Source organism: Bacillus inaquosorum KCTC 13429, assembly GCF_000332645.1.
Lineage (GTDB): Bacteria > Bacillota > Bacilli > Bacillales > Bacillaceae > Bacillus > Bacillus inaquosorum.
In genome coordinates, this window is record NZ_AMXN01000010.1 from 1 (window position 1) to 56,309 (window position 56,309).

General features: G+C 43.3%; 66 protein-coding genes, 1 other RNA gene and 1 riboswitch (1 of these 68 running past the window's edge). Of the genes, 16 read left to right on the forward strand and 51 right to left on the reverse strand.

Features of this window, described 5'->3' with window-relative positions; genetic code table 11:
- Positions 1–75 precede the first annotated feature (75 nt).
- The 11 genes from BSI_RS01930 to BSI_RS01880 form a co-directional block, all read right to left on the reverse strand.
- The gene (locus tag BSI_RS01930) at positions 76–696 is read right to left on the reverse strand and encodes a lysophospholipid acyltransferase family protein (RefSeq protein ID WP_004397870.1); all 621 of its coding nucleotides are present in this window, start codon (positions 694–696) and stop codon (positions 76–78) included.
- A complete protein-coding gene (dfrA, locus tag BSI_RS01925) occupies positions 697–1,203 on the reverse strand; it encodes a dihydrofolate reductase DfrA (protein WP_004397873.1) in 507 nt (168 codons plus the stop codon).
- Complete coding sequence (locus BSI_RS01920) at positions 1,200–1,994, reverse strand: thymidylate synthase (RefSeq protein ID WP_004397875.1); 795 nt, start codon at positions 1,992–1,994, stop codon at positions 1,200–1,202. Before BSI_RS01920 ends, dfrA begins: the two co-directional genes overlap by 4 nt.
- Before the next feature lie 83 nt (positions 1,995–2,077).
- Positions 2,078–2,611: a phosphatidylglycerophosphatase A family protein gene (locus tag BSI_RS01915; protein WP_004397878.1), complete on the reverse strand. Its 534-nt coding sequence runs from the start codon at positions 2,609–2,611 to the stop codon at positions 2,078–2,080.
- 17 nt (positions 2,612–2,628) lie between these two features.
- Entirely contained in the window at positions 2,629–3,243 is a 615-nt protein-coding gene (locus BSI_RS01910; protein ID WP_032732341.1) for a YpjP family protein, read from the reverse strand.
- A 259-nt stretch (positions 3,244–3,502) separates the two neighbouring features.
- Complete coding sequence (locus tag BSI_RS01905) at positions 3,503–4,288, reverse strand: class I SAM-dependent methyltransferase (RefSeq protein WP_004397885.1); 786 nt, start codon at positions 4,286–4,288, stop codon at positions 3,503–3,505.
- Positions 4,289–4,329: 41 nt separating this feature from the next.
- Complete coding sequence (gene brxA / locus BSI_RS01900; RefSeq protein WP_004397896.1) at positions 4,330–4,764, reverse strand: bacilliredoxin BrxA; 435 nt, start codon at positions 4,762–4,764, stop codon at positions 4,330–4,332.
- A 106-nt stretch (positions 4,765–4,870) separates the two neighbouring features.
- A complete protein-coding gene (gene ilvD, locus BSI_RS01895) occupies positions 4,871–6,547 on the reverse strand; it encodes a dihydroxy-acid dehydratase (protein ID WP_004397898.1) in 1,677 nt (558 codons plus the stop codon).
- A gap of 286 nt (positions 6,548–6,833) precedes the next feature.
- Positions 6,834–7,967 (reverse strand): conserved virulence factor C family protein, encoded by a 1,134-nt coding sequence (locus BSI_RS01890; RefSeq protein WP_004397900.1) that lies wholly within the window; start codon positions 7,965–7,967, stop codon positions 6,834–6,836.
- 59 nt (positions 7,968–8,026) lie between these two features.
- Positions 8,027–8,644, reverse strand: a complete 618-nt coding sequence (hdhQ, locus tag BSI_RS01885; RefSeq protein WP_004397902.1) for an Mn(2+)-dependent (deoxy)ribonucleoside pyrophosphohydrolase — start codon at positions 8,642–8,644, stop codon at positions 8,027–8,029.
- A gap of 13 nt (positions 8,645–8,657) precedes the next feature.
- Entirely contained in the window at positions 8,658–9,140 is a 483-nt protein-coding gene (locus tag BSI_RS01880) for a glutathione peroxidase (RefSeq protein ID WP_004397905.1), read from the reverse strand.
- Positions 9,141–9,479: 339 nt separating this feature from the next.
- Here BSI_RS01880 and metA point away from each other — a divergent pair, with 339 nt between their 5' ends.
- From metA to cspD, 4 genes are all read left to right on the forward strand, one after another.
- Positions 9,480–10,385, forward strand: a complete 906-nt coding sequence (gene metA / locus BSI_RS01875; protein ID WP_004397907.1) for a homoserine O-acetyltransferase MetA — start codon at positions 9,480–9,482, stop codon at positions 10,383–10,385.
- A 230-nt stretch (positions 10,386–10,615) separates the two neighbouring features.
- On the forward strand, positions 10,616–11,764 hold the full coding sequence (locus BSI_RS01870; protein WP_004397915.1) for a diglucosyl diacylglycerol synthase: 1,149 nt from the start codon (positions 10,616–10,618) through the stop codon (positions 11,762–11,764).
- Positions 11,765–11,845: 81 nt separating this feature from the next.
- Positions 11,846–11,992, forward strand: coding sequence for a hypothetical protein (locus BSI_RS22855; protein ID WP_133487171.1), 147 nt, complete (start codon positions 11,846–11,848; stop codon positions 11,990–11,992).
- A gap of 15 nt (positions 11,993–12,007) precedes the next feature.
- Positions 12,008–12,208, forward strand: a complete 201-nt coding sequence (cspD, locus tag BSI_RS01865) for a cold-shock protein CspD (protein WP_003153604.1) — start codon at positions 12,008–12,010, stop codon at positions 12,206–12,208.
- A gap of 43 nt (positions 12,209–12,251) precedes the next feature.
- Here the strand turns inward: cspD and degR are convergent, their stop codons facing one another.
- Positions 12,252–12,434 (reverse strand): transcriptional regulator DegR, encoded by a 183-nt coding sequence (gene degR, locus BSI_RS01860; protein WP_004397939.1) that lies wholly within the window; start codon positions 12,432–12,434, stop codon positions 12,252–12,254.
- A gap of 155 nt (positions 12,435–12,589) precedes the next feature.
- Between degR and BSI_RS01855 the strand changes: the two genes are divergently transcribed.
- Positions 12,590–12,859 carry a DUF2564 family protein gene (locus tag BSI_RS01855; RefSeq protein ID WP_004397942.1) on the forward strand — a complete coding sequence of 90 codons (270 nt, stop codon included), beginning with the start codon at positions 12,590–12,592 and terminating at the stop codon, positions 12,857–12,859.
- Between the two features lie 28 nt (positions 12,860–12,887).
- Here BSI_RS01855 and BSI_RS01850 read toward each other — a convergent pair whose 3' ends face one another.
- Together BSI_RS01850 and BSI_RS01845 are read right to left on the reverse strand one after the other, a co-directional pair.
- Complete coding sequence (locus BSI_RS01850; RefSeq protein ID WP_004397944.1) at positions 12,888–13,070, reverse strand: zinc-finger domain-containing protein; 183 nt, start codon at positions 13,068–13,070, stop codon at positions 12,888–12,890.
- Positions 13,063–13,743, reverse strand: a complete 681-nt coding sequence (locus BSI_RS01845) for a ribonuclease H family protein (RefSeq protein WP_004397945.1) — start codon at positions 13,741–13,743, stop codon at positions 13,063–13,065. Before BSI_RS01845 ends, BSI_RS01850 begins: the two co-directional genes overlap by 8 nt.
- 82 nt (positions 13,744–13,825) lie before the next feature.
- Between BSI_RS01845 and BSI_RS01840 the strand changes: the two genes are divergently transcribed.
- From BSI_RS01840 to sspL, 3 genes are read left to right on the forward strand one after another with little or no spacing between them, the layout of a single operon-like run.
- A complete protein-coding gene (locus tag BSI_RS01840; protein ID WP_004397946.1) occupies positions 13,826–14,515 on the forward strand; it encodes a queuosine precursor transporter in 690 nt (229 codons plus the stop codon).
- The gene (locus BSI_RS01835; protein ID WP_004397948.1) at positions 14,515–14,913 is read left to right on the forward strand and encodes a reverse transcriptase-like protein; all 399 of its coding nucleotides are present in this window, start codon (positions 14,515–14,517) and stop codon (positions 14,911–14,913) included. The genes BSI_RS01840 and BSI_RS01835 overlap by 1 nt, the downstream gene beginning before the upstream one ends.
- 40 nt (positions 14,914–14,953) lie before the next feature.
- On the forward strand, positions 14,954–15,082 hold the full coding sequence (gene sspL, locus BSI_RS01830; protein WP_004397949.1) for a small, acid-soluble spore protein L: 129 nt from the start codon (positions 14,954–14,956) through the stop codon (positions 15,080–15,082).
- A gap of 8 nt (positions 15,083–15,090) precedes the next feature.
- On the opposite strand, the gene exnP is transcribed toward sspL, so the two are convergent.
- The 14 genes from exnP to kdgR form a co-directional block, all read right to left on the reverse strand.
- Positions 15,091–15,981, reverse strand: coding sequence for a 5'-3' exonuclease ExnP (gene exnP / locus BSI_RS01825; protein ID WP_004397950.1), 891 nt, complete (start codon positions 15,979–15,981; stop codon positions 15,091–15,093).
- Positions 15,982–16,080: 99 nt separating this feature from the next.
- Positions 16,081–16,227, reverse strand: a complete 147-nt coding sequence (gene ypzF / locus BSI_RS01820; protein WP_003230761.1) for a protein YpzF — start codon at positions 16,225–16,227, stop codon at positions 16,081–16,083.
- Positions 16,228–16,301: 74 nt separating this feature from the next.
- Complete coding sequence (locus BSI_RS01815) at positions 16,302–16,559, reverse strand: YpbS family protein (RefSeq protein WP_004397958.1); 258 nt, start codon at positions 16,557–16,559, stop codon at positions 16,302–16,304.
- Positions 16,560–16,623: 64 nt separating this feature from the next.
- Positions 16,624–20,205, reverse strand: coding sequence for a dynamin GTPase (gene dynA / locus BSI_RS01810; protein WP_004397960.1), 3,582 nt, complete (start codon positions 20,203–20,205; stop codon positions 16,624–16,626).
- A gap of 174 nt (positions 20,206–20,379) precedes the next feature.
- Positions 20,380–20,469 (reverse strand): Fur-regulated basic protein FbpC, encoded by a 90-nt coding sequence (gene fbpC / locus BSI_RS22600; protein WP_100069434.1) that lies wholly within the window; start codon positions 20,467–20,469, stop codon positions 20,380–20,382.
- 70 nt (positions 20,470–20,539) lie between these two features.
- A complete protein-coding gene (gene bpsB, locus BSI_RS01805) occupies positions 20,540–21,046 on the reverse strand; it encodes an alkylpyrone methyltransferase (protein ID WP_004397961.1) in 507 nt (168 codons plus the stop codon).
- A 3-nt stretch (positions 21,047–21,049) separates the two neighbouring features.
- Positions 21,050–22,147, reverse strand: coding sequence for a type III polyketide synthase (locus BSI_RS01800; RefSeq protein ID WP_004397962.1), 1,098 nt, complete (start codon positions 22,145–22,147; stop codon positions 21,050–21,052).
- 72 nt (positions 22,148–22,219) lie between these two features.
- Positions 22,220–23,536, reverse strand: a complete 1,317-nt coding sequence (gene pbuX, locus BSI_RS01795) for a xanthine permease PbuX (RefSeq protein ID WP_004397963.1) — start codon at positions 23,534–23,536, stop codon at positions 22,220–22,222.
- Positions 23,533–24,117 carry a xanthine phosphoribosyltransferase gene (xpt, locus tag BSI_RS01790; RefSeq protein ID WP_004397964.1) on the reverse strand — a complete coding sequence of 195 codons (585 nt, stop codon included), beginning with the start codon at positions 24,115–24,117 and terminating at the stop codon, positions 23,533–23,535. Before xpt ends, pbuX begins: the two co-directional genes overlap by 4 nt.
- A gap of 89 nt (positions 24,118–24,206) precedes the next feature.
- A riboswitch (purine riboswitch) is annotated at positions 24,207–24,306 on the reverse strand.
- Between the two features lie 141 nt (positions 24,307–24,447).
- Positions 24,448–25,953: a carboxypeptidase gene (gene ypwA / locus BSI_RS01785; RefSeq protein WP_004397965.1), complete on the reverse strand. Its 1,506-nt coding sequence runs from the start codon at positions 25,951–25,953 to the stop codon at positions 24,448–24,450.
- Between the two features lie 112 nt (positions 25,954–26,065).
- Positions 26,066–27,058, reverse strand: a complete 993-nt coding sequence (kdgT, locus tag BSI_RS01780) for a 2-keto-3-deoxygluconate transporter (protein ID WP_004397966.1) — start codon at positions 27,056–27,058, stop codon at positions 26,066–26,068.
- 43 nt (positions 27,059–27,101) lie between these two features.
- Positions 27,102–27,692 (reverse strand): bifunctional 4-hydroxy-2-oxoglutarate aldolase/2-dehydro-3-deoxy-phosphogluconate aldolase, encoded by a 591-nt coding sequence (gene eda / locus BSI_RS01775; protein WP_004397967.1) that lies wholly within the window; start codon positions 27,690–27,692, stop codon positions 27,102–27,104.
- A 1-nt stretch (position 27,693) separates the two neighbouring features.
- Complete coding sequence (kdgK, locus tag BSI_RS01770) at positions 27,694–28,668, reverse strand: 2-dehydro-3-deoxygluconokinase (RefSeq protein WP_004397968.1); 975 nt, start codon at positions 28,666–28,668, stop codon at positions 27,694–27,696.
- Positions 28,669–28,705: 37 nt separating this feature from the next.
- Positions 28,706–29,725 (reverse strand): pectin utilization transcriptional regulator KdgR, encoded by a 1,020-nt coding sequence (kdgR, locus tag BSI_RS01765; protein WP_004397969.1) that lies wholly within the window; start codon positions 29,723–29,725, stop codon positions 28,706–28,708.
- A gap of 220 nt (positions 29,726–29,945) precedes the next feature.
- Here kdgR and kduI point away from each other — a divergent pair, with 220 nt between their 5' ends.
- Together kduI and kduD are read left to right on the forward strand one after the other, a co-directional pair.
- Positions 29,946–30,773, forward strand: a complete 828-nt coding sequence (kduI, locus tag BSI_RS01760) for a 5-dehydro-4-deoxy-D-glucuronate isomerase (RefSeq protein ID WP_004397970.1) — start codon at positions 29,946–29,948, stop codon at positions 30,771–30,773.
- 1 nt (position 30,774) lies between these two features.
- Entirely contained in the window at positions 30,775–31,539 is a 765-nt protein-coding gene (kduD, locus tag BSI_RS01755; protein WP_004397971.1) for a 2-dehydro-3-deoxy-D-gluconate 5-dehydrogenase KduD, read from the forward strand.
- Positions 31,540–31,581: 42 nt separating this feature from the next.
- Here kduD and BSI_RS01750 read toward each other — a convergent pair whose 3' ends face one another.
- Positions 31,582–33,507 (reverse strand): ATP-dependent DNA helicase, encoded by a 1,926-nt coding sequence (locus tag BSI_RS01750; protein WP_004397972.1) that lies wholly within the window; start codon positions 33,505–33,507, stop codon positions 31,582–31,584.
- 103 nt (positions 33,508–33,610) lie between these two features.
- The gene (locus tag BSI_RS01745) at positions 33,611–33,802 is read right to left on the reverse strand and encodes a hypothetical protein (protein WP_004397973.1); all 192 of its coding nucleotides are present in this window, start codon (positions 33,800–33,802) and stop codon (positions 33,611–33,613) included.
- A 164-nt stretch (positions 33,803–33,966) separates the two neighbouring features.
- Here BSI_RS01745 and BSI_RS22375 point away from each other — a divergent pair, with 164 nt between their 5' ends.
- A complete protein-coding gene (locus BSI_RS22375; protein ID WP_010327933.1) occupies positions 33,967–34,119 on the forward strand; it encodes a YpzG family protein in 153 nt (50 codons plus the stop codon).
- 52 nt (positions 34,120–34,171) lie between these two features.
- Here the strand turns inward: BSI_RS22375 and BSI_RS01740 are convergent, their stop codons facing one another.
- The 9 genes from BSI_RS01740 to BSI_RS01715 all read right to left on the reverse strand — a co-directional run bounded on the left by BSI_RS01740 (position 34,172) and on the right by BSI_RS01715 (position 41,552).
- The gene (locus tag BSI_RS01740) at positions 34,172–35,329 is read right to left on the reverse strand and encodes a THUMP domain-containing class I SAM-dependent RNA methyltransferase (protein ID WP_004397974.1); all 1,158 of its coding nucleotides are present in this window, start codon (positions 35,327–35,329) and stop codon (positions 34,172–34,174) included.
- Between the two features lie 100 nt (positions 35,330–35,429).
- Positions 35,430–35,810, reverse strand: an RNA gene (rnpB, locus tag BSI_RS22380) — RNase P RNA component class B.
- A gap of 65 nt (positions 35,811–35,875) precedes the next feature.
- The gene (gene gpsB, locus BSI_RS01735; protein WP_003225629.1) at positions 35,876–36,172 is read right to left on the reverse strand and encodes a cell division regulator GpsB; all 297 of its coding nucleotides are present in this window, start codon (positions 36,170–36,172) and stop codon (positions 35,876–35,878) included.
- A 78-nt stretch (positions 36,173–36,250) separates the two neighbouring features.
- Complete coding sequence (locus BSI_RS01730) at positions 36,251–36,796, reverse strand: SLOG family protein (protein ID WP_032732355.1); 546 nt, start codon at positions 36,794–36,796, stop codon at positions 36,251–36,253.
- Between the two features lie 89 nt (positions 36,797–36,885).
- Positions 36,886–37,113: a spore coat protein CotD gene (gene cotD, locus BSI_RS22385; protein WP_080010830.1), complete on the reverse strand. Its 228-nt coding sequence runs from the start codon at positions 37,111–37,113 to the stop codon at positions 36,886–36,888.
- An 83-nt stretch (positions 37,114–37,196) separates the two neighbouring features.
- Positions 37,197–37,325: a hypothetical protein gene (locus BSI_RS22860; protein ID WP_003230707.1), complete on the reverse strand. Its 129-nt coding sequence runs from the start codon at positions 37,323–37,325 to the stop codon at positions 37,197–37,199.
- Between the two features lie 100 nt (positions 37,326–37,425).
- On the reverse strand, positions 37,426–38,679 hold the full coding sequence (locus BSI_RS01725) for a ribonuclease H-like domain-containing protein (RefSeq protein ID WP_004397997.1): 1,254 nt from the start codon (positions 38,677–38,679) through the stop codon (positions 37,426–37,428).
- A 15-nt stretch (positions 38,680–38,694) separates the two neighbouring features.
- The gene (gene mrfA / locus BSI_RS01720) at positions 38,695–40,944 is read right to left on the reverse strand and encodes an ATP-dependent helicase MrfA (RefSeq protein WP_004397999.1); all 2,250 of its coding nucleotides are present in this window, start codon (positions 40,942–40,944) and stop codon (positions 38,695–38,697) included.
- Positions 40,945–41,045: 101 nt separating this feature from the next.
- Positions 41,046–41,552 (reverse strand): PTS sugar transporter subunit IIA, encoded by a 507-nt coding sequence (locus BSI_RS01715; protein ID WP_029316845.1) that lies wholly within the window; start codon positions 41,550–41,552, stop codon positions 41,046–41,048.
- Between the two features lie 137 nt (positions 41,553–41,689).
- Here BSI_RS01715 and BSI_RS01710 point away from each other — a divergent pair, with 137 nt between their 5' ends.
- Positions 41,690–42,109: an Hsp20/alpha crystallin family protein gene (locus tag BSI_RS01710; protein ID WP_004398001.1), complete on the forward strand. Its 420-nt coding sequence runs from the start codon at positions 41,690–41,692 to the stop codon at positions 42,107–42,109.
- Between the two features lie 20 nt (positions 42,110–42,129).
- Here BSI_RS01710 and BSI_RS01705 read toward each other — a convergent pair whose 3' ends face one another.
- Complete coding sequence (locus BSI_RS01705; protein ID WP_004398002.1) at positions 42,130–42,498, reverse strand: YppG family protein; 369 nt, start codon at positions 42,496–42,498, stop codon at positions 42,130–42,132.
- Between the two features lie 186 nt (positions 42,499–42,684).
- Here BSI_RS01705 and BSI_RS01700 point away from each other — a divergent pair, with 186 nt between their 5' ends.
- Positions 42,685–42,873 (forward strand): YppF family protein, encoded by a 189-nt coding sequence (locus BSI_RS01700; protein WP_003225611.1) that lies wholly within the window; start codon positions 42,685–42,687, stop codon positions 42,871–42,873.
- A 38-nt stretch (positions 42,874–42,911) separates the two neighbouring features.
- Here the strand turns inward: BSI_RS01700 and BSI_RS01695 are convergent, their stop codons facing one another.
- Together BSI_RS01695 and BSI_RS01690 are read right to left on the reverse strand one after the other, a co-directional pair.
- Positions 42,912–43,283, reverse strand: coding sequence for a YppE family protein (locus BSI_RS01695; protein WP_004398003.1), 372 nt, complete (start codon positions 43,281–43,283; stop codon positions 42,912–42,914).
- Positions 43,284–43,328: 45 nt separating this feature from the next.
- Positions 43,329–43,574 carry a DUF5446 family protein gene (locus tag BSI_RS01690; RefSeq protein WP_004398004.1) on the reverse strand — a complete coding sequence of 82 codons (246 nt, stop codon included), beginning with the start codon at positions 43,572–43,574 and terminating at the stop codon, positions 43,329–43,331.
- A gap of 198 nt (positions 43,575–43,772) precedes the next feature.
- On the opposite strand from BSI_RS01690, the gene sspM reads away from it, so the two are divergent.
- On the forward strand, positions 43,773–43,877 hold the full coding sequence (gene sspM / locus BSI_RS0121700) for an acid-soluble spore protein SspM (protein WP_003225606.1): 105 nt from the start codon (positions 43,773–43,775) through the stop codon (positions 43,875–43,877).
- A gap of 24 nt (positions 43,878–43,901) precedes the next feature.
- Here sspM and BSI_RS01685 read toward each other — a convergent pair whose 3' ends face one another.
- The gene (locus BSI_RS01685; protein WP_004398006.1) at positions 43,902–44,864 is read right to left on the reverse strand and encodes a DUF2515 domain-containing protein; all 963 of its coding nucleotides are present in this window, start codon (positions 44,862–44,864) and stop codon (positions 43,902–43,904) included.
- A gap of 40 nt (positions 44,865–44,904) precedes the next feature.
- Here BSI_RS01685 and recU point away from each other — a divergent pair, with 40 nt between their 5' ends.
- Together recU and BSI_RS01675 are read left to right on the forward strand one after the other, a co-directional pair.
- Positions 44,905–45,525: a Holliday junction resolvase RecU gene (recU, locus tag BSI_RS01680; RefSeq protein WP_004398007.1), complete on the forward strand. Its 621-nt coding sequence runs from the start codon at positions 44,905–44,907 to the stop codon at positions 45,523–45,525.
- A 22-nt stretch (positions 45,526–45,547) separates the two neighbouring features.
- Complete coding sequence (locus BSI_RS01675; RefSeq protein WP_004398008.1) at positions 45,548–48,301, forward strand: transglycosylase domain-containing protein; 2,754 nt, start codon at positions 45,548–45,550, stop codon at positions 48,299–48,301.
- A gap of 71 nt (positions 48,302–48,372) precedes the next feature.
- Here BSI_RS01675 and BSI_RS01670 read toward each other — a convergent pair whose 3' ends face one another.
- From BSI_RS01670 to dinG, 8 genes are all read right to left on the reverse strand, one after another.
- Positions 48,373–48,867, reverse strand: coding sequence for a YpoC family protein (locus BSI_RS01670; RefSeq protein WP_004398011.1), 495 nt, complete (start codon positions 48,865–48,867; stop codon positions 48,373–48,375).
- A complete protein-coding gene (gene nth, locus BSI_RS01665; RefSeq protein ID WP_004398013.1) occupies positions 48,864–49,523 on the reverse strand; it encodes an endonuclease III in 660 nt (219 codons plus the stop codon). Before nth ends, BSI_RS01670 begins: the two co-directional genes overlap by 4 nt.
- An 18-nt stretch (positions 49,524–49,541) precedes the next feature.
- Positions 49,542–50,240, reverse strand: a complete 699-nt coding sequence (gene dnaD, locus BSI_RS01660; protein ID WP_004398016.1) for a DNA replication protein DnaD — start codon at positions 50,238–50,240, stop codon at positions 49,542–49,544.
- 93 nt (positions 50,241–50,333) lie between these two features.
- Complete coding sequence (gene asnS / locus BSI_RS01655) at positions 50,334–51,626, reverse strand: asparagine--tRNA ligase (protein WP_029316846.1); 1,293 nt, start codon at positions 51,624–51,626, stop codon at positions 50,334–50,336.
- Positions 51,627–51,766: 140 nt separating this feature from the next.
- On the reverse strand, positions 51,767–52,948 hold the full coding sequence (gene aspB, locus BSI_RS01650) for an aspartate transaminase AspB (protein WP_004398020.1): 1,182 nt from the start codon (positions 52,946–52,948) through the stop codon (positions 51,767–51,769).
- Between the two features lie 22 nt (positions 52,949–52,970).
- The gene (gene tseB, locus BSI_RS01645) at positions 52,971–53,456 is read right to left on the reverse strand and encodes a cell wall elongation/penicillin-binding protein regulator TseB (protein ID WP_004398022.1); all 486 of its coding nucleotides are present in this window, start codon (positions 53,454–53,456) and stop codon (positions 52,971–52,973) included.
- Between the two features lie 8 nt (positions 53,457–53,464).
- Positions 53,465–53,635: a YpmA family protein gene (locus BSI_RS01640; protein ID WP_004398025.1), complete on the reverse strand. Its 171-nt coding sequence runs from the start codon at positions 53,633–53,635 to the stop codon at positions 53,465–53,467.
- A 141-nt stretch (positions 53,636–53,776) separates the two neighbouring features.
- Positions 53,777–56,309: the 3' portion of an ATP-dependent DNA helicase DinG, 3'-5' exoribonuclease type gene (dinG, locus tag BSI_RS01635; protein WP_004398027.1), read on the reverse strand. It continues 263 nt past the right edge of the window; only the last 2,533 of its 2,796 coding nucleotides appear in the window; its start codon lies beyond the right edge, outside the window; it ends in the stop codon at positions 53,777–53,779.

The following is a 56,309-nucleotide window of genomic DNA, read 5'->3' on the forward strand; positions in this document are numbered from 1 at the left end:
CGGCAATTGGCTGTTTAAAAGGTGTTTTGACCCCTGTCTCAAAAACGGGGGTCAGTCCCTAAAGACTGCGCTTTTTTATGCACGTAATTGCTTTTCATTTGCAGGTATATAAGCTTTTGAAAATGACAATTCAATGTCTGCCGGTTTTAAACGTTTAAAAATCGATCCCTTTTGCAGGTCATCTGTCCCTTTCGTTTCCACCATCACCAACGGAAGATGATAGCGGGCCGCAAGTTCAACAGGATCTATAGAACCATCTAATGAAAGAATCAGGCTTTGTCCTTTTTCAAGCTGTTTCGTCACATCTTCATATACCTTTTCTGAACTGCCGTCTGCAATCACATCCATCCGATTAAGCCATTGCCCGATAAAAGGCAAGCGAAATAATTTTGGATTAGCGATAAAGCCGGCCGGTTCCTCAATATATCCAGCAATTAAGGCCAGTTCAGCTAAACGCAAACGGGGATGCGCATACAAAACAGGACCGCGCGGTATTGGTTCAAGCTGATGGATCGTCACAACTGAACCGGTGATGCCGATGCAGCCTTCCATAAACGCCTTTGGCTGTTCATAGACAAGAGTCATCTGTTTTTTGTATGACAGACGGGGGTCAAGCATCGTTTGATTAAATAATTGTTTCATATTTTTTAACAGCATATACACAATATAAACCACTAGCAAGCTGTAACGAACCAATTAAAATCCTCCCGCTTCAGAAGAATTCTTTTTTTCATACATTAGAAATTCGTAATCGTACGGGTTTTTTTCGTCCTTGATCCCCTGCTCAGAAGAAACCAGCTTCCAATTGGTTTCATCAAATTCAGGGAAGTGACGGTCACCCTCAAACTCGTGATGAATTTTGGTCATATACAGTCTGTCCGCATAAGGGAACAGCGCTGTATAGAGCTGAGCCCCTCCGATCACAAAGCATTCCTCAGAACCTGAACAAATGTCCAGCACATCCTTTAATGAACTGACAACCGTGCATCCCGGAAATTCTGAAGCCGGCGCTGAAGTGACAACAATATTTTTCCGGTTTGGAAGCGGACGTCCAATGGATTCATATGTTTTTCGGCCCATAATGATTGAATGGCCCGATGTTACTTTTTTAAAGTACGCAAGATCATTGGGTAAATGCCACGGCAAATCATTGTCTTTGCCGATAAGCCTGTTGGCATCCATCGCAAAAATGAACGAAATCATACGCTTACCGCTCCTTTGATATGAGGATGCGGATCATAATCCTCGATGATAAAGTCCTCAAATGCAAAGTTGAAAATAGAATCAATCTCCCTGGCGAAACGAAGCTTCGGAAGCGGGCGAATGTCTCTTGTCAGTTGCAAATTGACTTGTTCAATATGGTTTTGATAAATATGGACATCGCCAAATGTATGAATAAACTCTCCCGGTTCAAGCCCAGTCACATGAGCAATCATCATGGTTAGCAGGGCATAAGAAGTAATGTTAAACGGCACACCGAGGAAAACATCGGCAGAGCGCTGATACAGCTGACAGGACAGCTTGCCGTCAGACACGTAGAATTGGAACAGGCAATGGCACGGCGGCAACGCCATTTTATCAATTTCAGCAACATTCCAGGCACTGACGATTAAGCGTCTGGAATTCGGATTTGTCTTAATATCCTCAATAAGACGGGAAATTTGATCAACGGTTTCCCCGTCAGCTCCCCGCCAAGAACGCCATTGTGAACCGTATACAGGCCCGAGTTCACCGTTTTCATCAGCCCACTCATTCCAGATCCGCACTCCATTTTCCTGCAGATAGCGTACATTGGTATCCCCTTTTAAAAACCAAAGCAATTCATGTGCAATTGATTTAAAGTGGAGTTTTTTAGTGGTCAGCATCGGAAAGCCTTCCTGTAAATTAAATCTCATTTGATACCCGAAGGTGCTAATTGTTCCGGTCCCTGTCCGGTCTCCTTTTTTTTCGCCATGCTCTAAAACATGCCTGCATAAATCCTTATACTGTTTCATTTTTTTCATCCTTTAAAAGTAGTCTTCTAGTAGTGTAACACAATAAAAAATCATTTCTGAACCCAGAAATGATTTTTTTATAGTCAGCTGACGACAGGCTTTTCATCCTGTTCTTTTTCTTCATCTTGCAGATCCTGATGCGTATGGGCAATCCTGCTCGCCGCTGCTGCCGCAAGTGCTGCCACAATATCATCCAAAAAGGTATGGATACCGTCTGGACTTTCATCAAGTTCCTTAATAATTCCAATCTTCTCTTTATCTAGATAACCGAAGTTAGTCAAACCGATCGACCCGTACACATTGACGATTGAAAGCGGGATAATTTCATCTATGCCGTAAAGCGGTTCATCCGTTTCAACAAGGTGCTGCAGCGGTTCAGGAAGCAATTTCTGCTCAGCAAGCTGATCAAGCGCAAGTCCTGTTAATACAGCATGAATAATTTCACGTTTGTTCAGCACTTTTTCTACATTCTCCATACATACACTGAGCTGCAGATTTGGATTATATTTTTCCTGAAGCTTTTGAACAATCTGCGCAATATCTTCTATCATAACGCCCCGTTTGTTCAGCATATCTTTTGTTATATCGACCATTTCATTCATTGTGTACTTTTTCATGTCTAATGGCATCTCCTTTACGCACTCATCCAGTTGGGAGGCGTGTTGCGGTCCCAGTAAATACTCCCAAGCTCATGATGTGATTGAAATCCATCTTCTGCTGTATGATAGTGAAAATTAAACCAGTAGCCGTCATGAGGCGGGTGGTCTCTGCGCACATGGAATCTGAGGAGATCTTCTCCAGTTGTCCGATTGTAAACGTTGAAAATTTTTTCCGTTTTGCCTGCTGAAGGCTTGCTCGAGATCACAACATCCTGATATGCCTCATCATCTTGCAATGTCGCTAAAAAATCGCTAATCACATTTTCGATTTTCGGCAGGATCTCATTCCGATAGTCATCCTCAATGACAGGAGCGATTTTGCTGCCGAATTTCAAAAAGGACTGATCCTCAACGCTGTCAAGGAGCTGTTCCCTGTACGATTGAAAAAGCAGTTCAGGATCGCGCCTGTCTTCCGACTCATAATCATCGTACAGGTCATGCTCATCATAAAAAGCGGTGTAATCATTCTGCTCAAGACTGCTCGGCTGTCCGGAGGGCTTGTCCGCCATAAGAGCAGCCGGAGGAGATACGAGCCCGAACGTTACGATGGTAAATAAAACCACAAGGGTCTTTCTCATCCACAATTTCATGACTGCTTATTCCTCTCTATTTTATTGTCATGTTTCTCTTATTTTAGCACACCCGAAACATGCAAGTCATGTACTATATGAAACTGATATGGAAATTAGGAGATTCGTTGCTTTGCCGCATGTGTAAAAACGCTTACAATATACTATGAAAGGAGGCTTTCCGCATGATTGACGCTTTGTTTGCCACAGTTTCACTCTTAACATTGTTATACTTTGTCGTCATGGAAGTCACCGATTAACAGAAAGCCCGTGAGAGTAATCACGGGCTTGTTTTACTTGCAGCTTGAATGACGCCATAATGAAACAATGCTGTTTTTCTTTTCATGACGTGAAAACCAAACTGTTCAAATCGCGGGCTTTTCCAGTGGTCTTTAAGCACTACGCTTTTTCTGGCAGCGCGCACCGCTTCTATGATACACCCTTCATGCAAAACTGAATCCTCTGCCAAATCCCGTAAAGGTGCGATGCCGTCAGATGTCTCTACAGGCTCATGAAACATTGGATCGAAATAAATTACATCAACAGAGTCGTCGGGAAGCTGCTTGATATATTTAAAGCAATCCCCATTCTCCACTTGGATTCTTCTCATTGCAGCTTGAAGCTCTTCTATGTCCGTTTCCCATGAATGCAGTCCCGTCCTCACCAAAACGGATACAAGATGGTTTTTTTCGATCCCAATCACAGAGCCTGTTTCGCCTACTGCCATACTTGCGATAATGGCATCCGAACCCAGTCCGAGTGTGCAATCTAAAAACGTATCCCCTTCCGATAAACCAGCTGCCCGAAGCATCGGCTCTTGCTCCCCCCGTAAGAAGCGTTTGGCTCTAAACATCGCTGTATTCGGATGAAAAAAGAATTTGGCACCTTGTTTCGTATAAAGTTCAAACCGCTCTTTGCCGACCACAAGCAAATCACGTTCTGCTGACTTCAGCAGGTTTTCAACGGTTTGTTTATTTCGGCCGCAATATGGCATGCCCAGCTCTTTTGAAAGCTGCTTTGCGGTTTTTATGGTGTGTTCAGTCGGTCTATAGCTTGTTGTTATCATCTTCTATACTCCCAAAAAGAAAATGCCCGGAAAACGGGCATTTAGCAGTGTGCATCGAAGGCAGAGGTCAGATTTTTCATGATCTCTTCCATATCGTGTCCTTCAATTTCATGACGCGGAATAAAATGTACGACTTCTTTGCCTTTCAAAAGAGCCATTGACGGTGAAGAAGGCTCCTGGCCAGTAAAATACTCACGCATTTTTGCAGTAGCTTCTTTATCTTGGCCCGCAAATACAGTCACTGTATTGTCAGGTGTTTTATCGTGCTGGAGGACTGCCTGTGTTGCCGCGGGACGCGCAAGGCCTGCCGCACAGCCGCACACAGAGTTAACCACTACAAGAGTTGTGCCCTCTGCCTTTTCCATAAAGTTTTCTACTTCTTCCGCTGTTGTTAATTCTTCAAAACCTGCTCCAGTCAGCTCGCGGCGCATCGGTACGACAAGCTGGCGCATGTATTCTTCATAAGCCATTGACATAAAAAAAGCCCCCTCTATTATCCTTCATCTGAAGTAAAGGATACTATAGAGAGGGACGGATTTCAAATGTTCACGACTTAAAATAGGAGAAAGTGATTCCCGCTGTCTAGATTTTCATGATACCGCCAGTGTTGGCGCTTGTCACCAGTTTAGAATAACGGGCCAAGTAGCCAGTTTTCACCTTAGGCTCAAAACCTTTCCAGTTCGCTTTCCGTTTTTCCCATTCTTCCTCTGGAACTTGTACATCCAAGATGCGTTTTTCAATATCAACGATGATATGGTCTCCGTTTTCAACAAAGGCAAGCGGTCCTCCCTCTGCGGCCTCTGGTGATACGTGGCCGATCGAGAGGCCTCGAGAGGCTCCGGAAAAACGCCCGTCCGTAATCAATGCCACTTTTGGCCCGAGTCCCATCCCAACGATCTGGGAAGTAGGCGCCAGCATTTCCGGCATTCCAGGTCCGCCTTTTGGCCCTTCGTATCGGATGATGACGACGTCGCCTTCTTTTACTTTCCGGTTGATTATGCCGTCAAGCGCCTCATCCTGAGAATCAAATACGACAGCCGGACCTTCGTGTCTCGTAATTCCGTTCTGTACGCCGCCCGTTTTAATGATAGCGCCGTCTGGAGCCAGATTGCCAAATAAAACAGCAAGGCCGCCCTTTTCAGTGAATGGTTTATCCAGCGGATGGATGACGTCAAAATCCTTCACTTCATGTCCGGCAATGGTTTCTCCAAGTGTTTTTCCTGTAACAGTCAGCGCGTCTAAATGAAGCGCTCCTTCTTTCTTGGAAAGTTCATTCAGCGCCGCTGACACGCCGCCCGCTTCATGAAGATCTTCAATAAACACATCTGATGCAGGAGCCAGCTTGGCCAAATGCGGCACGCGCTCAGCGACTTCGTTAATGCGTTCTAAAGAGTATTCAACGCCGGCTTCGTTTGCTAGAGCAAGCGTATGAAGAACGGTATTTGTTGAACCGCCGAGCGCCATATCGAGTGCAAAGGCGTTATCAATCGCTTTTACTGTGACGATATCACGCGGTTTGATATCCTTGCGAATTGTTTCCATTAATTGCGCAGCCGATTTTCTGACAAACTCTTTTCGTTCCGGTGATGTCGCGAGAATGGTTCCATTACCCGGCAAAGCTAGTCCAAGTGCTTCGGACAGACAGTTCATTGAGTTTGCTGTAAACATTCCAGAGCAAGACCCGCACGTTGGGCATCCAAACTGCTCTAGTTCTTGAAGCTCGTTTTCATTGATTTTTCCGGCTTGGTAAGCGCCTACCCCTTCGAATACTGAGGAAAGGGAGATTTTGCGCCCGTCACTTGTTCTTCCTGCCGCCATCGGCCCGCCGCTGACAAAAATCGTTGGAATATTGATGCGCATTGCCGCCATAAGCATTCCCGGCGTGATTTTGTCACAGTTCGGAATACAGACCATTCCGTCAAACCAGTGCGCGGATACGACCGTTTCCACAGAGTCCGCAATGATTTCACGGCTCGGCAGCGAATACCTCATACCGATATGCCCCATCGCGATGCCGTCATCTACTCCGATGGTATTAAATTCAAACGGTACGCCCCCGGCTTCTCTGATTGCTTCTTTTACGATTTTTCCAAACTCCTGCAAGTGAACATGACCGGGAACGATATCAATGTATGAATTACAAACCGCAATAAATGGTTTGCCGAAATCCTCTTCTTTTACACCTGCTGCACGAAGCAAACTGCGGTGCGGAGCTCTATCGATTCCTTGTGTGATCATGTTACTGCGTAATTCTGCCATGGTGATCCTCCTAAATACTTTCAATTGTTAGACTGGATTTTATTTTAACAATTTTCAGTTTATTTGTGGGCTGTTTTTGCAAAAAGATAAAATACAGGCCGCCCTCGCCTTAATTGTTTCCTTCATGTTTTTATATTTATATAGTTTTCTGTCGATGTGAACCCTCCAACTATTAATATTGTTACTTACTATAAATAGTTTTCGGGCATTTTTCAACAATATTCGAAATAATTTTTATAAAAAGTGAATTCACAAAAAAAGGTGCATGATCTGCACCTTTTTCTTTCTAGTCTCCTTTTTTTCTGCTCTCTGTCATTTGTTTCCAAACCGAACCTTTTGCTTCCTCTCCATGCTCAATACGCTCAAGCGCCATTTTCACTTGAAGGCTGACCTCAAATTCGGGATCATCTTCGGCAGCGCGCAAAGCTTCAATTGCACTTTCATCGCCGACTTCGTACAGGAACATAGCCGCACGCCAGCGAACAAGCTTGCTGGAGTCGCTTAACGATTTGATCATAGCGGGAATGGCTTGAGGGTCGCCGATATCAGACAGGCAGTCTCCGGCCGTTCTTCTCACTGAGACAGCTTTGTCCTCAAGTGCCTTATACAATAAAGGAAGAACATCAGGTGTTTCAATCATCCCTAAATACACAACAGCCTGTCTTCTGATGGACACCTTGGGATCATCCAATGCTTTCTGTAAAACCGGGATATCCTCCTCTTTCGGATCCATCTGCTCGAGATGTGCATAACGCTTTTTCCAGTCCTCATCATCCAGCATATCAAGCGTTACTTTATACGCTTTGCGCTGTACAGCTTGTTTTGTTTCGCCCTTTCCCTGAGCTGCTGCTTCTGTCAGCCGTTTCAGCCGTTCATCACTATATGCGGCCTGAAGCTCTTCTGTCACGTCATGACCGATTTCATTAAAGTCGCCGAATCTGACGCCTTGTTCTTTCCAGGCCCGTTCAAACACAACATTTGAAGCTTCAGACCTGAGTTTTAAGATCGCCTGCTGAAAGCGTTCAGGTAACCCGAAGCGCTCTTCTCGCTCCCCATCCGTCAATTTGACCTGCATAGGAATGCCGCTGAACATCTGTACAAAAACTTTCACCTCTCCAAAAGACTCTTGATCAGAGCGGTTTTCTTCTGCACTTTCAGCACTTTCCATCCCAAATGCAGAGCGGACTTGCGGTAAAATGTCTTTCCAGTCGTATCTTGCGTTCCGTTCAACAGCAAGAAAATCAGCGACATGGTAGACACCTTTAACCCCTTCTATTTTAAGGATTTCCGCTATAACAGGCGGTGCGCCTTCTGCTTGATCCGGTTTATAGTTATTGCTTTTGCCTGCCGGAAGCTCTTCCGTTAAGATGACCTTCATTGTATTCGGGCTTGGCGTAGGTTCAATTGATTTTATCTTCATGATCGTCCTCCTATAGCATATCTGTGACTTATTCTATCATAGTCACAGCAAGCCTTCTATTACGACGTTTTGGCATCAATCCCGGGTATGTCTTTTTCTAATTGGCGGACAAAATGGATCATAAAATCATGTTTTTCTTCTGCCAGTTCCCGTGCAGTGTCTGTATTCATCATATCTTTCAGCCGCAGCAGCTTATGAAAAAAATGAGCGTAGGCGCTTTGATCATCTCCATAAAGGCTGTGGCCTTTTGCGCCCGCAAACATAAAAGTTCTCGCAATACCGACAGCACCGATCGCATCAAGCCTGTCAGCGTCCTGTACGGCTTTCCCCTCAATTGAGAGCGGCTCTTCCGCCAGCTTTTCCCTGTCCCGAAAGGACATCCTTGTGATAATATCAATCACTTTGTCAGCAGCCTCTTTTCCAACTCCGAAAAAAACGAGCTGTTCATAAACTTCACTCACTGAAAGCCTGACCGTGTCAGGCAGCTTGACATCAATTAAATCATGAACCAAAGCCGCCGTTTCAACAATGAACAAATCCGCATTTTCCTTTTCTCCAATATACACAGCAAGATCTGCAACTCTTGATACATGATGCCAATCATGTCCAGAGCTTTCGCCGGTTAGGACAGATTGAACCCATGTCCTGATTTGCTCTGTCTGCTTCAATTCCTTCACAAAAACACCCTCTTTATTGCCCTAATAGCTTCACGATAACGTCTTCCAGCTCTTTCGGATTTGTATTGGGAGAATATCGGCCAACGATTTCTCCATTTCTGTCCACAATAAATTTTGTGAAATTCCACTTGATCGCCTTAGTTCCCAGCATCCCTTTCGCATGCTCTGTCAAATACACAAACAGCGGGTGGGCGTTTTTCCCGTTTACTTCTACTTTTGAAAACATAGGAAACGTAACACCGTAATTTGTTTCGCAAAAATCCTGTATGTCTGCCTCGTCACCAGGCTCTTGGTTCATAAATTGATTGCAGGGGAACCCTAATATCTCCAGGCCCTCCTGCTGATATGTATCATATAACTCCTGAAGCTGCTTCAATTGCGGAGTAAAACCGCATTTACTCGCTGTATTCACGATCATCAATACCTTTCCGGCAAAAGGCTGAAGTGTTATGTCTTTCCCTTTTATTGTACGTACCTTCATATGATATATAGACATGTAAGTCCCTCCTATGTCCCTGGTGCTGATTATTTTACCTTTTTTATATCTCAATTCAAAATGTAAACATCATTTATCAGAACTCTTAAGATAAGAGTCAAATGAACCTTAAATTCATGTGGCTCATTTTTTATCTTAATCATTCTATAAAACATTACATTTACCTTCTAAGATACATCATGGAAAATCATTTTACAGTGAAACCAAAAGGCGTATCTATGCGTTTTATTTAAAGAGTTTTCCGTTGTTGCCCCATCAACCCTTATAGATAGATTGAAAATTGGCGTGAAAATTCCTATAATGAAGAAAATTAAACGGGGAAATGATGGAGGTGGCACGTTGCCTATTAATATACCAACACACCTGCCGGCAAAACAGGTGCTTGAGAGTGAACATATATTTGTAATGGATGAAAGCAGAGCATTTCATCAGGATATCCGGCCGCAAAAAATTATCATATTGAATTTGATGCCGAAAAAAATCCAAACAGAGACTCAGCTTCTCAGATTGCTTGGAAATTCGCCTTTACAGGTTCATTTTACATTTTTAATCCCAAGCACACACACGCCGAAAAATACTGCAAGAGAACACCTTGACGAATTTTACACGACTTTTTCCAATATCCGTCACAAGAAGTTTGACGGCATGATTATCACCGGTGCGCCGATCGAGCATTTGGCGTTTGAAGAGGTTTCTTATTGGGAAGAGCTCAAAGAGATCATGGAGTGGAGCAAAACGAATGTCACTTCAACCTTGCATATTTGCTGGGGCGCTCAAGCAGGTTTGTACTACCATTACGGTGTGGAAAAAATTCACATGCCGAAAAAGATCTTCGGTGTGTTCGAACATTCCGTTCTTTCAAAACACGAAAGATTGGTAAGAGGTTTTGACGAGCTATACTACGTGCCGCATTCCCGGCATACAGATATAAATATGGAACAGCTTCAAGCAGTGCCCGAGTTAAATATTCTATCCGCATCAAAGGAAGCTGGGGTTTGCTTAATTGTGTCAAAAGACGAAAAACAAGTCTTTTTAACAGGGCACCCCGAATATGATACAAATACGCTTCTTCAAGAGTATGAAAGAGATCTGGAGCGAAACCTTTCTACTGTCGAGGCGCCTAAACATTATTTCGCAAAAGACAGCGAAGAGCCAGTGAATCGCTGGAAAGCGCATGCGACATTATTGTTTATGAACTGGCTGAATTATTACGTTTACCAAGAAACTCCTTACGAATGGGACTAATTTTTCTTTTTTTAGTGATACGCTGAGCAAAAAATATGATAAAATACATCTGATTCAGTCTGCGTATAACAAAAATTTAAAATACTGGAATCCAAATCATTTAAAATTAGCTTAATTTTTTCACTGCATTAATAATTCAATTATGTATTTGTGTTATGTTTATGTATAGACAATAACTCCTTACGATGCATGAAGCTTGCTTGTTGTTGATTACATTGAGGTGAATTTACTTGAATACCAATAAAAGAGTATTAATTTTGACTGCAAATTACGGAAATGGACATGTGCAGGTAGCCAAAACACTTTACGAGCAATGTGTACGTCTCGGCTTTCAGCATGTAACAGTTTCTAATTTGTACCAAGAGTCAAATCCGATTGTTTCAGAGGTAACTCAGTACCTTTATTTAAAAAGCTTCTCAATCGGGAAACAGTTTTATCGTTTGTTTTATTACGGAGTTGACAAAATCTATAATAAACGTAAATTTAATATTTACTTTAAAATGGGTAATAAACGATTGGGCGAACTTGTCGAGGAACATCAGCCCGATATTATTATTAATACATTTCCGATGATCGTCGTGCCGGAATACAGACGCCGAACAGGAAGAGTCATCCCTACCTTCAACGTTATGACTGATTTTTGCCTTCATAAAATTTGGGTTCACGAAAACGTGGATAAATATTATGTGGCGACAGATTATGTGAAGGAAAAACTGCTGGAGATCGGCACTCATCCAAGCAACGTGAAAATCACCGGAATTCCAATCAGGCCGCAATTTGAAGAATCCCTGCCGGTGGAGCCGATATATAAAAAGTACAATCTTTCACCAAACAAAAAAGTGCTTCTTATTATGGCAGGCGCCCACGGTGTTCTAAAGAACGTAAAAGAGCTGTGTGAAAATCTTGTCAAAGATGATCATGTGCAAGTGGTTGTCGTGTGCGGGAAAAATACGGCTTTAAAGGAATCTTTAAGCGCGCTTGAAGCAGAAAACGGTGACAAATTAAAAGTTCTTGGCTATGTGGAGCGCATCGATGAGCTGTTCCGGATCACAGATTGCATGATTACAAAACCTGGGGGCATTACTTTGACAGAAGCAACTGCCATCGGTGTGCCTGTCATTCTGTACAAACCCGTGCCTGGCCAGGAAAAAGAAAATGCAAACTTCTTTGAAGATCGCGGAGCTGCCATTGTCGTGAACCGTCATGAAGAGATTCTCGAGTCAGTCACTTCCCTTCTCGCAGATGAAGATACCTTACAGCGCATGAAGAAAAACATTAAGGAGCTTCATTTAGCAAACTCCTCTGAAGTGATCTTAGAGGATATCCTGAAGGAATCAGAAATGATGACATCCAAACAAAAAGCCAAAGCGCTATCTTAATGATGTTCATAGAGAGCACACGAAAATCGTGTGCTCTTTTTATTTATATTCACCCATCTATAAAAGCGGTTACATTTTTTTGTGAAACTTGCCCTTCTTTTGAAAAATAAGCAGTTTCGCAACTTGACGGGTGCTCCCAGATGGTGTATAGTTGAACCATCATTTAACAATGAATCAACGTTAAATGATGACAAAATTTTTTTTAGCACACGGGTGCTACAGTACTAGGAGGAATTAAGCAATATGCAAAACGGTAAAGTAAAATGGTTCAACAACGAAAAAGGATTCGGCTTCATTGAAGTTGAAGGCGGAGACGATGTATTTGTTCACTTCACAGCTATCGAAGGAGAAGGATACAAATCATTAGAAGAAGGACAAGAAGTTTCTTTTGAAATTGTCGAAGGTAATCGTGGACCTCAAGCTTCTAATGTTGTAAAACTCTAAACTCAATACATGACGACAAATAGAGGAGAGGCATTTGCCTCTCCTATTTGATTTTCATCTGAATTTCAATAGCCAAAATATTTTGTTTGCACCTCTGTTCAATCTCTGCAACATGCTTTTCCATTGATGGCTTCCCTTTTTTCGCGATATCCGCCAGTTCTTCTAAATCACTGTATATTTCTATAAATGTTTTGTGAAGGATCGACTTCAAGTCTTTATCATCCATAGCTGCGTTCCCCTTCTCTTCCAAGATACCCCAAATAGTAAATCAGACCTATTTATTCCGGTTCAATAGTTATATCGGCTTATTTTCATTTTATTTTCTATTTTGGTACATAAATTTCAAAAAAACTCTGCAAAATAGTTGCGGAGGTGTTTTTTGTGACATCAGAATTTCATAAAGAGGATCAGGCTGGATTTACTGATAAGCGGCAGCTGGAACTAGCGGTGGAAACAGCGCAAAAAACGACAGGAGCTGCGACGAGAGGCCAAAGCACAACATTAGTCGATTCCGCATACCAAGCTATTGAGGATGCAAGAGAACTGTCACAATCTGAAGAGCTGGCAGCTCTCGATGATCCTGAATTTGTTCAGCAACAACAGCAGCTGCTGGATGATAGCCAGCATCAGCTTGATGAATTCAAAGAATAAAAACCGCAGCTTCTGCGGTTTTTATTCTTTAGTGATTGGTTAAAACATCGCCGTATGCTTTCAGCTTTTCACCCACCGTACATTTATTAATGCAAAATGAATGCGCATAGGTTTTGCCAAATTCCTTGCGAAATTGCTTCTTAATAAAACAATCCTTGCAGTATTCATCGTGCAGTTCTGTCAGTTCTTTAAAAATCATTTTCTTATCCAATATCGTCATCTCCGTTACGGTCTAATTTCGTGTGGCTTTCTACGAATTGATGGGATAGAATCTTTTTAGCGAGGCCGTCAGCTTCCTGGTTGTCTTTCCGCTGTATGGTTTCGTAGGTTGGGGTAAGCTTCAGCGATTCAAGGAGTGCTTCTATTTTGTCCAGCCATTCATTATGCGATGGATCATAGCAAGGCCAGCTGCCGTCAAGCTGATTCAGCACAACAAGTGAATCCCCTTTGATCGTAATTGAATTTCTGCTTGCCCCAAGCTCTCTTACTTCTCTTATTGCTTCATATAGCGCCGCGTATTCAGCTTCATTATTGGTTTTCAGCCGGAAGCTTTTATTTTTTCTCAAGCGATGCCGGATTCCTCCCAATGAATAATAAATGACGATTCCGAGTCCGGCCAGTTCGCTCTCCTTATCGAAACTGCCGTCAAAGTAAACAGTAATATCATCAGGCTCTTGAGCAAGCTCCTCGGTTAGCTTTTCCAATTCCTTCAGCGTCCAGCTGCCGCCTTTCTCGTCTTCAAACTCGAGCTCTTTCATGTATGGAAAACGGCTGAGTTCTCTGGCTAGCATACGTGCTTGCTGAGCAGTCAGCCAGTCTTCACCCAAAAATGAGACGGATCCCGTCCCTTTTGCTTCTATTTTCATATGCGGTCTGAGCTTCATTACGATCACCTTACCATTCATTAGTTGCCGGGCTTGTGCTATAATCAAACCAATCTAATCCCGGAAAGGAAGCTTTTTCATTTTGTTTAATAATTCGTTTTGGATCATTTTTGCGATCATTCATTTTATCATTGTTCTTTTATTTTATAAAGGATTTGGCAAAATGGGACTGTTTGTTTGGATCGGTTTTGCGACAGTCTGCGCCAACCTTCAAGTCGTCAAGACAGTCGAACTGTTTGGCTTAACAGCAACGCTCGGGAATGTGATGTACGGCACAATCTTTTTTGCGACAGATGTGCTGAATGAAAAATACGGACCGGCTGAAGCTAGAAAAGCGGTATGGCTCGGATTCTCAACGCTCCTGACGCTGACATTTGTCATGCAGGGCGTGCTGCTTTTCGAACCGGCTTCCAGTGACATATCACAAACAGCGCTGGAAACGATTTTCGGCTTCCTTCCACGAGTTGCGTTAGGAAGTCTGCTTGCCTTTATCTTCAGCCAAACGCTGGATGTTTATGTATATTCGGCAATTAGAAGGATATTTCCTTCTGATCGGCTTTTATGGCTCAGAAACGGCGGCAGTACAGCAGTCAGCCAGCTGTTTGATACACTGATATTTACTGGTGTCGCTTTTTTCGGCATTTATCCGGCAGGCGTTTGGCTTCATATTTTTATTTCTACATATTTGATTAAGTTTGCGGTATCTTTGATCTCATTGCCTTATGCTTATGCAGCGAAAAAAATGATACCGAATGATGAAAGGAGTTCATAATGCCTACAGAAATTTATGTAGACGGCGCAAGCGCCGGTAATCCCGGGCCTTCCGGTGTCGGCATTTTTATCAAACATGAAGGAAAAGCAGAATCTTTCTCTATTCCAGTCGGAATGCATACAAACCAGGAAGCGGAATTTCTTGCATTAATTGAAGGGATGAAGCTATGTGCAGAGCGCGGGTATCAATCTGTTTCCTTTCGAACCGATTCAGATATTGTGGAACGGGCCGCTGAGTTTGAAATGGTCAAAAATAAAACATATCACCCGTATGTGGAAGAAATCATCCGATTAAAAGCGGCCTTCCCTCTTTTTTTCATCAAATGGATACCGGGCAAGCAAAACCAAAAAGCCGACCAGCTGGCAAAAGAAGCGATTCGGCTGAATGATAAGAATTAAATCTCGATCAATGGTCATCCTAATGACGAGGTGAACAAACATGAAAAAGAAAGATAAAGGCCGGCTGACCGGCGGTGTGACTCCGCAAGGCGACCTGGAAGGCAATACACATGACGACCCTAAAACAGAGCTTGAGGAAAGAGCCAAAAAAAGCAATACAAAACGCTAGAGAAGATCTTACACGATCTCTCTAGCGTTCAGCTTTTCGAGCATACGCTCAATTCCTTTGATTTGGTGGCGGCGAAGCATGTCAGCCGCCTGCTCCATTTGCAGTGTAAATAGAGCGTCTTTCAGTGTGCAGACCAGCGGCACAGAGCAATGAATTTCAGCAAGCTTCCTCGACATCTCCAAATCGCTCAAACCTTGCTGAATTTTCCCCTGCTGCCCCTTCGGAAGAAAAGAAAGATTTTCTAATAAACGGTCAATCGTTTCGTATTCACGAATCAGTTTGTAGGCTGTTTTTTCTCCAATCCCTTTGACGCCAGGATAGTTATCACTGGAATCACCCATAAGCGCTTTAATATCAATCAAAGCTTTCGGCAGGACGCCTGTTTCTTCATAAAAAGTCTCTTTTGTATAGACTTTATAATTTCCGATTCCTTTTTGGAGCAAGGCCACACTCACTTCATCCGTTAACAGCTGAAGTAAATCCCTGTCCCCTGTTACGATCGTAATGTCAGCTTCATTTGCAAATAAACCGGCAAGAGTTCCGATACAATCATCCGCTTCATACCCGGCAAAGCCGATGTTCATAATCCCAAGCTCAGCGGCCGCTTCCTTTGCCAAATCAAACTGCGGAATAAGCTCTACAGGCGGTGCACTGCGGTTCGCCTTATAATCTTGGAACAGGTCATTTCGATACGTTTTGCTCCCCATGTCCCAGCAGCAGACGACATGTGTCGGCTGGAATGTTTCCACAGCTGTGATCAAATGCTTTAAAAACCCGTTGACGCCGTTCGTCGGCACCCCGCTGTCATTTATCATAAAGTTGCGATGCACGGCCGTGGCAAAAAACGCCCGGAATAAAAGAGCCATGCCGTCAACTAGCAATAGTTTATTATTATTCATAAGATAACTCCCTTTTCTTTCATTCTTTCTATTTTACCATAAAGCAGCCTAAAAATAAAAAACAGCATCTCTTCGATTAGAGATACTGTTTTAATAACATCAGTCGTTGTGTCTTTTGTTGCTGGCGATCAGCTTTTCAGCTTCGCGTCCTGCGTAAGAGTCAAAATGGGTTTGAAATCCGTTTTTCTTTTTGGCATTGTTATTCGCCTGTGCATTTCTGTTTCCCAGCTTTGTTCTGCCCAACATGAATCCCCCCTTACGTCGGATACACATAGTATATGCTTCCGGCAGGAGATTCACTCGCGACAGGATCATCCAGCTTACATACGGCTTACGTATTCTCTGACCATTTCCGTTGATACAAGGCGTCTTGTCGGTACGATCCCTTTTTTGGCGAGCTGATTGATCTGCTCGGTAATTTCATTAATCGCATCTGTAGTAAAAGGCTCATCGTTTTTGCATTTTGAAACCGCTTCTTCAATGGCCAGTTCACGCATGTTTTCAAGACGCATAAATGCTTTGATATGCTCGTGCTGTTTTGATGAATGTGCTGAAATTGCTTTATGTACCTCTGACATGAATCGTTCATCTCGCTTTTTTCTATTTAGTCTATCATGACTTGAAATACAAGCCAACTGAATTTTACATTTTTATTGTATTGTCTGATCTTTGCCAGGAGATGCATGCTTGGTATGCCTTTTCAATTTCTTTCGCATGTTCCCCTTCCCCATATCCTCCTAAATACGTATCTTTTTGATCTTTTATTTGTGTCATTGCTTTTTCAGCCATATCTTCCTGCAAGCGCCTGAGGTGATCTGTGTAATGAGAGATAAGGCTTTCTTCTTCATTTTTCACCCAATCCTCTGTGATTTTCGTGAGCTTCATCCGTACAGCTTCGATGAAGGCCGCTTTTCCTTTTTGTTCAAAAAAGTGCTTCGGTGATTTGACCTCTTTTTGTTCCTGCTCGAAGGCACGTACATCTATTTTCGGTTCAACTTCCTTCAGCTGTATGCCGGTCGAATGCTGATCACCCGCATAAATGGAAAAATAACCGTCCGCGTTTAATGTTTTTTGAAAGCTTTCCAGCCACTCTTCGGTGATATGCCGCTCGATGAAACCGCTCATACGAACATCAAGTGTTTTGATTTCCTGAACATATTCAAACTGATACTCATGTAAGGCGGTTTTCATTGCCTTCCCGACGTTCTTTTTCCAATCCCCGTTCTGAAGCCCCGGATGAAATGCTGATTTTAGTAAATCATTCGCAAAAAAAGATAGTCGCTGTGTTATGTGATAAAGCTGCTCTCTTGTATCTTTTTTTACCTTCTCAATGATGGTTTCTGAGTTCCGCCGTTTCTCGATTTCGGCTGCTGTCCGCTCAAATGACAGCATAAGGCGCTGTTTCTGCGCTTCCTTTTCTTCCTTGGACTGATGCTGTGATTGGTGAAGCTGGAAAACAGTTTCGCATAGTTTGTCTGCTTCCGAACTGAGTTGTGCAGCTGCGGCTTTTTTTACATCAACTTCGATAAACCGGTCTAAGTGCGTTCTTACTTTCGGGAACTGGTTATAAAATGATTCCGATTTTCCCAGCAGTTCCTCCTTACTTGATACGGTAAAGAGCTGCGGACTATGAATCCCTTCTTTTACAAGCTCTGTGCTGACATAATCGGTCACTGTTTCCAGCTCTGATTTATCTTTCGCAAGGTCTGCTGCATTAATGACGAAAAACATTTTATCCATGCTGAGCGATTCTTTCACCAGCCCGAGCTTGCGCAAAAACGAACGGTCTCCTTTCGAGAAGGAGTGCTGATAATAGGTCATATAAAAAAACGCATCGGCATCTTTAATATATTGGAACGCCAGCTCTGTATGCCGTTTATTCATGCTGCTCGCGCCGGGCGTATCAACTATTGTAATCCCTTTTTCAGTCAGCGGGCATGTATAATAGACCGTTACCTCTTTCACAGCGCAGGCCGTTGCCTCCTCTGCCACATACGGCTTTAATTCAGACAGCGGAATCGTTAATTTCTTTTGTTCCTGTATATATTGGTGATACTTTTCGTATGCAAGCAGGAAGTTGCTGATTAATTTAATGTGTTCTTCCTGCATCCGGCTTTTTTTGACTGCCTTTTCCCACTTCTCTGTGAAAGAACGGCCTGTCGGTTCTTCTTGTATCCCGGTGAGCTGCAAAATGTCAGCCGTTATGTCATCCTCCGTCTTAAACACCACATCCGCTGTTTTGTTGATGTTGCCATTGGCTGGTTTTGTGATTTTGTTAATTGTGGCTGTGGTTGGCGTTGGTGAGGACGGCAGCACCCTTTCGCCGACAAGCGCATTGGCAAATGATGATTTCCCCGAGCTGAATCCTCCAAAAAGCGCAAGTGTAAATTTCCGTTCCTCAAGCCTTTTAATCCTTTCCCGAAAGGCTGAGGTTTGCTTTGACAGCATGCTATACTCGCCTAAACGGTCAGATAATGTGTAAAAACGTTTGATCTGGTCTTGAAGCGGCAGTTCTTGTTCCATTTTGATTTCTGGTTTCTGTATTGGCTGCTGTGTCTGCTGGCCTTGACTTCGTTTCTGTTCTGGAGCGGCCACTGTTTTTTTCTTCGTTTTAAACCAGTCAGTGTCTATGTGCATTGGGCATGCAGACTCTTCTTCCCAGATGGCCCATAAGCGATCGGCTTTCTCGCGGGCATTATTCTCTAAACGGGCCTGTTCTTGGAGAAGGACAAGTTTTTCTGATTCCTGAATGAGCCGGCCATTGATCGTTTGCACGTCTTCGGAAACACGCTCTTTCAGCATCGCGGCCAGCGCCTTTGTGATGTCTGCCGCTTCTCTCTTCGCCTCTTTGCGGATAAGCTCTGCCAAGTCTTTTGTATATTGCAATACATATTCAGAAGAAAAAGCTGCACCATGCTTGACCGCGCGTTCAATGATGTCAATTTCAAGCGGAGTGCGATAGGCCTGAATCTGCTTTTCACTTTCAGCTGTATGAACATCATATGTCTTGGCGAGTTTATGGAACGTGTCTATCATGTGCCAATCCGCTTCGGCCTCTGTTCGTTTTGTCACATCAGAGAATAAAGCATTCCGTCTTCTATCTCGTTCCTGTGCAGTTTTTGCTTTAGAAAAGAAAAAGCCGGTTTTAAAAGAAGGCTCTCGCGATTCTAGAAATGCAGCTGCCAATTCACGCATTTCAAAAGGCGTCAGGTTGGCGTTTTTTAAAATTCGATTGATTTCTTCCTGCATCCTGTTTTCTGCCTCAGTCGCTTGTTTTGCCGCCTCATCCAATTGATTACCCAGCGATTGGACCAGATCAGTTTGTGTATCAAGCTGTTCAGCAAAGCTTGGACCGTCTGTTTCGTCTTTCAAAAGCATTTCGGTATGTTCCTTCAGCAGATTGCGGACTTTTTGTTCTGTTAAAGCCTGCAAATTGCTTTTTGATTGTTGTTTTATTCTTTTTAATTCTTCTCTCAGGCTCCCAATCTGATTGAACGGATGATTTGGTTCTGTTACTGACGTAAAATAAAGTGATTCCTTTGAAATGCCTTCATTGCAAAGCATCTCCTCTACCTGTGTTTTATAGTCTTCAAAGTGTGTCTCCTTCTCATCATGCCGGTCAATTTGATTAACGATAAAATACACATTCGGAATGCTTTCTTTTATAGACCTGAGAAACTTAACATTTTCCTCAGCGTGCACGTGATTATAGTGAACGACGTAAAACAGCGCATCCGCCTGATGGAGTATAGACGCCGCCGACAGAAAATGCGCATCATCTGTTGAGTCAATCCCGGGGGTGTCAATATACGCAACTCCGGAGTCGATCTCAGTATACCGGTCAAAAATTTCAACGCTTTCAATTTGCTCGCCGTCTTTGCAATATTGCTGCACCTTGTCTTTCTGATAAGCCCCCTTCAGCTCAGCGTATGCTCCGTCTGTTGTATGAAGCCGAACACGCTTTTCCCCGTTTCTGATCACAACAAGGTTAGCACTTGTCGGAATCGGGCTTGTCGGCAAAATATTCTCCATTAACAGGCAGTTCAGCAGTGAAGATTTCCCCGCTGAATAATGCCCGGTAAATGCGATATAAACCTCTTCATCAGCCGCTTTTTTCATGACTGCTGCCAGTTTAGCAGCCCTTTGTTCATCTTGATTCTCGATGAATTGCTTATAAATTTCACCTGTTTTGTGCAAAAGCTCTTTTCTGTTTTGTTCTGTCATAAATCTGAACCCCTTTGTGCCGTTTCAATTGTGAATCTTTTTCGAAAGATCTGAATACATTCCCTTTCATTTTACACAAGAATGAGCCAAATTTCTTTAAGAGAATAGAAAAAAGCCGCCATTACGGCAGCTTCTATAAAAGAAAATCTGCAACTTTGACAAGTTCCAGATTCATTAAACAGATTTATTAGAGATTCCTTTTAATACAAAACCAATTAATACACTATATGTACAAACCGCCCCAAGCAAAAACAACATTGTCATTTGCTTCACCATCCTGATTGAGAATCTTTTTCAAATTCATTTTAACATGAATGAGAATGATTTTCAATCGCTATTTTATGCTGTATTCCTCTAATGCTTTGTCTTCTGCACGAATTCTGACGGTTAACAAAACGGCATTTAAAATGGAAAACAGACACATGGTGACGTACGCTTGATATAGCAGCGGAATCAATAAGATTTCTAGTATAACAACGGTATAGTTTGGATGCTTCATCCATTTATAAGGGCCTTTTTTTACAAGCTCCACACCTGGAACGACAAGGATTTTCGTATTCCAATATGCTCCTAAAGAACAAAGCGCCCAATACCGCACTGCCTGCACGATTAAAATAACCGCAGCGATACCGATCCACCAGCTTGACGGCTGTTTGTTCATCAGCAGCACTTCCGCAATTAAAGACAGGAAAAAAAGGATGTGCATGATGATGATATACGGATAGTGGCTCTCACCGAATTCGATCGCCCCTTGTTTCTTTACCTTTTGTTCGTTTTGTCTGGCTACTGCCATTTCAGCTGCTCTTTGAGCGATGAGAATGGCGATTAACAACCAAAACATGAGTCAAGCCCCCTTTTCCCAGCTGAATAACAGCAGCTCTGATGAAAATCCCGGCCCTAATGCGCCAATCAGTCCCCGTTCTGCTTCCTTTTTATGTCCGTACAGCAGATGGTCTTTGATCACATACAATATTGTGGCTGAAGACATATTTCCGTGCTTTTGTAAAATGCTTTGTGCAGATGAAAGCTTTTCCGGTGAAAGCTCGAGACTTTTGATGTATGCTTCAATCACTTTTTTTCCGCCAGGATGTGCAAAAAAAACACTGATATCAGTGAATGACAGCTGATGTTTGTCTAAAAAAACCTGTACATTTGTTTTGAGCCATTTTTCTACTAAAGTCGGAATATCTCTTGAGAAAATGACTTTGAATCCTTGATCTGTAAAGTCCCAGCCCATGACATCTTCTGATTGTTTCATCAAAACAGATTGGGAATCTGTTACCTTTGGCGCAAGCTTCAGTTTTGACATCCTGCGGTCTGCCTTCTCCCCGCATAATAAGGCTGCAGCAATGCCATCGCCAAAAAGCGAGGTGCCAATAAGATTGCTTTTCGTTTTATCTTCCGGCTGGAATGTCAGGCTGCATAGCTCAGCAGCAATGACGAGCACGAAAGCCTCAGGATATGCTTTGCAGTATTCGGCTGCGCGCGCAAGTCCGCTGGCCCCTCCTGCGCAGCCTAGGCCCCAAATCGGAATCCGCTTCGTATATGGAGAAAATGGAAGTTCATTCATGAGCCGCGCCTCAATGCTCGGTGTGGAAAGGCCCGTGCTGGAGACAAAAAAAACAGCGTCCACTTTCTCATAAGGGATGGCTTCTTGAAAAAATCCAGGATGAGAGAGGCACTCGCGAACAGCCTCTATGCTGTGCTTAAGTGTTTCTTCTATGTATATTTGATTTTTTTCTTCGAAGCTGTGACCCTCTTTATACCATTCAATCGGCTTGACAAATTGCCTCGTTTGAATTTGCCCGTTTTTAAAGGAGGTTAACAGCCGGTCAATATCTTTAAAGGAATGCTGAAACATATACCGGGCAAACTCAGCCGCTTTGTCTTGGTTTACATCGTACGCAGGAAGACTTGTTCCGATGGATAAAATAAACGCCATGCGATCACCTCTTTGCATACATTGTTCCGCAACGATCTTTTTTATATGCAAAAAACTCCGCCGCGGCGGAGTTTAGACTGCTGTTTTTTGCTCAGTGATGTCAGCTGTTTGTTCTGTTTTTTTGGCTTTAGAAAATACGTTATATACAATATTCAGAACTACTGCAGTGAAGCTGCCGGCGACAATGCCGTTTGTTGTAAGGAGCGTTAAGGCGCTCGGAAGCTGCTTAAAAATATCCGGCACAACTGTCACACCGAGACCCAGTCCTACTGAGCAGGCAACGATCAGCAGATTTTCCTGTTTCGCAAAATCAATGCGGCTGAGCATTTTGATTCCATAAGCGATCACCATTCCAAACATCGCCACCATTGCCCCGCCCAAAACAGCAGATGGAATAATGGTCGTAAAAGCAGCGATCTTCGGAAACAGCCCAAATGCCATTAAGATCACACCCGTGACAACAATTACGGCATTTTTCTTGATTCCTGTGAGCTGTACGAGCCCGACATTTTGAGAGAAGGCCGTGTAAGGAAAAGCGTTAAAAATACCGCCCAGCAGCACAGCCAGCCCTTCAGCGCGATAGCCTTTTGATAAATCTTTCTCTGTCAGACGGCGGTTCGTCAGGTCACCTAAGGCAAAGTAAACACCAGTTGATTCTACAAGGCTGACAATTGCAACAATGGACATCGTAATGATAGGCGCTGTGTGAAAAGACGGCGCTCCGAAGTAAAACGGCTGAATCATTTGAACAACTGCCGCGTCCGAAACGTTATCAAATTGAACTTTTCCCATAAAATAAGCAATGAAGGTGCCGATCAAAATACCGATCAAAATCGAGATGGATTTGATAAAGCCCGTCGTAAAACGGTATAGAAGCACAATAATACTCAAAACGATGAAAGCGAGAGCAAGATTGGAGAGATCTCCGAAATCTGCACTTCCTTCTCCGCCGGCCATGTTATTCATGGCTACCGGCATAAGTGTAATTCCGATAATCGTAACAACTGAGCCTGTCACGACGGGCGGGAAAAACGATACGAGCTTCCCAAAGAAAAATGAAATGAGAATGACAAGAATACCTGAGGCGATAATACTTCCGTAAACCGCTGAAACCCCGTACTCAGACCCAATCGCAATCATCGGCGATACTGCTGTAAATGTACAGCCAAGCACAACCGGAAGCCCGATCCCGAAAAATCGGTTGCTCCACACTTGCAAAAGTGTAGCCACGCCGCACATAAAAATATCAATCGATACTAAGTAGGTCAGCTGTTCGACAGTCAGGCCCATTGCTTTTCCGACAATCAGAGGAACGACAATGGCACCGGCATACATGGCGAGCACATGCTGTATCCCTAAAGACAGCGTTTTGCCAAATCCGTTTTTCATGAATGAACCTCCTGTACGAAGGACACTTTTCCTTCTTCTAATGATTGAATTCTTGCCAAAGATTCCACCCGGTAGCCTAGCTTCACAAGTTCATCTCTTCCCGGCTGAAATGACTTTTCGATGACAATGCCAAGTCCCGCAATAGAGGCTCCCGCCTGCTTCACAATCGACACAAGCCCGTGCGCTGCTTGTCCATTTGCCAAAAAATCATCGATAATCAGAACATGATCCTGATCCGACAGGTGGGTTCCTGAGACCGCAATTTGGCTTTCTGTTTGCTTCGTAAAGGAATAAACAGACGCTGTCAGCAAGTTGTCGGTGAGTGTTAAAGATTTATGTTTTCTCGCGAAGACAACCGGCACACCCAACTGCAAACCCGTCATCACAGCAGGAGCGATTCCAGATGATTCGATTGTCACAATTTTAGTAATACCGTCTTTTGCAAATCTGGCGGCAAATTCGTCACCGATTTTCTGCATAAGCAGCGGATCAATTTGGTGATTCAAAAAAGAATCCACTTTCAATACCTGATCAGATAATACGACGCCTTCTTCCTCTATTTTCCGTTTCAGTGCTTCCATCCTGTCTTACCTCCGTTATGAGAATAAAAAAAGCATTGCCCGCTCAAAAAAGAGCAAGCAATGCTGATATAATAAAAAACCGTACACGTGCGGTCTCATTGCTCACTCATAGTCGAACATTTACGGTGTCCGGTAGAAACTTGCGTGCCATATCCACGCGATTATATGAGTGTTCCTATGATATTGTAATAAATTATATCAAAATTCTAATCTCTTGCATAGACAAAAAAACAAAATTTCCGAACTTTATTTTTATTTTCTTGATAATCATTCGTCTTTTATGTATTTTGATTCTAAAAAAGCCTGACGGCCGCACCGCCAGGCTTTTGATTACGACAGATAGAGATTTGAATATTTGTTTGACAAATAGTCAATCAAATAACGTACATTCAGCTCTTCTCCTGTTCCATCTTTAATAATGTCTAACGGCTTTTTCCGTTTTCCGTGAATGTGTACCTTTTCCGTCAGCCATTGTTTTATCGGATGAAATTCCCCTCTTTCCAAAAGAGTGTCAAACTCAGGCAGATCCTCGAGCATTTTTTGTTTCAGCTGAGCCGCATACATGTAGCCAAGCGCATAGGATGGGAAGTAGCCGAAATCTCCTCCTGCCCAATGGACGTCCTGTAAAATCCCCTCTGCGTCCGTCTGTGGTGTAATCCCTAAGTAATCCTGGTATTTTTGATTCCAAAGCGACGGCAGTTCTTCTACAGACACTTCATTGCTGAAAATCGCTTTTTCAATTTCATATCGGATGATAATATGAAGAGGATACGTTAATTCATCCGCTTCAACCCTGATGAAGGAAGGTTTTGATTCATTGATTGCACGGACAAAATCATCCAGCGAGATGTCCTTGAACTGTTTAGGTGATGCTTCTTGAATCTTCTTATAGTACGGTGTCCAAAAATGCTTGTTGCGGCCGATAAAATTCTCGTAAAATAATGATTGAGATTCATGGATTCCCATTGATGCACCGTCTGACAAGTTCGTGCCGCTCAGTGCTTCGTCAATATTTTGCTCATATATCGCGTGACCGCACTCATGAATGGTGCCGAAGATCGCCGTACGGAAATCTTTTTCATCATATCTCGTCGTGACCCTAACGTCTCCGCGGTTCATCGTGGTCGCAAACGGATGAACAGTTTCATCAAGCCGTCCGCCATCAAAATCGTAGCCAAGCTCCTGTAAAAAATACAGGCTGAGCTCTTTTTGCTTTCCTTTAGGGAACTCTCTTGTGATAAAGCTTGTATCTGGTTTATTTCCGGAAGCTGTCACCTGTGTAACAAGAGGAATAATTGCTTCCTTGAGCTCGGAAAACAGCTGATCAAGCACCTTTACCGTGACACCCGGCTCAAACAAATCAAGCAATGCATCATAAGGATGCTCTTGATAACCCCAATATGTAATAAAACGTTTATTGAATTCAATCAGCTGCTCTAAATATGGGGAAAACAAGCTGAAATCAGATTTCCCTTTCGCTTCTTCCCACGCGGTTTCTGCCTTTGAACACAGAATCACGTATTCCTTGTATTCAGCCTCAGGGATTTTTTTATTCTCTTCATACTCTTTTTTCGCTAGCTCCACTGCCTTTTTCGTATCTTCAGATAAGTCATCAAATCGTTCATACAGGGCATCAATAAGCTCCTTCATCCGATCTGAAGTTTGGATATTGAATATATCTGTTGAAAGCTGTCCGATACTTTCGGCACGGTCCTCTGAGCCGTTTTTTGGCGCACCTGTTCTGGAGTCCCAGTGCATTAACGCAACTGCTTCGCTGTAATGTGAGATTCTTTTTAAAAGATCAAAAAATTCCTTTTCATATGTATGTATCTCCATATCCATTCCCTCCCTATTTTAGCCGTTCCATTACAGGCTAATGGAAGGGGGTATGAAAGTCAAATTGTTTGTATAAGAGGCTGCCGGTATTTTTGACGGCAGCCTTCTTTGTTCAGTTGATCGTCATTTGATTTTTTGGCGGCGGTGTTTTCCGCTTTTTCTCATTGATTTTTTTATCCACCCACACTGTTGCCAGCGGGGTTAGCAGCGAGGTGACAATAACGCTTGTCGCTATGATTGCCGTTGCTGATTCAGCAACTGGCGCAAACGAAGCATTCGCTTCCGCTAATGCGTATGGCACGGCTACAGCCGCCCCCGCCGTAGAAGAAGCTGCCACTCCCGCGACGCCGTCTCCCCGCGCGACAAAACGATCAAGCAAAAACAAGGAGCCGCCCGATAAAATAACGACAGAAACACCGATAAAAATGCCGAGCAGCCCTGATTGGATCAGCATTCCAAAATTCAAGGTGTTGCCGAGCGAAAAGGCAAAAAACGGGATGATCGCCGGTACAACCTTGCTGAATAAGTCTCTGAGATCATGATCAAGATTTCCAAGTATACAGCCGAGTAAAAACGGGATGACTGTCGCTGCCAGCGTTTCCCACGGGAATGCCGCAAGTCCCGTCACACCAAACGTCACCATGGTCATAAAAGGCCCTGATTCTGTACTGATAAACGCGAAAGCGCCCGCATCCTCTTTTCTTTCCATATGGTTCATAAGCGCCAAATACAGGCCGCCGTTCGTTTCATTCATTACCGCGACAATTGCTAAAACAGAAAGACCTGCAAAAAAGCCGGATTGTATGCCTTCATCAGGTATAAATTGCGCTGCGATCACGCCGAGCAGCGCCGCAAATCCGACCTTCCCCAATAATAATGTGATTCCTTTCCTTGCGATATAGCCTGAAGAACGAAAATCAATCGTCGCTCCTACGCAAAAAATAAAAACACCCAGTATCGGCAGCGTTCCGGTAATCAAAGCACCCGTAAACCCTCCAAAGAACTCCGCTGTTCCAGGCGCAAACGTATTGAGCGCCGCTCCCAGAAACAGCGGAATAATCATCATTCCGCCAGGTACCCGTTCAATTGTCGCTTTGATTTTCATATGTGGATTCTCCCATCCTCCGGTTATGAAAAAACAATACCCCTTACACTTGGAAAACAGCCTGCAAATCTTCTTTTGAACAGTTGCCCAGCTGGCTACCGACACCGACGGCGCCAGCTCCGGCTTTGAGCCAATCCGGCACTTCAGACGGATGTATCCCGCCTGTCGGAATAAAGGTCACCTGCGGGAAAGGGCCCGCTAAATTTTTCATAAACGGGATGCCAAACACACCGCTTGGGAACAGCTTTAATGTAGTAAAACCGCATGTCAGCGCTCCCATAATTTCGCTCGGAGTCAATACGCCAGGGATATAATGTGTCTTTAAAAAAGAAAGATGTTCAGCAAGGTCAGCTGAAAAACCCGGACTGACAATAAACTGCGCGCCAGCCTCAGCAGCTTCTCCCGCTTGCTGCGCAGTGATAACCGTGCCCGCCCCGATTAAAATATCTTCTCTATTACGGAAGGATTCGATAATATCTGATGCCCCTGGCGTCGTATAAGTCACTTCAACTGCACGAACCCCTTTATCAAGTAAACTCTCAATCTGCTGACAGGCCTCCTGTTTATCCTTTGAGCGAATGACTGCAATCAGCCTTGCTTCTTTCAGACGGTTTTCAACGATTTTGGACTCCATATTAATAATCCCCTTTCTTTTGGTAAACCGTTCTTTGAGCAGATAAAAATGCAGCTAATTTCTCCCTCGTCGGCAGTCCGTCCATATCCCCCGGTGCCTGAACTTGCAAAGCACCAATCGCATTTCCTCTTTGCACCGCATCCTTGTATGACAAACCGTCAAGGATGCCGCTGATCACACCGACTGCAAATCCGTCTCCGGCACCGACTGTATCAACCACCCGATCGACCCGGAAGCCTTCTGCAAATCCTTCACTTTCCCTCGTTTTAAAGTAAGCGCCTTCTTTCCCGAGTTTAATAGCGACAAAGCTGACCCCTTTTTTCAGATAATAGTCGGCAATGCCTTCAGGTGTTTTTTCTCCGGTCAATAGCTCCCCCTCTGCGATCCCCGGGAAAAACCAATCTGCAAGACCAGCCAGATCATTAATGGTATGGGCCATCGTTGCTTGATCAGGCCAAAGCGAAGGCCTTAAATTGGGATCTAACGATACCGTTTTCCCAGTATGTTTCATATCCTTCATTACGTGGTAGGTAAAATCTTTCATTTCAGCAGATAAGGCCGGCGGAATGCCTGTCACATGCAAATGGCCTGCGCCTTGAAAATACTCTCTCGGATATTCAGCAGAAGTTAGTGTGCTTGCAGCTGAGTTTTTCCTGTAATAGGTAACTTGCGGATCGCCTTCTTTCACTTTTGACTTCAGCAGAAGACCGGTGGGATTTCCGTCCTGCGATCGGATCACGCGGGACACATCCACCCCCTCTTTTTTAAGCGCCTCTAAAATAAATGTTCCGAGCTGATCATTGCCGACCTTGCTCATCCATCCCATCTGAAATCCGAGTCTGGCCAGGCCGCAAGCAACATTGCTTTCTGCCCCGGCCAGCCCTTTAGAAAAAGTGGATGCTTCATGAAGGCCCCCGTACTCATTTGCGTAAAACATGGCCATCGATTCCCCGAATGTCACCGCATCAAGCTTCATCTTTTCCCAACCTCCTCTTAGTTGAGGGCACCTAGGATTAAAGTGACTTTCTCATGATGACTTCTGCCTCTAATTCAATGGTTTGAGGCGCTCCCTTGTCACCTTCAATCCTTTTTAATACACGTTCCATCGCCGTCCTGCCCATATCATGTGACGGCTGGGCGATCGTTGTAATGCCCGGACCGATCAGTTTGTACCATTCCGTATCGTCGAACCCTGCAATCCCTATATCTTGGGGGATGTGCAGTCCAAGCTCTTCCATACAGCTGATGATTTTCAGCATAATTAAGCCGTTCAAGGCCAGAATCGCTTTTTTTTGCTCTGGCATATCCTTGTAAAAAGAACGAAGCGCCGCCTTAAGCTGCTCCTTGTTTTTCACGTCAATTTCATACATTCTGACAAGCCCGTTCACATTTTGAGCCGAAGCCATTTCTTGATACACAGCTGCTCTTTCTGCACGAGGACTGATAGATGAAATCGGTTCGGTAAACAGCGCGACATCAGTGTACCCTTTGCTGTAAATCTTCTGAAGAATCTCTTTTGTGATCCTTCTGTTGTCAGTCGTTACCGTATCCAGTTTCAGATCTGGAAGTTTCCGGTCAATTAATATCGTTGGAATGTGCTGTTCGGCAAAGGCGTTCAGTAGATCCTTATTTTCTCCGGTTGCGTTTAAGATCAGCCCCTCAACCGAATGGGCTTCAAGTTTTAAGAGCATTTCCCGCTCTTTTTCAGGACTGTTATCTGTGTTGCACACCATAATGCTGTAGCCATATTGATCACAAACCTCTTCGACTCCCCTGAAAGCCGCGACCGAAAAAGGATTTGTAATGTCAGCTACAACAAATCCGATTAATTTGCTTTTTTTTATTTTCAAACCTTGCGCCATTTTACTTGGCCGATAATTCAACTCTGCAATTGCCTTTTTAATATTTTTCACTTTTTCAGGAGAAATCGCATCAATTTTTCCGTTGATATAGCGGGAAACTGTCGATTTCGAAACTCCTGCACATTCAGCTACGTCTTTGATGGTCGTATGGCCTGTTGTTTTCTTTTTCATTCAAGTGCTCCTGTATCTCATATATTTGAAACCGATTTCAAAACCGTTACAACAAAAGAATACCATATTTTTAAAATTTGGAAAGAGTTTTTTTAATAATGTGCTTATTCACAATATTTCCGTTGACTCTTTTCACTATTTATCCTAAAATTTTCTTTGAAACCGTTACCAAAATATTTTCATTCAAGTGAGCCGAAATCCTAACCAAGGGGGAAATATAATGGAAAATCGTTATTCTGTACACCCTGAACAAGTTAAACGCTTTACAACAGAGGAGCTTCGCAGCCATTTCTTAATGGATACTTTATTTACGGAAAATAAACTAACGATGTATTACTCACATGAAGACCGGGTTGTCATCGGAGGAGCAGCTCCGGGGCAAAGTGAACTGAAGCTTGATGCCGGGGATTTCCTTAAAACAGACTTCTTCTTGGAACGGCGTGAAATTGGGATTATTAATGTTGGCCAGCCTGGTGCTGTCAGAGTCGGCGATGATGAGTATGTACTTCAAACAAAGGATTTTCTCTATATTGGAATGGGCAATCAGGATGTAGCGTTTACAAGCCTGAACGGAGAAAAAGCTAAGTTTTACTTTATCTCCGCTTGTGCTCATCAAAGCTATCCGACGCAAAAAGCCGCTCTTTCTGAACTGACACCGGACCGCCTTGGTGATGATGCAGCGTCTAATGTCAGAAGCCTGTACAAAGTCATTCATCAAGATGGCATTAAAAGCTGTCAGCTTATGATGGGAATTACGATGCTTGATCAAAACAACAACTGGAACACCATGCCGGCACACGTCCATGATCGCCGGATGGAGGCTTATCTTTACCTTGATCTTGAGAAGGATTCGAAGGTGTTTCACTTCATGGGCCAGCCGGACGAAACACGCCATCTTGTTGTCGGAAATGAGCAGGCTGTCCTTTCTCCTGCCTGGTCTATTCACTCTGGCGCAGGAACATCAAACTACAGCTTTGTATGGGCAATGGCCGGAGAAAACTACACATTCACGGACATGGATGTCGTTCCGATGGATGGGCTGAAATAAGATGAGTTATCTACATGATGCCTTTTCATTAGAAGGAAAAACAGCGCTGGTAACGGGACCGGGAACGGGAATCGGTCAAGGAATTGCCAAAGCACTTGCCGGGGCTGGCGCTGATATTATCGGCACATCACATAAAAGCAGCCTGTCTGAAACACAGCAGCTTGTCGAACAGGAAGGCCGAACGTTTACGTCTTTTACAATGGATATGAGCAAGCCTGAAGCGATAAAGGATACTGCAGCTGAGCTGTTCGAAAACCGGCAGGTCGACATCCTTGTCAATAATGCCGGCATTATTCACCGGGAAAAAGCGGAACATTTCCCAGAAGAGAACTGGCATCACGTACTGAATGTCAACCTAAACAGCTTGTTTATTCTGACACAGCTGGCAGGCGGACACATGCTGAAAAGAGGTTATGGAAAGATTATTAATATCGCCTCTCTTCTGTCTTTTCAAGGCGGTATCCTTGTTCCCGCATATACAGCGAGCAAACACGCTGTTGCCGGTTTGACTAAATCATTTGCAAATGAGTGGGCAGCGTCCGGCGTTCAGGTGAACGCAATCGCCCCGGGCTATATTTCTACAGCCAATACAAAGCCTATTCAGGACGATGAAAAGCGAAATGAAGACATTTTAAAGAGAATCCCTGCCGGACGGTGGGGCAAAGCGGATGACATCGGCGGGACTGCAGTCTTTTTGGCATCACGTGCTTCAGATTATGTAAATGGACATATTTTAGCAGTAGACGGCGGATGGCTATCCCGCTGACAAATAAAAAAGCTGACGAACACGATCGTCAGCTTTTTTCTATTACATCATATGCGGTTCAACAGGAAGTACCTTTTTGACCTCATCAATGATGCGTTGATTTTCTCCGCCAGCGTAAATGTGAATCGAGCCGCTGTCTTGAGTCGAACGAATCAGACGCCCGATGCCCTGTCGCACGCGTAATAACATATATGGCAGATCAACTTCTTCGAACGGATCTTTTTTCGCCCCGTTGCGTTTCGCTGTAAATACAGGATCATGAGGCGGGAATGGCAATGACCAAATAGTAACATTCTTCAATGCGTCTCCAGGAATATCGAGTCCTTCCCATAAGTGAACCGAACAAAGCACTGTTTCCTCTTCCTCTTGGAATTTCTCCACTAAGCTGCTGATTTCTTCATCACCTTCAAAGAAAATCGGATACGGCAGCTCCCAGGCCGCCGACAGTTGCTTAAACTCCTTTAATTCCTCAAAAGAAGGGAAAAGCACCAGCGTTCTGCCTTTATAACGCTTGATCGTTTCAATCGTTTCAGCTGTTTTTTGTTCAGCGGTCATTTCTGTTTTTGCATATAGATTAACGGTCATTTGCTCGTCATAATCATAAGGAGAATCAACGGTTAACGACAAATAATCATGAATCCCGAGACTGTCGGCAATATAATCAAATGAACCGCCTTCTGATAGCGTAGCAGAAGAGAAGATATAAGGAATTTTCTTAGAAAACACTTTTTCGCCAAGCACTTCTGCCACCGTTCTCGGCATTACAACAAAGGTTGATTCTGCTTCCTTTTTCTCCAGCCAGCTGATCGCATCCTTTTGATATAGAGATAATGAATACGCCATTTGTTCAACATATTCTTCCACAACTGACAGCTCGTATTGATCAATCGTGTACATCTCAGACTCGAACACGAGAGCCTCCCCGATTTTATCGAGCAAACGGCAAAGCTCGTCCGCCGCCTTTTTGACACGCTGGTCATTTTTTATTTCTAGACGGTGTGAACCGGCCACTTCTTTTGATTCTTCAGAAAGAACATAGAAAAATTCGTCGTTCGCAGCAAGCGCATCTTCAATCAGTTCAGCAAACTCTTCTCTGATGTCATTTTGAAGCAAACGTTCTAAAAACAATTCAAGAGTAGACTGCTTCACTCTGTAGGTTAACGCTTTTTGTGCGGCAAACTCTAACAGATGCCCTTCATCAAATACAACCGCACTATGATCAGGCAGCAGCGGCAGCTGGCCCTCTCGTTTGCGTGACTCTTCCGTCCACACATGCTCCATATAAAAATCATGGGAACAAATGATCAAGTCCGTAGACTTTCGGTAATAATCTCTGGAAAGCGTCAAACCGCATCTGTGTCTCATATCACAAGTCAGACAATCCTGAAACGAGTCATAGCTTACTTCAGACCATTGTTCATTCGATAGATTTGCGTACTGCTTACGGTCGCCATACGGATAAAAGCGCTGCATCGCCTGTGATTCATGGACAAATGACGGTAATGACTCATAAAGATCCAGCCATTTATCTTCATCAGAGCGCTGCATTGTTTTTTCAAGCTTCTTCAAGCATAAATATTGCTCATGTGACTTCGAAAGCCTTGTATCTATTTTCAGATCCAAATGTTCCGCCAGCTTCGAAATATCGCCCTCTTTTTTCACAAGCTGTTCGATTAATGTTTCATCAGCACAAGCAATAATGGCTGGTTTGCCGACATATCTTGCATAGCTGATCGCGAAAAGAAGATAAACCAGCGTTTTCCCCGTTCCCACTCCAGCTTCGGCAAACATGACTTTTTTCTCTTTAAACGCCCGCTCCAGCTGAAAAGCCATAAATACTTGCTCATCCCGAAGATCAAACCCTTTTTCGGGAAGGATATCGTAAAACACGTCACCAATCCAATTGTTCAATTCTTCATAAAAATTCTTTGTTTTCGTTAAAGAAAAAGGCAAACGTGATGTTGTCACCTAGTTCCAACCCCCAACTATTCGACATTCAGACCATCAATAATATCATTTCCTGCTGATGAATACAATAAAAAAACTTGGCAATGCCAAGTTTTTTTGCAGCTTACTTTCGATTGATCACATGCGACGATAAAAAAGGATGGTCTGTTGAATAAATATGTTCCACCGCTTTTTCTAAATCATTTTGCGCATGCGACATCACAGACGGAGACGAATCAGCCCCGAGCTCCTTCAGCTCGTTTGCTGTTGCGTCAAGCGCCCTTTGAATAAGATTAAAATGTTCGCTGTTTAGCATGAGATCACCTCTGATGGAAATAATCATCATTGTATGCGAACTTTTCATTTTATATACATGCTTTCCGCATGTTATTACCGAAACATGCACAAACTACATTCGATATTCCGTATACCCGGATTATCCGTCTTATCAACAATATTCTATCAGGGAGTGATGTTGACATGAGTTATAGAAATCGATTAGATCAGCATTCTGAACTGTTTCATCACAATTGGACGCGGCCTAAACGTTCTAAGTCTCAAGTAAACGGTCACACTGAAATGTCCCAAACCAACATTATATTGAGAAGCAACGCGAAAGCTCACCGTTGGTAACGATAGAATATGGCTGAAAGATGAAAGAAGACGCATGCAGAGCGTCTTCTTTTTATGCGTTTTCTGTTTTCTTGCGCTGCGGTCTTACTTTTGACCAGTATTGATAATAATCCGTTTTAATAAATCCGTTAAAGAGCTTTCGTTTCTTCGTCGCTTTTCTGCCGTAAGCTTCCTCAAAATTCTCGTTTGATGTCAGCATATACACAGACCAGGTATCAAGCGGTTCGAACGCCTGTCCCATTTCTTTGTACATCTGCTCAACGGCTTTTTTCTCGCCGAGACGCTCTCCGTATGGCGGGTTACCGACAATTACGCCAAACTCCAGATTTGTCGTAAAGTCCTTGACCTGCATCTGCTTAAATTCGATTAAATCTCCCAAGCCTGCTTCCTCTGCATTCTCTTTTGCGATTTGAACCATGCGGTGGTCTATGTCGCTTGCGAAAATCGTAAGCGGCTGGTCATAGTTGGCCTTTTCTTCGACTTCAAGCCGTGCTTTGTCCCACAGATCTTTACCGATCCATTCCCAATCCTCTGAGACAAAATCGCGGTTAAATCCAGGGGCGATGTTTTGACCGATTAACGCGGCTTCAATCGCGATCGTTCCGGAACCGCAGAAAGGATCGACAAATGGACGGTCCGGGGTCCAATTGGTTAATTGCACTAAAGCGGCAGCAAGTGTTTCTTTAATCGGCGCGCCGCCCTGATCGACACGATATCCTCGTTTGTGGAGGCCTGTCCCCGACGAATCCAGTGTAATAATTGCTTGATCTTTTAATAAAGAAATTTCCACCTTATACTCGGCACCTGTTTCTTCAATCCAGTCATTGGCTTTCCCTGACTGGAGCTTGAGCTTTTCGACAATTGCTTTTTTGACGATCCGCTGACAGTCAGGAACGCTTGCTAGTGTTGATTTCACCGATTTCCCGATGACAGGGAATTTCCCGTTTTCAGGTATAAATGAGCGCCAGTTAATCGCTTTCGTTCTTTCAAATAGTTCATCAAATGTTTTCGCTTTAAAAGAAGCAACCTGAACCTTTATGCGGTCGGCTGTTCTAAGCCAAAGGTTCGCGCGGCAAATGGCAAGCGCATCACCTTCAAAAATAACTTTTCCATTATCAACCTTGCATTCGTATCCTAAATCTCGTACTTCCTTTGCGACAACAGCTTCAATGCCCATCGGCGCCGTTGCAATTAGTGTATACTTCTTCATCGTATCACCCTGTCTTTTAAAACTTTTCTTTTCTCAAGATAAAAGCTCTCCTTATACGGGAGAGCTTGTTTTCATCATTTTAAATGTAAGTGATCTAACGTTCTGTAAGCCATGTTTTGTTCCGTCGTACTGCAAACGGCTATCACCTCGTACTCAGGCGGCAATCATCTATCTACAGAAAGCATTCTGTCCTTCTCTCCGTTGAATTCCGTCAAGAAGGTTCCCCTACCAAAATTTGGGTTTCTCGCTCGAGGGGTTTACCGCGTTCCACTCTCACCATTTCTAGTGAGACTTCGTCACTGTGGCACTTTCAAGGATACTCAGCCATATCCAAAGGACGTAGGCTTTTTTCCTGCCGTCAGCCTTTCAAGGCTGCCCTAGCTTATGACTTCGCTAGGCACGAACACTACGGGCATCTCAGCACCGTGCGAGCATGGACTTTCCTCTACAGATTCAAGATCTGCAGCGATTACCCGAACGTTAAGAACATGAATTATTATATAACAACTGATTGCAATTTACAAGCGCCATTTTTTTCAAGCCCGATCAATCATAAAGCTTGCTGCCAAACACGTGTTTTTCTAAGTTAGACAGCCGTTTTAAAATATCAAAGTTGGTTGTGTTAGATTGCACAGGCTGTTTTTTGCTGGCTTCTTCAAGCTGCTTTTTCAGCTGCAGATTTTCCTGCTGCAGTTCTTCGATTTCTTGATGGAAGGTTTCATAATCCTTAATAATCATATCTAAAAATTTGTCAACGTCTTCTTGCTTGTAGCCTCTAACGCCTGTTTTAAATTCTTTTTCCAAAATTTCTTTCGCAGAAAGCTTTACTTTATCAGCAAGCATCTTTTTCACCTCGTATCGTGAATCATCACCTTATATTTTTTCAGAAATCTGTACGGTTGTCAAATTTCTCTTTCTTTGTTACAAGTAGCTGTCTTCCTCTACCGTCACTCTCAGATCATCCATTGTAATAAAGTAGATGGGATAGCCATCCTGTTCGCGCCTTTTTTCCGCTGTCCCAAGCATATACTTAGGGGAGCCTTCCTTTTCCGGGTCATATAAAAGCAGAAGCCCATCGGACTTATCAATGAAGAACTGATTTTTTTGTTTAAATTGAAGCGGGCTTTCATACGGACGGTGAGTCAGGCTTGCTTCATAGTCTGCCTGAGCCAGAACTGCTTCATACAGTTCCTTATTCGGTTCTTTCCAGTTCTTTTCCTGCTCGTAAAATGGCGTGATGACAGCTACCTTTAAGTCAGGGTATTCTTCCTGCAAATCATATGCAGCTTCGGCCGCCCATAGTTCCGTCCCAAGCTGACCTGAAATTAAAATCCATTCTAATCCTTCATCCAAAAAAGCAATCAGCCGGTTCTTAATGGCTTTTTTTATGTAATACAGCGCCTTGTCATCCTGTTTAAATATCCCGAGTTCAAACGGTTTATAGCCCGTTATTGCCAATACTTTCATCATTTCACCTGCTTTAAAAAATGGGGCTCCCGTTGGGCCCCATTTGATGTGCTGCATTGTTTACACCATCAAGCTGCACGTTTTCCATACTAGTAGTCGCAGCAAGGTTTTCCTGCTTGAAAATGCTGATGCGTAGCCGGATCAACATTTGAGAAAGTGTGTGGAAAGTAGTGAACGTGCTGAAAATGCTGGTGGTTTACGTTTGTTGTATGCTGTGGATGAATGTGCGGCACGATAGTCTTCGAAAACGTATGGTGTTCACAGCAATGAGTAGGATGGACAATTGGCGCCACCATATGCGGTCTGCAGTGATGCATGATAAAATCCCCTTTCCATAAACTTTATTACAATACTAAGCTATGAAAAATTAGGGGTACATGTTCTAATACAAAGACCTATTTTAAAAGTGTGCAATTAAGCTGTCTTTAAAGTTTGAAAACACAAAAGCAATCAAAAATACCACAACAAAGAACAAGTAAAAAACACCCTTATACATACCAACTCTCCCTTTAAAAATAACTAACGTCATTTTACAGGATTCGCCGCTATTCTACAACAAAATCGATGTGAATTCAGCAAAAAAAATTCATGGCGAAACAAGTCGTCTTTTGCGCTTTCCCGGGGAATATTTAAGAGGAATATTTCCTCTTCAGCCGGGTGATTCTCACATGCAGTTTTTCTGTTTCTTTTTCTGATAAGAATGCCACATCGCTAAGTAATTGTTCAGTTATATGCAATGCTTTCCCGAACGCTTTTTCCTTATGCTCAAAATATTTCGCAAGCTCTATCACAGCATCATATCTGCACTTCTGATTTTGGGAGCGGGACAGCTTTTCCCAAAGCGGCACTGCTTCTGCCAACCGGTTTTGTTTCTTGTACAGGTGCGATAAATCGAGCAGCGCTCTGTCCTGATCCTCAAACGGCTTTTCTTTAAGCGTTTCAAGCTGTTTGACCGCCTGATCCGTTTCTTTATGGGCCATAAACCATTTCGCCATTGCATAAGCTTCACTGTGCTCTTTTGGCGCATGTGATTCTGAAAGAATTTTTTTAGACATATGAATGTACAATGAAATAAGCGATAGCACATCCATTTCATTATGATGCAGGACACCTTTTAGAAGATCCGGCTCTTGCGCCTTGATAAAATGAAAGTAAAGCATTGGTGCCAAATAGCCCGGTGTATCTTCTTGTCTGCGGATGCCGAGCTCCTCTTTTTCAACCGTGCCAAGTGATACACGGTCCATTTTGTGTTTCCACAGGCGTCTTGCTCCATGCAGAAGGTCAAAGTGGCCGAACTCCGGGAGCTTCGGAAGTCTGTCGCGGATCAATGTGTGCCTTGTTTTCACCTGCGGCCAATCAAAGGCTTTTCCGTTGTACGTAACAAGTGATGTAATGTCAACCTCGCTTAAAAAGCTTTGATACAAGGCGACATCATTCCCCGGTTTGGGCAAAAGATGCTGTTTGACTGTCACTCGGTCTTCATATACTCTCGCATGACCAAGCAAAAAAATAGTATTTCCGGCTCCGCCTCCAAGACCGGTTGTTTCTGTATCAAAGAAAAAGAGGCTGTTTTTCTTATACCCTTTTGCTGACAACGTATGCGACAGGCTGCTTTGATTCCACAATGTGATCACTTCATCTAGCTGAGAAAAACTGTACAACCCATGGCGGTGAGAAAGCGGATATTCTACTTCCCTGATGAGACAGTATTCATCTTCGAAGAAAAAAGGCTTCATGCCAAAAGCCTCCCACTCTTCTAAAAACGGAATTTCAGCATGGTTTTCAACGCATTTGTTTTCTTGTTTGCCCGCTTCTATTTTATGTTCCCCTTCATCAAGCACCATATGCTTTTTCATTCGCTGGAGTTTCCCTTTTAATGACATATCTGACCTCCCTCCTTACGACATTTGATCCAACAGCTGCAAAATTCTTTCCTTTGCTTTTATCCCGTCTATTTCGGTACCTATACAAGACGGACAGCCGTCATGGCAGGGACATTGTTTAATCAGCTGTTTCGCAGCTTCATTAATATCTGCAAATCGTTTGAAGACTTCCTCCGCCAAACCGATACCGCCCGGATAATGATCATATAAAAATATGGTCGGCAATCCGGTATGGGCTGCTTTGATTTGAGAAACGACATGCACATCGTTTCGGTCACACATGATATACACAGGGACAATATGCTGCAGCACATTCGAAATGCCAAGAAGCAGCTGTTCCAACGTCTTTTCCCCGATGTCTTCGTCTGCTGTTTTGATTTCGAGCCAAGCTGCACTTGTATGCAGTTCTTCTTCCGGCAAATAAATAGGACCAGAGCCAATATTTTCGAAAGTGGTCATTTTTATTTTTTTAAAAATGGTCGGCAGGGCATTGACAGTGACGTCACCATAGTGCAGTGACGTACGGCTGTTTTCTGTCGTTTTATCAACTTCTAATACTTTTAGCTGAACTGCCAGGTTGGCATCCGTATAATATTCAACATCGACTTTCCTGACATAAGCCTTTTTATGGTCCCAATCGAGCTTCTCTACTTGGTATTGGACCCCTTCATGCAAATAAATCGCTTCATCATGCAAAAGCGTCATCGCGCTAAATCGATCCATTTCACCGATAATCCTTACATTTGCAATATCTGACTGATCAACAATGACGACGTTTTCTTGTGATGCGGAGCGCAAACTGATATTTGAAGCAGGGAACGATTCGCTTGCCCAATGATACCGTTCGCCATTGCGGTGAAGAACAGCCTCTTCCTGAAGGTACTCAAGAATGTCACTGACATCCATCGGCCCAAACTCTTCATCAGCTCTAAAAGGAAGCTCATACGCCGCACACTTTAAGTGGTCTACTAAAATAATCAAATTCTCAGGATTGATTCTTGCAGATTCCGGCGAACGGTTAAAGAAGTATTCTGGATGGCGCACAATATATTGGTCAATCGGCGTTGAATTGGCGACCATGATAATCAAAGACTCACCGTGTCTTCTGCCGGCTCGTCCCGCCTGCTGCCATGCACTTGCCACACTTCCAGGATAACCCGTCATCACACACACTTGCAGCTGTCCGATATCAACACCAAGCTCTAAGGCATTCGTACTGACAACTCCTAAAATCTCGCCTTCTCTTAGCCCTCTTTCGATTTCTCTCCGCTCTTTCGGAAGATAGCCTCCCCGATAGCCTCTGATTGACTTTGTCCCGATCTCTTTTTTCACAAGCTCTTGAATATGGCTTAAAATAATTTCCACCCGGACTCTGCTTCTGGCAAAAACAATGGTCTGCACTTTGTTTTTCAGAAACTCTTTCGCCAGTTCATTCACTTCTGCTGTTGCACTCTTTCTGATATTCAGCGGTTTGTTCACAATTGGCGGATTATAAAACACAAAGTGCTTCCGTCCGCTCGGGGCACCGTTGTCATCGACCAGCCGCATCGGTTTGCCCGTCAGCTGCTCCCCCAATTCCTTCGGGTTGGCAATCGTAGCGGAAGTGCAAATAAAAATTGGATCGCTTCCGTAAAACCGGCAGATACGCTTCAGCCGCCGGATCACATTCGCCACATGGCTCCCGAAAACACCGCGATACGTATGAAGCTCATCGATGACGATATACTTAAGGTTTTCAAACAAACTGACCCATTTCGTATGATGCGGAAGAATGGCAGAATGCAGCATATCGGGGTTTGTAATGACAATATGACCTGCTTTTCTCACTTTTTGTCTGATTGCCGGAGACGTATCCCCGTCATATGTAAAGCTTTTAATATCAATGCCCATTTCATCAATGATTTCATTTAGCTCGCTCTTTTGGTCCTGTGCCAGCGCTTTAGTCGGAAATAAATATAGCGCCCGGTTTGTTTCGTCTTGGGCGATGGACTGCAGGACTGGGAGGTTATAGCATAACGTTTTTCCTGATGCGGTTGGCGTTACGGTAACGATGCTCTCTCCTTTTTGCACACATTGAAAAGCGGAATATTGGTGGGTATATAGTTCATCAATGCCCCTATTCGAAAGGGCTGTCTTTATTCTCTCGTCTATACTTTCAGGCATCGGCCTTGTTCTTGCTTCACGAGGCTCAATTTCATGCCAATTCACAACGTTTTCATTTCCTTTTAACTCAGAAATGAGCTCAGTTAGTGATTTCTTTTTCATTCTTTACACCTCTTTGTCAAATACAGTTTACCGAATATTTGTTTGCATGGCTAGGTGCAAATTTTATACAATCAAACAAAAAAGCAAGGCATACGCCCTGCTTATTTCGCTTTTATTGTGAGGAGCTTTGTTTCACCTTTATGCGCAGCTTTTTCGCCTGCCGGCACAATTGATCCTACAGCTTCACCATTCATTATAACGATCGGGATGACTGTACTGCTCGCTTTTTCTTTTATTAATTCCAAATCACACGTAATCAGCGGGTCACCGACCTTCACTTTGTCCCCTTCTTTAATGTGGGCAGTAAACCCTTCTCCGTTCATATTGACCGTTTCCAGCCCGACATGAATTAACAGTTCTATTCCCGAGCGAGTCCGAATGCCAACGGCGTGTTTGGTGTGGAAAATCTGAATCACTTCACCTTCAGCAGGTGAAACGATTTCACCGTTTGAGGGTTCCACCGCTATTCCTTCACCCATCATTTTCTGTGAAAAAACAGGGTCCGGCACATCCGTCAAGTCCATTACCGTACCGTCTGCCGGAGAATAAATAACCTCTTCTGTTACTTTTTCCTGAGTTTTGCCCATTCCGAATAATTTTTTCAGCAATGTGTTTTCTCCCTTCTCATTCACTTCAACCGCTATCCCTTCATTCATCACTATTTAACCACACTTTCAATTTTGCTTCAATTTATAACAACATCTGGCACAGGCGCATAATCTGGTTAAAAAAGGCGGTGGCAGATTTGGAATTCAATGATGACAAAAAGAACGAACTGCAAAAGAAAGAAGAAATCATTACACAGGCAATAGACCATCTTTTTCAATCCTCAGCGTTCGGCAACCTTTTAAACGGATTTCAGAACCTGATCAACTCGAGTTTAAAGGATGTGCAGACGACCATACAGCTCAGAGAAAGAGATACAGGGCTGTATGTCGATATCACGATTCCGTCGACGTTTCGAGACGGCGACATCGTGGTTGATATTAAATCTAGGTATCTTCATGTCACACTTCAAGAAAAACAGCAACAGCAATATGAGGCCACTTTGACAACCATGACGAGAACGGTGCAGCTGCCTTATGAAGTTCGCCAAGAAGATATGGAAACATCTTGGAACGAGCAGACAATGACGCTTTTCTTTCCAAAAAATAAGCATGAATGAGCGATTCATTCATGCTTCTATCATTTGAAAAAGCTAGTAAATCCCTTTATTAAAGATCCGACCTGATTCATTGCACTCATCACTTGACCTGTCGTATCCATCATTTTATTAAAATCAAACTGCCCATTGGCTTTTTTGAATTGCGACATAATACTTTGAAATTGTGAGGGCTGCTGCTGATTTGGCCTTGGGATTGGATAAGGGTTGGTAAATACAGGCGGCTGCATTGGCATAGAATGGATCGGAGCATACGGCTGATAATAATCCTGCTGCCCATAATGCTGCTGCGGCAAGTATTGCCCAGGTGCAGCCTGCTGATAATATCCCTGCATTTGTTGAGGATAATAATAGCCCATTTGCCGAGGATAGCTTTGAGAACTCCAGTTCATTGCGATTCCCCCCAAACTCAACATGTTTCTCTTCTATATATGTATGAATGAAGTCTATTGTTTGTGTCACAGGTCCTGATCCGTGTTTGTCAAATTGTGTCGAAAGTTTAAATTTTTTAAAAACAGAAAAAAGTCGAATCATTGTGGTACCATTTCTTCAATACAGATGAGAGGGGATGCACCATAATGAACGTATCATACTTAAGCAAACGTTTTGCAGAAATGAAGAAATATGAAACAGACTGTATGAATAAACTGATGGACTTTGCCAAGTTCCTCTATATTCAAGGACATCTCAGCACAACTGAGTTTCGTAACAGTATGAAGGTTCTCGAAGCAAATGGAGCAGAAAGCCCGGCATATGAGCTGAATTAACGTCCGGCCCCCTATAACAAACGAAAAGAAGACAGCCTTTACCGGCTGTCTTCTCTTGCAATTTCATCCTTTACTGCGTGCAATGTGTAAAGGACTGACTCAGCGATATCCTTGAATCGTTTTTTATGAATATGATGAACATATGATTGAAGGACCAATTCCTGAAAATTATCCTTTGCGGTCTCGATCTGCTCTCTATGCACATATTTCGGGCGGCGGGCTTTTATCAGTTCAAGCGCCCCTTGCGCCCAGCGAGCTGCCAGAACATCATTCTCTTCAACTGCTGGCTTTATCGTCTCAAAAAAATCATAAGAAAGATCACTGTCTTTTCCTTCCTGATATCGATCAGCGCCTTTTTCAGCAGCTTCAATCATTTGCTCGGTCATTTCCAGTAATGTTTGTGATTGCAACACCCTTCACCTCAATGCATATCGTACCAAATTTTGCTCGCAAATTCAGCCGATGCGGTATACCTTTTCAAATGCATACCTGTGTTCAGGCGAGTGATACAGCTCATTTATACAAATATGAAGGTCCATGATTTCTTCTTCCAGCACACTCAGGCGCTCGTTTTCCGTTTCCCGCATCTCAGCCTCAAATGCGTTTAAAGAATAATTCAGGCTCTGCTCAGCTCGGGTTAATTCGTCTTCTATATCAGAAAGCATACGGAGAATATCTGTCTTGCTTACGTAACCGGACATTCGTGTACCTCCCTTTCCTCGTCTCTCCTGGTTAACATTCTTTGCTCTTCAGGCTCTTTCCTTCCTCATGACAAAACTAGAAGCAAATCGCCAAACAAACACGTATTCCACGAAAAGCTGAAGTTTTCGACAAAAACACCCGCAAAAATTGTATGATCTTCTCCTTTAATGCAAACGATACTTGTGAGGAGGTGCCGTATGAAAACAAGACCGAAAAAAGCCGGCCAGCAAAAAAAGACTGAATCAAAAGCAATCGATTCTTTAGATAAAAAACTAGGCGGCCCGAACCGCCCTTCTACGTAAGAAGCAAGGATATCCCTTGCTTCTTTATTTTTTCAGCCAATGCTGAACCGCAAAAAGCGCATGAAGCTGGCGTTTTTTATGTAAATACCATTCTGTCAATTCAATCTGCTTCGGTAATTCCTCCCGCCTAAAGAACGTTTTCTTTATCTTTCCATGAAACCAATCTGTTTTCTTTCCGTCTAATGAGTGGATTAACTCAGGGTAGCATGTCCTTAGCATAGGAGATGTTCTTTTTGTAATCCCGATCATTTTTTCCATATCAAAACGGGAGCCTGTATGCGGCACTGTGTGCAGAAAGTGATAAAAAGAGGAGAACAATTCCGGACTGAACAGCAATTGAGACAGCTGCTTTCCCAGTCTTATCCTTTCCTCTGTCTTTGAGAAACGTTTCACTGAAATGCCGTAAAGAAACCCGTCTGCAGCTGGAAAAATAACGGTGTTGAAATGAAACCAGTCACTTAAATAAAAAGGAATCGTGTCAAAAACGTTCTTTTTAAACGAAGGATTTTGTATAATAGGTGTTTGGATAGTGTTTTGTTCATTTATAATGAGGGCATACATCAGCCGCTCTGTGTTTCGCTCATGCCAAAAACGGGCCCATTCTTCCGTCATAAATTGTGAGACGCCAAACACATGCAGATGATGAAACAGCGGTTTCCCGATTTTTTTTGACCAGTGATACAAAAGAAGCTGCGGATAGGCATCAGAAAAAATGAGCCAGTTCGCTCTTTCATAGGCTAAAAAGAACCACCTTTGCTGTCTCTCACGGAGTCCGAGCTGAAACAGACTGCCTTTTAAGTCAGTCATTGACCAGCCGGCATTGCGAGAAACGAAAGATGCCAAGAGCGACCATTTGATTTCCGGATGACGGTCATAAAATGATTTATACGCGTTCGTTCTTGAAATGTTATCTGCGTTTTTTGCTTTTGTCTGCCGCTCAATTCGGCTCAAAAGCTTTCTGATGGTCTGTTGTTCTTGCACGTTCATTCACTTCCGTCATGAATAGTTTAATAAGGAGGATGAGAAAGTGATTCGGTATCCTAACGGAAAAACGTTTCAGCCGAAACATTCGGTTTCATCCCAAAACAGTCAGAAAAGGGCCCCGTCTTACAGTAATCGCGGAATGACCCTCGAAGATGACTTAAACGAAACGAATAAGTATTATCTGACAAACCAAATTGCCGTCATACACAAAAAGCCGACACCTGTTCAAATTGTAAATGTCCATTATCCAAAAAGAAGCGCCGCAGTGATTAAAGAAGCTTACTTTAAACAATCATCGACAACAGATTATAACGGGATTTACAAAGGGCGATATATTGATTTTGAGGCGAAAGAAACGAAAAACAAGACCTCTTTCCCCCTGCAGAATTTCCATGACCATCAAATCGAGCATATGAAGCAGGTAAAGGCTCAAGACGGTATTTGTTTTGTTATTATATCCGCTTTCGACCAGGTTTATTTCTTGGAAGCCGATAAGCTGTTTTATTTCTGGGACAGAAAAGAAAAAAACGGCAGAAAATCAATTCGTAAAGATGAGTTAGAGGAAGCGGCGTATCCGATTTCTCTTGGATACGCACCTAGAATTGATTATATTAGTATTATTGAACAGCTTTATTTTTCGCCTTCATCTAGTGCGAAAGGTTGATTAACGAAAGGTTGAGATGTTTATGTCAGATCAATTTAACAGCCGTGAAGCTCGACGAAAAGCGAACAGCAAATCGAGTCCTTCACCGAAAAAAGGCAAGAAACGAAAAAAAGGCGGATTGTTTAAAAAGACTCTTTTCACTTTACTCATTCTGTTTGTTTTAGGCATAGTCGGCGGTGCCGTTACATTTGCCGTCATGGTTTCAGATGCGCCTTCACTAGACGAAAGCAAATTGAAGACGCCTTATTCATCAACAATATACGATAAAAATGGAAAAGAAATCGCTGAAGTCGGTGCCGAAAAACGGACCTACGTCTCGATAGATGAAATTCCCGATGTTGTAAAAGAAGCCTTTATCGCGACAGAGGACGCGCGTTTTTATGAGCACCACGGGATTGATCCTGTCCGTATCGGAGGCGCCTTAGTTGCCAACTTTAAAGACGGCTTCGGAGCTGAAGGCGGAAGTACGATCACCCAGCAGGTCGTCAAGAACTCCCTTCTTTCTCATCAGAAGACACTGAAACGGAAGGTGCAGGAAGTATGGCTTTCAATTCAGCTGGAGCGCAATTACTCTAAAGATGAAATTTTAGAAATGTATTTAAACCGGATTTATTTTTCTCCTAGAGCATACGGAATCGGAAAAGCGGCGGAAGAATTTTTCGGCGTCACAGATTTAAGCAAATTGACTGTAGAACAAGCTGCGACACTTGCGGGTATGCCGCAAAGCCCGACAGCGTACAATCCCGTTAAAAACCCGGATAAAGCGGAAAAAAGACGGAACATCGTACTCAGTCTGATGAAAAAGCAAGGATTTATTTCTGATTCTCAATATAACAAAGCGAAAAATGTAGCAATGAAAGACGAAGGCGTTGTGTCACAGAAGGAATATGAAAAAGCAAGTTCAAACAAATACAGCGCGTTTGTTGAAGAAGTCATGAAAGAAATTGATGAAAAATCTGATGTCGATCCATCCGCTGACGGATTAAAGATTTATACGACATTAGATACAAAAGCACAAGACAAACTAGATGAATTAATGGATGGAGACACTGCCGGATTTACTGAAGGCATGCAGGGCGGCGTGACGCTTCTCGATACAAAAACCGGTGAAGTCCGTGCGATTGGTGCCGGAAGAGATTCTACGGTTGGCGGCTTCAACTATGCTACTCAAGGAAAAACTCAGCCTGGTTCTACTATTAAACCAATTTTAGACTATGGGCCAGTTATTGAAAACAAAAAATGGTCTACTTACGAGCAAATAGACGACTCGGCTTACACGTATTCAGATGGAACACCTATCCGTGACTTTGACCGCTCGTATAAAGGACTCATGTCTATGCGTGAAGCACTTGCCCAATCTCGTAACATTCCGGCTTTAAAAGCATTCCAAGCAGTTGGAAAAGATGCGGCAGTTGATTTTGCTAATGGATTGGGGCTCGGATTAAATAAAGAAAAAGTGTATGAATCGTATTCTATCGGAGGATTCGGCGACGACAACCCAGGTGTCTCTTCGCTGACTATGGCAGGAGCATACAGTGCATTCGGAAATAACGGAACTTATAATGAACCGCATTTTGTGAAGTCAATTGAATTCAACGATGGAACAAAGCTTGATTTAACACCTAAGTCAAAGTCAGCGATGAGTGACTATACAGCCTTTATGATTACAGATATGCTGAAAACAGCTGTTAAGACCGGTACTGGACAGCTTGCTCAAGTCCCGGGAGTGGAAGTCGCAGGTAAAACAGGTACAACAAACTTTGATGAAGCGACTATACAAAAATACAATATCGCATCAGGCGGTGTACCAGATTCATGGTTTGTAGGATATACACCTCAATATACAGCTGCTGTATGGACAGGTGTAGATTCTCAAAATAAGATAGGAAAAAAATCTTTAAATCATACAGAACAGCAAGTTGCAAAACGTCTATTCGCCCAACTCATCGCCGATGTCGATGACGGAAGCGGATCATTCGAGAAGCCTGACAGCGTAGTGGAAGCCACTGTAGAAAAAGGCTCTAACCCTGCAAAACTGGCAGGACCTAATACGCCAAGCGATAAAAAGCTCACAGAGTACTTTGTAAAAGGCACAGCTCCTTCTACTGTTTCTAAAACATATGAGAAAGAAGAAAAAGAAGAAACAGAAAAACTGTCTGGTTTAAGTGTGAAATATGATAAAGACAATCAATCATTGACATTAAGCTGGAATTACGACGGAGATGCGACCTTTGCTGTTAAGCAATCTGTTGATGGCGGCAGCTACTCAGAAATTCAAAACAGCTCTGCAAAAGAGGCAGTCATTTCAGGCGTGCAGCCAGGATCTGTATACAAATTCGAAGTGACAGCCGTCAGTGATGATGGCAAAAGTACAGCTTCCACATCCTATGAAGTGCCGAAAGCTGAAGACGACGAAGATAAAGAAGATCAGCAACAAACGGATGATGAAAATCAAGATGATGAGAAGACTCAGGATGACACACAAACTGACGATTCTCAAACAGATGACAGCCAGACGGATCAAGATCAGACAGATGATTCAACAAACGATCAAGACAAAAAACAAGACAACACGAACACCAATCCGTCCGACAACAGTAACCAAGACCAATCTAACGATAACAGCAACAACAATAGCAACAATCAGGATACGTCGGATGATAATTCGAACCCAGATACAAATGATTCATCAGGTTCTGATCCAAATAAAAACAAAACAGACACTACCGACAAAACACAAACGAACTCATCATCAACAACTGAAAAAACAAATTAAACAAAAAGCCATCACCTTTAGGTGATGGCTTTTTTCTTTTAGAAAAAACCTCCCCTTTCAAGGGGAGGTTTTTATCGATTCATCGCATGATATTTATAAAAATGCTTTTTCATTTCAGTAAACAGCTCATCAAGCTGAATAAAGCAATGGTATTGAGTTGGCTTCAGGAGAATAAACTCCACCCGTTCAGCCCAATTGATCGGCTTTGCGGGAAATGATTTTTTCGTCAGTTCTGACCAATCGAGCGACTTCACCCGCTCGCCTGCTGTCCAGTGAAACGAAGCAAGCAAACACACAATGCCCTTTAGCATTTCGTTTTGGTCACATCTCGATTTTCGTGTTTGAAAGACTGGGAGAAGTGATGCTTTGATGTCATCCCACACTTCAAATAAATGCGGAACGTACTTGCCGCTGTCCTCCCATGGCAAAACGCCTTTAAATTCCGTGCAGAAATCAATATACACGGGGTTGATTCGCAAGGCTTCTTTCATATCCGAGGAGCTCATCTGGCCAAGACTGCGCAAGTATTGCTCATAGGAAGCCAACACTTCTTTTGCTTGCGTCATCGTTTCACCAGTCCTTTTTTATCTCTCTTCTTTCCCTCTCTGCACAGAGAAAGCAGCGGACATTCCGCACAGCGCGGAGACTGCGCCTTACAATGATATCTGCCGAAGAAAATAAGCCGGTGATGCGTAACGGACCAGTCTTCTTTTGGCACCTTGCGCATCAGCGTCTTTTCAACTTCCAGCACCGAGTCCTTCCACCGGCAGATTCCCAAACGCTTGCTGACTCTCTCCACATGGGTATCCACGGCGATGGCCGGCACGCCAAAGGCAACGGATACCACGACGTTGGCGGTCTTTCTTCCGACACCTGGCAGTTTGACAAGCTCATCACGGTCTCTCGGCACTTCTCCGCCGTAATCTTCAATAATCATTTTGCTCAGTTTTTGGATATTTTTCGCTTTATTACGGTACAAACCGATTGATTTAATATCCTGCTGAAGCTCTTCCAGTGAAACAGCCAAATAGTCTTCCGGCCGTTTATATTTTTGAAATAATGTTTTGGTCACTCTGTTTACAAGTGCATCTGTACATTGCGCAGATAAAGCGACTGCCACCACTAATTCAAAAGGATTGGAATGAACCAGTTCACACTCCGCGTGGGGAAACATGTCGCCTATTTTGTCTAAACAGAATTCAATTTGTTTTAGATTTAACACGATTGTCACCTTTTCACTTTATTGTTCAAGCCAATTGTAAAAAGGAACCTGCCTTTTATACTCTTTTTGCGGTTCATTCTGCTTTGCTTGTACCCGCCGGAATTTTTGGCTGTGGATTTTTGCCTGCTCCACAGTTTTCAGCCCGTTTTTCTTCCACTCAAACAAAATCCGGTCAATGTAGCGGAAACTGAGTTTTCCTGATAGTACAGCCTCTTTTAACGCGTGTTTAATCAGCTGTGCGTCATGCTGGTCCTGGTCCTGCCAGATAGCCAGTGTTTCACACTCTAAAGGTGATAGTGGTCTGGCGAACTCTTCCTCAAAAATGGTATAAAGGCTTTTTTGTTCCCCTTCTGCTTTTCTTTCCTGTGTTTGATTCTGTGCAAGCTGTATAAACTCGTACAGCTTCCCCCATAAAGGCTGAAGCGAATACTTCTCAAATTTGATGCCGTTTTGGTCTTCGCATTCTTCAATGAACAGAAAACCTTTTTGAATAAACATCCGTAATCTGTTTGTGCATTCCTCAACAGAAATTGACATACCTTCCTGCAGCTGATTCGGTGTAGGAAAATAAGATCCTTTTTCTAAATGCATTTTAATTTTTAGCAGCAGAATAAGTTCTGTTTCATTAAGCCCGAGCTGTTTATAATGCGTGAGCAGAAGATTGGGAATTGTTGACGTCCCCTGTTCCTGCATATCAATAAATTGATGTTTTTTCATCGTTACACCTCTTACTGTAAAGGATCGTGATATCCCCTTTACTGTAAAAAGTCTCCCTTGCAGGAGACTCTTTTTTTGTTTCATTTGAATGTATTACGGATACAGACGGTTTAATAGTCTTGGGAACGGAATGGTTTCACGAACGTGAGGCGCTCCGCTGATCCAAGCTACTGTCCGCTCTAATCCAAGGCCGAAGCCGGAATGAGGAACTGATCCATATTTTCTAAGTTCAGCATACCATTTATACGCGTCAGAATCCAGTCCATGTTCTTTAAGACGCGCTTCCAAAAGTTCCATATCGTGAATCCGTTCAGATCCGCCGATAATTTCACCATAGCCTTCCGGCGCAATCAGGTCAGCACAAAGCACGACATCCTCGCGGTCAGAAGCCGGCTGCATATAAAACGGTTTTAAGGAAGTCGGGTAGCGAGTGATGAAAACCGGTTTGTCATAGTGTTCGGCAATCGCTGTTTCATGAGGCGCTCCGAAGTCGTCTCCCCACTCGATATCGTCAAAGCCTTTTTCTTTCAGAAAATCAATCGCTTCATCATACGTAATTCTTGGGAACGGAGCTTTGATTTGCTCAAGTTTTGACGTGTCTCTTCCTAATGTGTTTAATTCAATTTTGCAATTCTTAAGAACAGATTGCACAATGAAAGAAACGTAATTTTCTTGTACTTGAAGGTTTTCTTCAAATTCTACAAACGCCATTTCCGGTTCGATCATCCAGAATTCGATCAAGTGGCGCTTTGTTTTAGACTTTTCCGCTCTGAATGTCGGCCCGAAGGAGAATACTTTTCCTAAAGCCATTGCCGCTGCTTCCATGTAGAGCTGACCGCTTTGAGACAGGTAAGCATCTTCATCAAAATATTTTGTCGCAAAGAGCTCTGTTGTTCCTTCAGGTGCGCTTCCAGTCAGAATCGGCGGATCCACTTTTACGAAGCCTTCGTTATTAAAGAATTCGTAAGTCGCGCGAATGATTTCATTACGGATTTTCATGATCGCATGCTGGCGTTTTGAACGCAGCCATAAATGTCTGTGATCCATCAAGAATTCCGTACCGTGTTCTTTTGGCGTAATTGGATAATCAGTAGCTTCGTGAATGACTTCAATACCTGTCACAGCTAGTTCATAACCAAGCGGAGAACGCTCGTCCTCTTTGACAATCCCTTTTATATAGAGTGACGTTTCCTGCGTCACTGATTTAGCTGTTTGGAAAATGCTTTCTTCCACTTCCGCTTTTACTACGACACCTTGAATAAAGCCAGTACCGTCCCGCAGCTGTAAAAATGCGATTTTCCCGCTTGAACGCTTATTAGCGACCCAAGCTCCGATCGTTACTTCCTCACCTACGTGCTTGTACACCTGGTTGATTGTTGTTTTCAACATATTTCCCTCCAAAACAAGAAGACATTCGGAAGCTCATTGCCCCGAACTCTATTATCATCACTTTATTATACCCGCTCTTAACTAACCGGGTCAATGCAGATAAAAAGCGGCTTTTCTGTCAGCCGCTTTTTGATCTGTTAGCTATGTTTTTCTACAAATCGTTTGATTCTTTCAACTGCTTTTTCAAGAAGTTCTAACGATGTTGCGTAAGAAAGACGGACATTATCAGGAGAGCCGAAACCGGATCCAGGAACAATCGCAACTTTTTCCTCCTCAAGAAGCGCTTTAACAAATTCATCTACATCTTTGAAACCGCAAGATTGAGCTGCTTCTTTTGCATTCGGGAACAAGTAAAAAGCGCCTTCCGGCTTCACACAGCTGAACCCAGGGACTTCTATGAGCTTTGCATAGATTGTGTTTAATCTATGTTCAAATGCTTCTCTCATTTCTTCCAGCGGCTCAGAAGGCCCGTTATAGGCAGCAATTGCTCCGTACTGGGCGATTGATGTCGGGTTTGACGTGCTGTGGCTTGCTAGGTTAGTCATCGCTTTAATAATGTCTTCAGACCCAGCTGCATAACCGATTCTCCAGCCCGTCATACTGTGTGACTTCGACACGCCGTTAATAATAACCGTTTGCTCTTTCAGTCTGTCAGACAGCTGTGCTATGGAAACGTGTTTCTTTCCGCCGTATGTAAGTTTTTCATAAATTTCGTCAGACACAATCAGGATGTCATGTTCAAGGCACACTTCACCAAGCGCAGACAGCTCTTCTTCCGTATACATGACACCAGTCGGGTTGCTTGGAGAGTTAATGACGATCGCTTTTGTTTTTTCTGTAATCGTATTTTTCAGCTGTTCAGGAGAAATTTTGAAATGATTTTCCTCAAGCCCTTCTACATAAACAGGATTTCCGCCTGCGAGTTTCACCTGCTCCGGATAGCTTACCCAGTAAGGCGTTGGAATAATGACTTCATCTCCTTCATCCAAAATCACTTGGAAAAGGGTGTACAGAGCATGTTTGGCACCAGTACAGACAATAATTTGAGACGGTTTGTATTCAATATTCTGGTCACGTTTAAATTTCTCTGCAATGCTGTTTTTTAGTTCAGCCAGACCACCTGATGGCGTGTACTTCGTATGGCCTTCGTTCATTGAACGCACAGCCGCATCAATAATGTGCTGCGGTGTATTGAAGTCTGGTTCGCCGGCCCCTAGGCCGATGACATCATGGCCTGCCGCTTTCAGTTCTTTCGCTTTTGCTGTGATTGCCAGTGTGGTAGATGGTGTTAATGCGGATACTCTTTTTGCCAGTTTCAACTTGAACTCCCCCTAATTCGTCTTAAGGCGTGATATTTTTGAGAATCTTTCCAGTTGTAAAGTCCACATAACTTAAACTGTATTGACCTTCTTTGTCTAAGTACGTTACTTCCCAAAGCAGGACATTTCCTTCTCTTGCCAGGTGAACCTCTTTTTGCTTTGAAACCAGCCCTTCATCCTGTATGATTTTCGCCGCTTTGTCTTCCGAGATTCCCTCTTTTGCTTCTTTTGAGAGAATTTTTGCTTTTTTATCAGCAGGAACCCAGACATATAATTTGCTGCCTTTGTTGTCCGTTCCCTTTACGACATAATATTTTTCTTTTCCGACAAATGTTTCGACTTGATCAACGCTGGTGAGATCGGTTTCTTTTTTAGCTTCAGCAGCTGCTGCTTCGTGCCCCTCTTCCTTTTGTGCCATGGCCGATTTATAAATGCTTGCCGAGACAAGAAGTACTGCTAAAAAAATAATACCAAAAATGACGGTAAATATTAATGCTTTTTTTCTCATCTTCTCACCTACGTACGATAAATGGTAAAAACGGCTTGGTTTTTGTTTTCTTCATTCAGCGCAAGGCCGAACATCAGATTGTCTCTTTTCAGTGTCCGATTCAGTGTGTCTACAATTTTATACAGGTCATCAGAATGCTCTACATTAATTGTTGAAAGAATTTCGATTTTGCTTTCCATTATTTCATCCTCCAGTTTGAACAAATATTGTTAGTCATACTCCATTTCAGGACACGCCATACTAGTATCACAGAGCGGCAAAACCGCTTTTAAATAAAACACCATCCTACTCCCACACCGGAAAGCCGCTTTATGCGGCTTTTATTCATTTTTCCCTGCAACATAAGCCTCAAGCTCGCTGTCAGTCATTTCAGATACGGAGGTTGTCGGCAGGGCATCAAGAAACAGCTGGCCGTAACCAGCCGTTTTAATCCGTCTGTCCAATATGACAATCGTCCCTTTGTCCCCCGCTGTCCGCAGCAAACGGCCGATTCCTTGCCTAAAGGTCAGCACAGCTTCCGGAAGTGATACTGTTTGAAACGGATTCAGCCCTTTTTTACGGGCAAGCTCACATTTCGCAGCATGAAGCGGATGATCAGGGGACCGGAATGGAAGCCTCACGATCATTACTGTTGTCAGCTCATCACCAGGGAAATCAACGCCTTCCCAAAAGTGATTTGTGCCAAGCAGGATCGCCTGATTGGATGTTTTAAAAGTTTTCATCAGCTTGCCGGGACTTCCGCCTGTAATTCCTTGTGCCAAGACCTGAATTCCGGAAGCACTTATCGCTTGCTTAAGCACCTGATGAACCTTTTTCAGCATATCATGGGATGTAAACAGCACAAGGATTTTGGGCTGTTTTTCCTTTGCCATTAGCTCGATATAACGGGCCGTATCCTGTATAAATTCAATTTGCCCCGTATCTTGAATTGATTTCATTTCTTTTGGAATCATCACACGCATGCGCTCATCGTAAGAAAAAGGCGACTCAATTCTCATGGTCCGCGGGAAAAAGTCACCCAGTCCCAGTCGTTCAATCATAAATTGAAAAGAACCTTCGACAGTAAGAGTTGCAGATGTTAGCACCACACTATTTTTGCGCGCGAAAAACTGATCAGCCAGAAGTTCACCAGGTTCAAGCGGCTGTGCGTAAATGGCCACCGCATTTTTTGCTCCCTTTGCGTCTATTTCAATCCAAACCGCTTCATCGTCATCAGACTCAAAGAACAGCTTCTGCAACGTTTGACAGTAACGCTGCAAACCTTTCATGCTTCTTTGATATTCATCGGCTAAAAAGACGGTTTTGTTCTTCATACTAGTTAGGTGTTTTTCCATCAGGGCAGACTGTGCCTCAAAAAGCTGCTGCAAATGTGTCAGCATGGAACAAAGCCTCTCCGCTCCATCCGTTAAAATCGGCCAGCTTTTATCTTGGCTTTCTTTGTTCACCTTAAAGACTAGACGGTTTAAGTCTTCTTTAGGTTTTCTTCGTTTGACAAAAGAATGCACAGAGCTGAAGAAAGCATCACTTTCTGCTTGAATGTGCTGAATCCACTCTTCCAATTCGAAAAATGAATCAACCGGCAGGCTGTTTCGCTGAAATAGCTGTCTCATCTTTTTTAGAAGTCCCTGCTCCTTCAGAGTGCCGATTCTGCTCAATTTAGAATGCAATTCTATGTACGTGGCTCTTTTGCCTAAATGTTCGCTTGCAGCCCGTTCAAAATGATGTGCTTCATCGATAATAAATGTACCGCTTTCCGGTAGCCTTTTTTTCTGGCTGCCTTCATCGTTCAGCAAAAGGGAGTGGTTGGTGATCACCAAATCGGAGCGCATGGCAATCTGTTTGGCCCGCTCATAAAAGCCGGTCACACTCTCATTGCGACTTCTTTTGTAGGAGTCATCGTCATAAGCCAATCTGTCCCACAGCAATTTTCCGCCTGAAGGCAAATTCAGTTCAGCTACATCTCCTGTGTTTGTCTCTGTCAGCCAAACGAGGAGCTGTGCCTTTGTCAATACGGCATCATAATTATCATCGTCTTCATGAAGAACCTGCTCGAATTTATACAGGCATAAATAATGCGATTGCCCTTTTAAAATTGCCGCTGTTACCGGAAATGGAAACAGGTCTTGGACAATCGGCAAATCCTTTGTCAAAATCTGCTGCTGCAAAAGCGTTGAATACGTGCTGATAATAACCGGCTTTTTTGATTTCTTGGCAAAAAGCGCAGCCGGAATAAGGTAGCCAATCGTTTTTCCAATTCCCGGAGGAGCTTCAATCAGCGCATGCTCACGATTAGCAAACGCTTCAGCCACCTCTTTCATCATCATCATTTGGCCGTCTCTTTTTTCATACCCAGGCATTAACTCAGACAGCGCTTTTTCATTTCCCGCTTCCCAATTTTCGATCTCAAATGAGAAGTTCCCGTCTTCATTGACACATCCATCGATAGATTCAGGTTCTCTGACAGAAAAGGAAGAAAAGCGCGCATAGCCCGTTATTTCGGTATGTCTGTTTTCATAAATGAACATATCCAACAAATGCGTCAGATCACTGATAAAATGCTGCGAAAGCCTTCTTAACTGTTTTAATGTCGGATAAGGAAGCTGCCGCAGCTTTTCAAGGATTTCCAAAAAAATAAGCCCTGTGACTTCAGCGTCGCTGTCAGCCCGATGCGGCTGATCGTGCCGCAGTTGAAGCTCCTCGCTTAATTCGGTCAGCTTATATCCCTCAAACCCCGGAAAAACAATCCGGGAGAGCTCGACAGTATCCAGCACTTCACAATCCGGAAGCTGAAAGCCCGCCTTATGTAACTCATACTTGACAAATCCAAGGTCGAAATGGATATTGTGGGCGACA

Coding starts and splice junctions, on each gene's coding strand:
- dfrA (WP_004397873.1), bottom strand. CDS start 1,203: ATGATTTCGTTCATTTTTGCGATGGATGCCAACAGGCTTATCGGCAAA.
- BSI_RS01920 (WP_004397875.1), bottom strand. CDS start 1,994: ATGAAACAGTATAAGGATTTATGCAGGCATGTTTTAGAGCATGGCGAA.
- BSI_RS01915 (WP_004397878.1), bottom strand. CDS start 2,611: ATGAAAAAGTACACAATGAATGAAATGGTCGATATAACAAAAGATATG.
- BSI_RS01910 (WP_032732341.1), bottom strand. CDS start 3,243: ATGAAATTGTGGATGAGAAAGACCCTTGTGGTTTTATTTACCATCGTA.
- BSI_RS01905 (WP_004397885.1), bottom strand. CDS start 4,288: ATGATAACAACAAGCTATAGACCGACTGAACACACCATAAAAACCGCA.
- brxA (WP_004397896.1), bottom strand. CDS start 4,764: ATGTCAATGGCTTATGAAGAATACATGCGCCAGCTTGTCGTACCGATG.
- ilvD (WP_004397898.1), bottom strand. CDS start 6,547: ATGGCAGAATTACGCAGTAACATGATCACACAAGGAATCGATAGAGCT.
- BSI_RS01890 (WP_004397900.1), bottom strand. CDS start 7,967: ATGAAGATAAAATCAATTGAACCTACGCCAAGCCCGAATACAATGAAG.
- BSI_RS01880 (WP_004397905.1), bottom strand. CDS start 9,140: ATGTCTATATATCATATGAAGGTACGTACAATAAAAGGGAAAGACATA.
- cspD (WP_003153604.1), top strand. CDS start 12,008: ATGCAAAACGGTAAAGTAAAATGGTTCAACAACGAAAAAGGATTCGGC.
- degR (WP_004397939.1), bottom strand. CDS start 12,434: ATGGATGATAAAGACTTGAAGTCGATCCTTCACAAAACATTTATAGAA.
- BSI_RS01845 (WP_004397945.1), bottom strand. CDS start 13,743: ATGAAGCTCAGACCGCATATGAAAATAGAAGCAAAAGGGACGGGATCC.
- BSI_RS01835 (WP_004397948.1), top strand. CDS start 14,515: ATGCCTACAGAAATTTATGTAGACGGCGCAAGCGCCGGTAATCCCGGG.
- sspL (WP_004397949.1), top strand. CDS start 14,954: ATGAAAAAGAAAGATAAAGGCCGGCTGACCGGCGGTGTGACTCCGCAA.
- exnP (WP_004397950.1), bottom strand. CDS start 15,981: ATGAATAATAATAAACTATTGCTAGTTGACGGCATGGCTCTTTTATTC.
- ypzF (WP_003230761.1), bottom strand. CDS start 16,227: ATGTTGGGCAGAACAAAGCTGGGAAACAGAAATGCACAGGCGAATAAC.
- BSI_RS01815 (WP_004397958.1), bottom strand. CDS start 16,559: ATGTCAGAGGTACATAAAGCAATTTCAGCACATTCATCAAAACAGCAC.
- dynA (WP_004397960.1), bottom strand. CDS start 20,205: ATGACAGAACAAAACAGAAAAGAGCTTTTGCACAAAACAGGTGAAATT.
- fbpC (WP_100069434.1), bottom strand. CDS start 20,469: ATGACAATGTTGTTTTTGCTTGGGGCGGTTTGTACATATAGTGTATTA.
- bpsB (WP_004397961.1), bottom strand. CDS start 21,046: ATGTTTTGGTTGTTAATCGCCATTCTCATCGCTCAAAGAGCAGCTGAA.
- BSI_RS01800 (WP_004397962.1), bottom strand. CDS start 22,147: ATGGCGTTTATTTTATCCATCGGAACAAGTCTTCCTGCGTACGATGTA.
- pbuX (WP_004397963.1), bottom strand. CDS start 23,536: ATGAAAAACGGATTTGGCAAAACGCTGTCTTTAGGGATACAGCATGTG.
- xpt (WP_004397964.1), bottom strand. CDS start 24,117: ATGGAAGCACTGAAACGGAAAATAGAGGAAGAAGGCGTCGTATTATCT.
- ypwA (WP_004397965.1), bottom strand. CDS start 25,953: ATGGAGATACATACATATGAAAAGGAATTTTTTGATCTTTTAAAAAGA.
- kdgT (WP_004397966.1), bottom strand. CDS start 27,058: ATGAAAATCAAAGCGACAATTGAACGGGTACCTGGCGGAATGATGATT.
- eda (WP_004397967.1), bottom strand. CDS start 27,692: ATGGAGTCCAAAATCGTTGAAAACCGTCTGAAAGAAGCAAGGCTGATT.
- kdgK (WP_004397968.1), bottom strand. CDS start 28,668: ATGAAGCTTGATGCGGTGACATTCGGGGAATCGATGGCCATGTTTTAC.
- kdgR (WP_004397969.1), bottom strand. CDS start 29,725: ATGAAAAAGAAAACAACAGGCCATACGACCATCAAAGACGTAGCTGAA.
- kduI (WP_004397970.1), top strand. CDS start 29,946: ATGGAAAATCGTTATTCTGTACACCCTGAACAAGTTAAACGCTTTACA.
- kduD (WP_004397971.1), top strand. CDS start 30,775: ATGAGTTATCTACATGATGCCTTTTCATTAGAAGGAAAAACAGCGCTG.
- BSI_RS01745 (WP_004397973.1), bottom strand. CDS start 33,802: ATGCTAAACAGCGAACATTTTAATCTTATTCAAAGGGCGCTTGACGCA.
- BSI_RS22375 (WP_010327933.1), top strand. CDS start 33,967: ATGAGTTATAGAAATCGATTAGATCAGCATTCTGAACTGTTTCATCAC.
- BSI_RS01740 (WP_004397974.1), bottom strand. CDS start 35,329: ATGAAGAAGTATACACTAATTGCAACGGCGCCGATGGGCATTGAAGCT.
- gpsB (WP_003225629.1), bottom strand. CDS start 36,172: ATGCTTGCTGATAAAGTAAAGCTTTCTGCGAAAGAAATTTTGGAAAAA.
- BSI_RS01730 (WP_032732355.1), bottom strand. CDS start 36,796: ATGAAAGTATTGGCAATAACGGGCTATAAACCGTTTGAACTCGGGATA.
- cotD (WP_080010830.1), bottom strand. CDS start 37,113: ATGCATCACTGCAGACCGCATATGGTGGCGCCAATTGTCCATCCTACT.
- BSI_RS22860 (WP_003230707.1), bottom strand. CDS start 37,325: ATGACGTTAGTTATTTTTAAAGGGAGAGTTGGTATGTATAAGGGTGTT.
- BSI_RS01725 (WP_004397997.1), bottom strand. CDS start 38,679: ATGTCATTAAAAGGGAAACTCCAGCGAATGAAAAAGCATATGGTGCTT.
- mrfA (WP_004397999.1), bottom strand. CDS start 40,944: ATGAAAAAGAAATCACTAACTGAGCTCATTTCTGAGTTAAAAGGAAAT.
- BSI_RS01705 (WP_004398002.1), bottom strand. CDS start 42,498: ATGAACTGGAGTTCTCAAAGCTATCCTCGGCAAATGGGCTATTATTAT.
- BSI_RS01700 (WP_003225611.1), top strand. CDS start 42,685: ATGAACGTATCATACTTAAGCAAACGTTTTGCAGAAATGAAGAAATAT.
- BSI_RS01690 (WP_004398004.1), bottom strand. CDS start 43,574: ATGTCCGGTTACGTAAGCAAGACAGATATTCTCCGTATGCTTTCTGAT.
- sspM (WP_003225606.1), top strand. CDS start 43,773: ATGAAAACAAGACCGAAAAAAGCCGGCCAGCAAAAAAAGACTGAATCA.
- BSI_RS01685 (WP_004398006.1), bottom strand. CDS start 44,864: ATGAACGTGCAAGAACAACAGACCATCAGAAAGCTTTTGAGCCGAATT.
- BSI_RS01675 (WP_004398008.1), top strand. CDS start 45,548: ATGTCAGATCAATTTAACAGCCGTGAAGCTCGACGAAAAGCGAACAGC.
- BSI_RS01670 (WP_004398011.1), bottom strand. CDS start 48,867: ATGACGCAAGCAAAAGAAGTGTTGGCTTCCTATGAGCAATACTTGCGC.
- dnaD (WP_004398016.1), bottom strand. CDS start 50,240: ATGAAAAAACATCAATTTATTGATATGCAGGAACAGGGGACGTCAACA.
- tseB (WP_004398022.1), bottom strand. CDS start 53,456: ATGAGAAAAAAAGCATTAATATTTACCGTCATTTTTGGTATTATTTTT.
- BSI_RS01640 (WP_004398025.1), bottom strand. CDS start 53,635: ATGGAAAGCAAAATCGAAATTCTTTCAACAATTAATGTAGAGCATTCT.